Annotated in this window: 54 protein-coding genes, 1 tRNA gene and 1 riboswitch (1 of these 56 cut by a window edge); of the genes, 27 read left to right on the top strand and 28 right to left on the bottom strand. The window is 57.6% G+C overall.

Annotated elements, in window-relative coordinates; all coding sequences use genetic code 11:
* The 4 genes in view from L463_RS11690 to L463_RS11705 are tightly spaced (at most 26 nt apart) and all read left to right on the top strand, a layout consistent with a single transcriptional unit that may run on beyond the window.
* A protein-coding gene (locus L463_RS11690; protein WP_015571069.1) for a fimbrial biogenesis chaperone crosses the window boundary here: on the top strand, positions 1–141 show its 3' portion. 534 nt of this gene lie to the left of the window's left edge; 141 of the gene's 675 nt are visible here — the last part of the coding sequence; the start codon falls outside the window, past its left edge; it ends in the stop codon at positions 139–141.
* A gap of 26 nt (positions 142–167) precedes the next feature.
* Positions 168–2,711: a fimbria/pilus outer membrane usher protein gene (locus tag L463_RS11695; protein ID WP_139152977.1), complete on the top strand. Its 2,544-nt coding sequence runs from the start codon at positions 168–170 to the stop codon at positions 2,709–2,711.
* A gap of 21 nt (positions 2,712–2,732) precedes the next feature.
* The gene (locus tag L463_RS11700; protein ID WP_017384925.1) at positions 2,733–3,722 is read left to right on the top strand and encodes a fimbrial protein; all 990 of its coding nucleotides are present in this window, start codon (positions 2,733–2,735) and stop codon (positions 3,720–3,722) included.
* A gap of 5 nt (positions 3,723–3,727) precedes the next feature.
* Positions 3,728–4,231, top strand: a complete 504-nt coding sequence (locus tag L463_RS11705) for a fimbrial protein (protein ID WP_015571072.1) — start codon at positions 3,728–3,730, stop codon at positions 4,229–4,231.
* Here L463_RS11705 and dinG read toward each other — a convergent pair.
* Together dinG and rhlE are read right to left on the bottom strand one after the other, a co-directional pair.
* Positions 4,218–6,395 (bottom strand): ATP-dependent DNA helicase DinG, encoded by a 2,178-nt coding sequence (gene dinG, locus L463_RS11710; RefSeq protein WP_032102652.1) that lies wholly within the window; start codon positions 6,393–6,395, stop codon positions 4,218–4,220. The two genes, L463_RS11705 and dinG, sit on opposite strands and share 14 nt — an antisense overlap.
* Positions 6,396–6,492: 97 nt before the next feature.
* The gene (gene rhlE, locus L463_RS11715) at positions 6,493–7,875 is read right to left on the bottom strand and encodes an ATP-dependent RNA helicase RhlE (protein ID WP_032102650.1); all 1,383 of its coding nucleotides are present in this window, start codon (positions 7,873–7,875) and stop codon (positions 6,493–6,495) included.
* Positions 7,876–8,079: 204 nt separating this feature from the next.
* On the opposite strand from rhlE, the gene cecR reads away from it, so the two are divergent.
* The 5 genes from cecR to L463_RS11740 are packed head-to-tail and all read left to right on the top strand — an operon-like array spanning position 8,080 to position 13,768.
* Entirely contained in the window at positions 8,080–8,757 is a 678-nt protein-coding gene (gene cecR / locus L463_RS11720) for a transcriptional regulator CecR (protein WP_017384928.1), read from the top strand.
* A complete protein-coding gene (gene hlyD / locus L463_RS11725) occupies positions 8,754–9,749 on the top strand; it encodes a secretion protein HlyD (RefSeq protein ID WP_023296152.1) in 996 nt (331 codons plus the stop codon). The genes cecR and hlyD overlap by 4 nt, the downstream gene beginning before the upstream one ends.
* Positions 9,742–11,481: an ATP-binding cassette domain-containing protein gene (locus L463_RS11730; protein WP_032102648.1), complete on the top strand. Its 1,740-nt coding sequence runs from the start codon at positions 9,742–9,744 to the stop codon at positions 11,479–11,481. Before hlyD ends, L463_RS11730 begins: the two co-directional genes overlap by 8 nt.
* Positions 11,471–12,604, top strand: a complete 1,134-nt coding sequence (locus L463_RS11735) for an ABC transporter permease (protein ID WP_032102647.1) — start codon at positions 11,471–11,473, stop codon at positions 12,602–12,604. The genes L463_RS11730 and L463_RS11735 overlap by 11 nt, the downstream gene beginning before the upstream one ends.
* 57 nt (positions 12,605–12,661) lie before the next feature.
* Complete coding sequence (locus tag L463_RS11740; RefSeq protein ID WP_017384932.1) at positions 12,662–13,768, top strand: ABC transporter permease; 1,107 nt, start codon at positions 12,662–12,664, stop codon at positions 13,766–13,768.
* Here L463_RS11740 and L463_RS11745 read toward each other — a convergent pair.
* Positions 13,730–14,140, bottom strand: a complete 411-nt coding sequence (locus L463_RS11745; RefSeq protein ID WP_003858499.1) for a YbhQ family protein — start codon at positions 14,138–14,140, stop codon at positions 13,730–13,732. The genes L463_RS11740 and L463_RS11745 overlap by 39 nt on opposite strands.
* 133 nt (positions 14,141–14,273) lie before the next feature.
* Between L463_RS11745 and L463_RS11750 the strand changes: the two genes are divergently transcribed.
* From L463_RS11750 to L463_RS11760, 3 genes are read left to right on the top strand one after another with little or no spacing between them, the layout of a single operon-like run.
* Positions 14,274–15,035 carry an endonuclease/exonuclease/phosphatase family protein gene (locus L463_RS11750; protein ID WP_032673172.1) on the top strand — a complete coding sequence of 254 codons (762 nt, stop codon included), beginning with the start codon at positions 14,274–14,276 and terminating at the stop codon, positions 15,033–15,035.
* The gene (gene clsB / locus L463_RS11755; protein WP_032102646.1) at positions 15,032–16,270 is read left to right on the top strand and encodes a cardiolipin synthase ClsB; all 1,239 of its coding nucleotides are present in this window, start codon (positions 15,032–15,034) and stop codon (positions 16,268–16,270) included. The genes L463_RS11750 and clsB overlap by 4 nt, the downstream gene beginning before the upstream one ends.
* Positions 16,270–17,232: a lysylphosphatidylglycerol synthase domain-containing protein gene (locus tag L463_RS11760; RefSeq protein ID WP_003858505.1), complete on the top strand. Its 963-nt coding sequence runs from the start codon at positions 16,270–16,272 to the stop codon at positions 17,230–17,232. The genes clsB and L463_RS11760 overlap by 1 nt, the downstream gene beginning before the upstream one ends.
* Before the next feature lie 77 nt (positions 17,233–17,309).
* Here L463_RS11760 and L463_RS11765 read toward each other — a convergent pair whose 3' ends face one another.
* The 6 genes from L463_RS11765 to moaA all read right to left on the bottom strand — a co-directional run bounded on the left by L463_RS11765 (position 17,310) and on the right by moaA (position 20,783).
* Positions 17,310–18,017 carry a Bax inhibitor-1/YccA family protein gene (locus tag L463_RS11765; RefSeq protein WP_015571081.1) on the bottom strand — a complete coding sequence of 236 codons (708 nt, stop codon included), beginning with the start codon at positions 18,015–18,017 and terminating at the stop codon, positions 17,310–17,312.
* Positions 18,018–18,075: 58 nt separating this feature from the next.
* Positions 18,076–18,528, bottom strand: a complete 453-nt coding sequence (moaE, locus tag L463_RS11770) for a molybdopterin synthase catalytic subunit MoaE (protein WP_015571082.1) — start codon at positions 18,526–18,528, stop codon at positions 18,076–18,078.
* Position 18,529: 1 nt separating this feature from the next.
* On the bottom strand, positions 18,530–18,775 hold the full coding sequence (gene moaD, locus L463_RS11775) for a molybdopterin synthase sulfur carrier subunit (RefSeq protein ID WP_003858510.1): 246 nt from the start codon (positions 18,773–18,775) through the stop codon (positions 18,530–18,532).
* Complete coding sequence (moaC, locus tag L463_RS11780) at positions 18,768–19,253, bottom strand: cyclic pyranopterin monophosphate synthase MoaC (protein ID WP_032102645.1); 486 nt, start codon at positions 19,251–19,253, stop codon at positions 18,768–18,770. The genes moaD and moaC overlap by 8 nt, the downstream gene beginning before the upstream one ends.
* 3 nt (positions 19,254–19,256) lie before the next feature.
* Complete coding sequence (gene moaB, locus L463_RS11785; protein ID WP_032102644.1) at positions 19,257–19,769, bottom strand: molybdenum cofactor biosynthesis protein B; 513 nt, start codon at positions 19,767–19,769, stop codon at positions 19,257–19,259.
* A gap of 24 nt (positions 19,770–19,793) precedes the next feature.
* A complete protein-coding gene (gene moaA / locus L463_RS11790; RefSeq protein ID WP_032102643.1) occupies positions 19,794–20,783 on the bottom strand; it encodes a GTP 3',8-cyclase MoaA in 990 nt (329 codons plus the stop codon).
* Positions 20,771–20,904, bottom strand: a riboswitch (molybdenum cofactor riboswitch). Its footprint overlaps the gene before it by 13 nt.
* 226 nt (positions 20,905–21,130) lie before the next feature.
* Between moaA and yvcK the strand changes: the two genes are divergently transcribed.
* The gene (yvcK, locus tag L463_RS11795; protein ID WP_023299636.1) at positions 21,131–22,039 is read left to right on the top strand and encodes a uridine diphosphate-N-acetylglucosamine-binding protein YvcK; all 909 of its coding nucleotides are present in this window, start codon (positions 21,131–21,133) and stop codon (positions 22,037–22,039) included.
* 78 nt (positions 22,040–22,117) lie between these two features.
* Here the strand turns inward: yvcK and uvrB are convergent, their stop codons facing one another.
* On the bottom strand, positions 22,118–24,133 hold the full coding sequence (gene uvrB / locus L463_RS11800; protein WP_015571085.1) for an excinuclease ABC subunit UvrB: 2,016 nt from the start codon (positions 24,131–24,133) through the stop codon (positions 22,118–22,120).
* A gap of 748 nt (positions 24,134–24,881) precedes the next feature.
* On the opposite strand from uvrB, the gene L463_RS11805 reads away from it, so the two are divergent.
* On the top strand, positions 24,882–25,604 hold the full coding sequence (locus L463_RS11805) for an ABC transporter ATP-binding protein (RefSeq protein WP_032102640.1): 723 nt from the start codon (positions 24,882–24,884) through the stop codon (positions 25,602–25,604).
* Here L463_RS11805 and bioD read toward each other — a convergent pair.
* The 4 genes from bioD to bioB are packed head-to-tail and all read right to left on the bottom strand — an operon-like array spanning position 25,567 to position 29,194.
* A complete protein-coding gene (gene bioD, locus L463_RS11810) occupies positions 25,567–26,268 on the bottom strand; it encodes a dethiobiotin synthase (protein WP_072203934.1) in 702 nt (233 codons plus the stop codon). The genes L463_RS11805 and bioD overlap by 38 nt on opposite strands.
* Positions 26,261–27,016 carry a malonyl-ACP O-methyltransferase BioC gene (gene bioC, locus L463_RS11815; RefSeq protein ID WP_032102638.1) on the bottom strand — a complete coding sequence of 252 codons (756 nt, stop codon included), beginning with the start codon at positions 27,014–27,016 and terminating at the stop codon, positions 26,261–26,263. Before bioC ends, bioD begins: the two co-directional genes overlap by 8 nt.
* A complete protein-coding gene (gene bioF / locus L463_RS11820; protein ID WP_032102637.1) occupies positions 27,000–28,157 on the bottom strand; it encodes an 8-amino-7-oxononanoate synthase in 1,158 nt (385 codons plus the stop codon). The genes bioC and bioF overlap by 17 nt, the downstream gene beginning before the upstream one ends.
* Complete coding sequence (bioB, locus tag L463_RS11825) at positions 28,154–29,194, bottom strand: biotin synthase BioB (RefSeq protein WP_032673171.1); 1,041 nt, start codon at positions 29,192–29,194, stop codon at positions 28,154–28,156. Before bioB ends, bioF begins: the two co-directional genes overlap by 4 nt.
* Positions 29,195–29,262: 68 nt before the next feature.
* Between bioB and bioA the strand changes: the two genes are divergently transcribed.
* Positions 29,263–30,570 (top strand): adenosylmethionine--8-amino-7-oxononanoate transaminase, encoded by a 1,308-nt coding sequence (gene bioA / locus L463_RS11830; protein WP_015571089.1) that lies wholly within the window; start codon positions 29,263–29,265, stop codon positions 30,568–30,570.
* Between the two features lie 47 nt (positions 30,571–30,617).
* Entirely contained in the window at positions 30,618–31,094 is a 477-nt protein-coding gene (locus L463_RS11835) for a kinase inhibitor (RefSeq protein ID WP_003858531.1), read from the top strand.
* A gap of 103 nt (positions 31,095–31,197) precedes the next feature.
* Here L463_RS11835 and hutH read toward each other — a convergent pair whose 3' ends face one another.
* From hutH to hutI, 5 genes are all read right to left on the bottom strand, one after another.
* Complete coding sequence (hutH, locus tag L463_RS11840) at positions 31,198–32,718, bottom strand: histidine ammonia-lyase (protein ID WP_015571090.1); 1,521 nt, start codon at positions 32,716–32,718, stop codon at positions 31,198–31,200.
* Positions 32,715–34,403, bottom strand: coding sequence for a urocanate hydratase (gene hutU, locus L463_RS11845; protein WP_003858533.1), 1,689 nt, complete (start codon positions 34,401–34,403; stop codon positions 32,715–32,717). The genes hutH and hutU overlap by 4 nt, the downstream gene beginning before the upstream one ends.
* 127 nt (positions 34,404–34,530) lie before the next feature.
* On the bottom strand, positions 34,531–35,265 hold the full coding sequence (locus tag L463_RS11850) for a histidine utilization repressor (RefSeq protein WP_032102635.1): 735 nt from the start codon (positions 35,263–35,265) through the stop codon (positions 34,531–34,533).
* Positions 35,266–35,284: 19 nt separating this feature from the next.
* The gene (hutG, locus tag L463_RS11855) at positions 35,285–36,223 is read right to left on the bottom strand and encodes a formimidoylglutamase (protein WP_015571092.1); all 939 of its coding nucleotides are present in this window, start codon (positions 36,221–36,223) and stop codon (positions 35,285–35,287) included.
* Positions 36,220–37,443, bottom strand: coding sequence for an imidazolonepropionase (hutI, locus tag L463_RS11860; protein ID WP_015571093.1), 1,224 nt, complete (start codon positions 37,441–37,443; stop codon positions 36,220–36,222). The genes hutG and hutI overlap by 4 nt, the downstream gene beginning before the upstream one ends.
* 223 nt (positions 37,444–37,666) lie before the next feature.
* Here hutI and L463_RS11865 point away from each other — a divergent pair, with 223 nt between their 5' ends.
* Positions 37,667–38,950 carry a putative acyl-CoA thioester hydrolase gene (locus tag L463_RS11865; protein WP_023296146.1) on the top strand — a complete coding sequence of 428 codons (1,284 nt, stop codon included), beginning with the start codon at positions 37,667–37,669 and terminating at the stop codon, positions 38,948–38,950.
* Positions 38,951–39,052: 102 nt separating this feature from the next.
* Here L463_RS11865 and pgl read toward each other — a convergent pair whose 3' ends face one another.
* Positions 39,053–40,048, bottom strand: coding sequence for a 6-phosphogluconolactonase (pgl, locus tag L463_RS11870; RefSeq protein WP_015571095.1), 996 nt, complete (start codon positions 40,046–40,048; stop codon positions 39,053–39,055).
* A 119-nt stretch (positions 40,049–40,167) separates the two neighbouring features.
* Between pgl and L463_RS11875 the strand changes: the two genes are divergently transcribed.
* Positions 40,168–40,986, top strand: coding sequence for a pyridoxal phosphatase (locus L463_RS11875; protein ID WP_017384949.1), 819 nt, complete (start codon positions 40,168–40,170; stop codon positions 40,984–40,986).
* Here L463_RS11875 and modC read toward each other — a convergent pair whose 3' ends face one another.
* The 4 genes from modC to L463_RS11895 form a co-directional block, all read right to left on the bottom strand.
* The gene (gene modC, locus L463_RS11880; RefSeq protein WP_017694124.1) at positions 40,987–42,045 is read right to left on the bottom strand and encodes a molybdenum ABC transporter ATP-binding protein ModC; all 1,059 of its coding nucleotides are present in this window, start codon (positions 42,043–42,045) and stop codon (positions 40,987–40,989) included.
* Positions 42,045–42,737, bottom strand: a complete 693-nt coding sequence (gene modB / locus L463_RS11885) for a molybdate ABC transporter permease subunit (protein WP_003858545.1) — start codon at positions 42,735–42,737, stop codon at positions 42,045–42,047. Before modB ends, modC begins: the two co-directional genes overlap by 1 nt.
* On the bottom strand, positions 42,734–43,510 hold the full coding sequence (gene modA, locus L463_RS11890) for a molybdate ABC transporter substrate-binding protein (RefSeq protein ID WP_017384951.1): 777 nt from the start codon (positions 43,508–43,510) through the stop codon (positions 42,734–42,736). Before modA ends, modB begins: the two co-directional genes overlap by 4 nt.
* A gap of 178 nt (positions 43,511–43,688) precedes the next feature.
* A complete protein-coding gene (locus L463_RS11895) occupies positions 43,689–43,841 on the bottom strand; it encodes an AcrZ family multidrug efflux pump-associated protein (RefSeq protein WP_003858549.1) in 153 nt (50 codons plus the stop codon).
* A 127-nt stretch (positions 43,842–43,968) separates the two neighbouring features.
* On the opposite strand from L463_RS11895, the gene modE reads away from it, so the two are divergent.
* The 7 genes from modE to gpmA all read left to right on the top strand — a co-directional run bounded on the left by modE (position 43,969) and on the right by gpmA (position 51,777).
* Entirely contained in the window at positions 43,969–44,757 is a 789-nt protein-coding gene (gene modE / locus L463_RS11900) for a molybdenum-dependent transcriptional regulator (protein WP_015571099.1), read from the top strand.
* 67 nt (positions 44,758–44,824) lie between these two features.
* The gene (modF, locus tag L463_RS11905; protein ID WP_017694125.1) at positions 44,825–46,297 is read left to right on the top strand and encodes a molybdate ABC transporter ATP-binding protein ModF; all 1,473 of its coding nucleotides are present in this window, start codon (positions 44,825–44,827) and stop codon (positions 46,295–46,297) included.
* 201 nt (positions 46,298–46,498) lie between these two features.
* Positions 46,499–47,515 (top strand): UDP-glucose 4-epimerase GalE, encoded by a 1,017-nt coding sequence (gene galE / locus L463_RS11910; protein ID WP_032673170.1) that lies wholly within the window; start codon positions 46,499–46,501, stop codon positions 47,513–47,515.
* Positions 47,516–47,524: 9 nt separating this feature from the next.
* Positions 47,525–48,571 (top strand): galactose-1-phosphate uridylyltransferase, encoded by a 1,047-nt coding sequence (galT, locus tag L463_RS11915; protein ID WP_017384954.1) that lies wholly within the window; start codon positions 47,525–47,527, stop codon positions 48,569–48,571.
* A 2-nt stretch (positions 48,572–48,573) separates the two neighbouring features.
* Positions 48,574–49,722 carry a galactokinase gene (gene galK, locus L463_RS11920; protein WP_032102607.1) on the top strand — a complete coding sequence of 383 codons (1,149 nt, stop codon included), beginning with the start codon at positions 48,574–48,576 and terminating at the stop codon, positions 49,720–49,722.
* Positions 49,716–50,759, top strand: coding sequence for a galactose-1-epimerase (galM, locus tag L463_RS11925; protein WP_023303316.1), 1,044 nt, complete (start codon positions 49,716–49,718; stop codon positions 50,757–50,759). Before galK ends, galM begins: the two co-directional genes overlap by 7 nt.
* 265 nt (positions 50,760–51,024) lie before the next feature.
* Positions 51,025–51,777 carry a 2,3-diphosphoglycerate-dependent phosphoglycerate mutase gene (gpmA, locus tag L463_RS11930; protein WP_006809557.1) on the top strand — a complete coding sequence of 251 codons (753 nt, stop codon included), beginning with the start codon at positions 51,025–51,027 and terminating at the stop codon, positions 51,775–51,777.
* A gap of 61 nt (positions 51,778–51,838) precedes the next feature.
* Here gpmA and aroG read toward each other — a convergent pair whose 3' ends face one another.
* On the bottom strand, positions 51,839–52,891 hold the full coding sequence (gene aroG, locus L463_RS11935) for a 3-deoxy-7-phosphoheptulonate synthase AroG (RefSeq protein WP_003858564.1): 1,053 nt from the start codon (positions 52,889–52,891) through the stop codon (positions 51,839–51,841).
* A 304-nt stretch (positions 52,892–53,195) separates the two neighbouring features.
* On the opposite strand from aroG, the gene L463_RS11940 reads away from it, so the two are divergent.
* The gene (locus tag L463_RS11940; protein WP_003858566.1) at positions 53,196–53,555 is read left to right on the top strand and encodes a protein YbgS; all 360 of its coding nucleotides are present in this window, start codon (positions 53,196–53,198) and stop codon (positions 53,553–53,555) included.
* Between the two features lie 99 nt (positions 53,556–53,654).
* Entirely contained in the window at positions 53,655–54,593 is a 939-nt protein-coding gene (gene zitB, locus L463_RS11945; RefSeq protein ID WP_015571102.1) for a CDF family zinc transporter ZitB, read from the top strand.
* Here zitB and pnuC read toward each other — a convergent pair.
* The 3 genes from pnuC to L463_RS11960 form a co-directional block, all read right to left on the bottom strand.
* Entirely contained in the window at positions 54,590–55,309 is a 720-nt protein-coding gene (gene pnuC / locus L463_RS11950) for a nicotinamide riboside transporter PnuC (protein WP_023296141.1), read from the bottom strand. The two genes, zitB and pnuC, sit on opposite strands and share 4 nt — an antisense overlap.
* Before the next feature lie 22 nt (positions 55,310–55,331).
* Positions 55,332–56,375, bottom strand: coding sequence for a quinolinate synthase NadA (gene nadA, locus L463_RS11955; RefSeq protein ID WP_017384960.1), 1,044 nt, complete (start codon positions 56,373–56,375; stop codon positions 55,332–55,334).
* Between the two features lie 330 nt (positions 56,376–56,705).
* Positions 56,706–56,781 (bottom strand) — tRNA-Lys (locus L463_RS11960).
* Positions 56,782–56,800: the final 19 nt, after the last annotated feature.

Raw genomic sequence — 56,800 nt, 5'->3', positions numbered from 1 at the left:
ATCACGAAAGCCACCTGGGCTGTGCCGAAAACTGAAACGCATTTTGCTTTACCTGGCAATGTCGGAGGCTCGACCGTCGTGTATTCCATTATTACGGATTACGGCAGCATCAGCCAGACATGGTCTAAACCCGTTCATTAGTAATATTGCCCGGTAATAAAATCATCATGTACAGCCATAAAAAGCCGTTCACCTGCCGATTTTCGTCATTGCTGATGACTTTTTGTTGCCTGGCAATGGCGATCTTTGCGCAGCAGGTTTTGGCTGATGATTATTTTAACCCTGCCCTGCTGGACATTGATAACCCGCAGCAGGAAAAGACCGATCTGTCTGTCTATGAAAAAGGTCCCGGTCAGGCGCCAGGTAAATATCAGGTCGCGGTATTTATCAATAACAATAAAATTGATACCCGTGACGTGACCTTTAACGTAGTTAAAGATCCGCAGGGCACCAGCACGCTTCAGCCCTGTTTTACACTGGACGAATTAAAGAGCCTCGGGATCAAAACGCAAAAATATCCGCAGCTGAGGGCAGAAGGTCAATGCGCCGATCTACACGCCATCCCTTCGGCATCCGCGACCTTTCGCGTGCGCAATCAGCAGCTGCTGCTGAGCATTCCGCAAAAGGCGCTCGGACAGGTGCCACGCGGTTACATCGACCCGAAAGAGTTTGACGAAGGGATCAACGCGGGCCTGCTTAATTACAGCGTCAACGCCAGCCAGAGCCATGCGCGCCAGCAGGGTGAAGAGGATAGCAGCAGCCAGTACGTTAACCTGCGTCCCGGCTTCAACCTCGGGGCATGGCGCGTTCGTAACTACTCCACCTGGAATCGCAGCACCACGGGCCACGAGGAGGAACAGAAATTCACCTCCGTTTATACCTATGCGCAACGCGATATGGTGGCAATGAAAAGTGACGTGACGGTGGGCCAAAGCACCTCACCTTCCGACGTTTTTGACAGCGTCCCCTACACCGGCGTGGAGCTGAAATCCGACAACGACATGCTGCCGGACAGCGAAAAAGGCTATGCCCCTATTATTCGCGGCACCGCCCACAGTAACGCGCTGGTGATGGTCCGCCAGAACGGGTACGTGATTTATCAGAACACGGTCGCGCCGGGCGCATTCGAAATTAACGACCTCTACCCCACCGGCAGCAGCGGCGACCTCCAGGTCACGGTGAAAGAAACTGACGGCAGCGAAAGTCATTTCGTGGTGCCGTTTGCCTCCGTGCCGGTATTGCAGCGTGAAAAAAACCTGCGCTACAGCGTAACCGCCGGGCGTTATCGCTCTTATGACAAAGACGTTGAAAAGACCCCGTTTGCCCAGGGAAGCGCCATCTACGGTTTACCTCACTGCTTCACGGCCTACGGCGGCGTGCAGCAGAGCAGCCACTATCAGTCCCAGGCGCTCGGCGCCGGGAAAAACATGGGCGATCTCGGGGCGTTCTCCATTGACGTGACCCGCGCCAGAGCCCTGCTGAAAAAACAGCAGTCCAGCAAGGGCCAGTCGTGGCGCGTACGCTACAGCAAAGATTTCGCCGGTTCAGGCACCAACTTTTCGCTTGCGGGCTATCGCTATAACAGCAAGGGGTTTTACACCCTGGACGACACTATGGAGTCGTATACCCGCGCCGACGACTGGTCTGCTCCCCAGCAGCGCCGCGCCCGTACAGAAGCCACCATTGACCAGACGCTGCCAGAAGGTTGGGGGTCGGTGACGCTGAGCATGGTGAAGGAAACTTACTGGAGCCAGAGCCAGAACATGACCTCCCTGAGCGTCAGCTACAACAACAGCTGGCACGGCGTGAGCTACAGCCTCAGCTACAGCATGAACAAAAACACCCACGACAGCGATGAAGACGGTAATGAGGTAACAAACGACAACCAGTTCTCGCTGAGCGTTTCGGTTCCGCTGGATCGCTGGATGCATAATACCTGGGCCACGTACAACCTGAACAACACCAAAGATGGCACCACGCAGAACATCGGTCTTAACGGTACGGCCCTGAAAGAAGACAACCTGAACTGGAATATCCAGGAAGGGCTCAGCAGCACCGGCAGCGGTAACTCCACCAGCATCAACACCGATTACAAAGCGACCTACGGCGAAGTGAGCGCAGGCGTCAGTCAGGATAAGTATCAGCAGACCCTGAACGTCGGTTTGCAGGGCGGCGTGGTGGCCCACGCTAACGGGATAACCCTGAGCCAGCCGCTCGGTGAAACCATCGCGCTGGTGAAAGCGCCAGGTACGCACGGCACCCATATCACCAACCAGACAGGCGTGGAGACTGACTTCCGCGGCTATACCGTCGTGCCGTTCGTGACCGCGTATCGCCATAACACCATCGCACTGGATACCGAAACGCTGCCGGAGGATGCCGACGTCACCCACGCGGCGCAAATTGTGACGCCGACCCGAGGGGCCGTGGTGCGCGCCAGCTTTACTACCCGCGTGGGTAATCGCGTCCTGATGACGCTTACACAAAATGGTAAACCGCTGCCCTTCGGCGCAACGGTCACCACCGGGGATAAGGACAGCGAATTTATTGTCGGAAATGACGGCCAGACTTACCTCTCGGGTCTGCCACAGCAAGGGCATCTCAACGTTTCCTGGGGAAAGGAGGCGAGCGAGCACTGCGTCGCTGACTATGCGCTAACGGATGAGAAAGAGAAAACCAGCATCATTAACGCTGCCGCGCAGTGTCATTGATTACCGTTCAGGCTAACGATTATGCAAATGATTAAACAGTGCTTTTTCTTACTGGTTCTGGGAACCGCCGCGTTATTTATGCCGCATGCGAAGGCGACCTGCACCACGCCGGATCTGCCCAAAATGATTAACGTGGCCTCCATCTCTGTCCCCACGACGCTGGCCGTTGGCGCAACTATCCCGGGTACAGAGCAAAGCGTTCATGTTGCCGGGCACTGCGATCAGAGTATCGACAGCGGTCTGGAAATTGTTTCCTGCTACTACGGCACCGGCGCGGAAATTCCTGGGCTCAGGGGCGTTTATGATTCCGGCGTACCGGGGATTGGGGTCGCACTAATGAACGATCAGGGTCAGCGAATCAGCGGAGCCGGCGGAGTACAGTGCGATTCACGCGGAACGCCTGTTGCCTATGTTTCTACCGATGGCACACAGTCGTTTAACTTTGACGTCACGCTTGAACTAGTGAAAACAAGCGACGCCGTGACATCCGGCACGCTGGTGCAGTCTCAGACCGAATTCGGCATTGGCGTTTTTGGCCATGAAGGGATCGGCAGCCCTAATCATATTGCGTATGCAGGTAACGTCATTTTGCATCAGGTCACCTGCTCTGTTTCGCCAAAAAATCTCACCGTTAATTTGGGCGATTTTCCCGTCAGTGATTTTATGAGCGTGGGGTTTTTATCTAGCCCCGCTCAGACGTTTAATATCACCGTTAACTGTGACACAACCGTTCAGCCTGAGCTAAAAATCACCAGTGCTAACGGGTACGAAACGGCATTTGAGGGAGTGATCAAACTGACGAAGCAGACGGGCATGGCAAGGGGCGTCGGGGTAAGAATGCTGTTTGATGACCATATCGCGACCTTTGACTCCTACGTCAACACCCAAAGCCAGGCCGTTGCCAATGAAACGCTGGATATCCCCTTTCAGGTTCGCTACGAGCAGACCAGCGATGTGGTGACGCCCGGCCCCGCCAACACCGTAGCAACCATCACTCTCGCCTATAAGTGACAAACATGAAAAAGACAATCGCGTTTCTGGCGGTGGGCTTACTGGCCCAGGCTCACGCAGACGACATTCAGATCCAGATGACGGGAAATATTTACGCCAATACCTGCGTCATTGACAGCGCCAGCCGCAACCTGACGGTGGACTTAGGCCAGGCGGTGTCGGGCAGTTTTAGAGACGTGGGGGATACCGGCGAGTGGAAAGACTTTTCCCTGTCAGTATCGCACTGCCCAGCCACGCTGGCGCTTGCCACGGCCTTTTTCTATGGCCAGGCAGACAGCGTGCATCCGACCAAATTTGCCAATATCGGTAGCGCAAAGGGACTGGCGCTGGAGCTGGCAGACCGACAGGACAAAATACTGATTGCCCCGCAGGCCGCCTTTAACGCCGCCATCAATCCGAGCGACCACACGGCAACCTTTCCTCTGTCCGCACGCTACTACGCCACCTCAATGCCCGTCACTGCCGGGACGTTCAGCAGCGTGATTCAGGTGACATTCACTTACCAGTAGGACCGCGCCTCTTTGCACGGATGCTTTTTGTACGCCCGGCAGAGGGTTTTGCCGGGCGTTTTTTTACCTCCGGCACTTCTGGCTGCTCAATCGGGAAGATCGGCAGCGCATTCAGCAGCCGCTGGCCATAGTTTTTGGTAAGCAGGCGTTTGTCATAAATCACCACCTCGCCCCAGCAGCCGTGGCTACGGATCAAGCGCCCGACCTGCTGGATCAGGTTAAACGACGCCGCAGGCAGGCTTTGCACTTCAAACGGATAACGGTTAAGGCTTTTCAGCCATTCGCCTTCGGTGATCACCACCGGGCTGTCGATGGGCGGGAAGGCAATTTTATGGATATGCACCTGCGTCAGGTAGTCGCCTTTTAAATCCAGCCCTTCCGCAAAGGACTGTAGCCCCACCAGCACGCTACGCTCGCCGTTATCAATGCGTTTACGGTGCGTTTCCACCAGCCGATAGCGCGGCTGATCGCCCTGCACCAGCAGGAGTAAGCGCAGATCGGTGACGTGCTCCAGGAAGCGTTGCATCGCGCGGCCGCTGGCAAACAGCACCAGCATACCGGGGTATTTTTTACTCTCAACCTGCTCGCGGAAGTAGGCCGCCATTTCCGCAATATGCTGCTCTTCGTTATCGATAAGCGGCTCATAGTTCATGCGCGGGATCACCAGCTTGCCCTGCTCACAGTGGTTGAACGGCGAGTCCAGGGCCACAAAACGGTCCCCCGCTTTCTCTTTCAGGCCGCTCATTTCCTGTAACCTTGAGAAGCTGTTCAGTGAACGCAGGGTTGCCGACGTCACTACCACGTGCGGCACGCTGCGCCAGATCAGCTTTTCCAGCTGATCGGCCACGCGGATGCCCACGCAGTGGAAGAACAGATGTACCTGTCCGTCTCGCACTTCGCGGGTGGCCCACTTTGTCACTGGCGCCCCGGACGCCTGCGCCATCGAGGCCAGCCGCCAGAGTTTGCTCTGCGCCTCAAACATGCCCAGCGCGCGGTTCATTTGCAGCAGAATGCGGTGCAAGCGCACCACGTCATGGGTACCGGTTTTCTCGTTGAGATCGTTGAGGAACATCTCCGCCAGCCCGCGCAGCTTTTCAAGGTGCTTCGCCAGCTGCTGGCAAATCTCCATCACTTCCTGTGGCAACTCACCCATCGCAAAGCGGTGTTCCGCTTCCTGGGTGGCGGGGAGATACAGGTTGAGAATGTTATTCAGCGAGGCGATGAGGCCGTACACCTCTTCACAGTGCTCGCTCAGCCGCTCCGGGACCGCCAGCGGCGGCGTGGTTTTCGGGCGGAACTGCTCCATGCAGGTTGCCACCAGCTTGCAGAACAGATCGAGTTGCAGGCGAAACCACGGGGCGGTAATTTCCGCACTCATCTCCAGCGCATCCCGCGCCACGTCGGGCAGATGATGACCTTCATCCAGCACCAGCAGCAGGTTTTTGGGCTCCGGCAGGACCGCTTCACTCTCCAGGGCAGCCATCACCAGCGCATGGTTGGCGACAACCACCTCCGCTTCCTGAATCTCACGCCGGGCGACAAAGAACGGGCACTCGCGATAGTAATGACAGTTGCGGTTCAGGCAGCTCGCTTTATCGGTGCTGAGCCTGCGCCACAGGTCGTCGCCGATCGCCTGGCTGGTGTGATCCCGCAGGCCGTCCCACCTGTAGCCGTCGAGATCGGCCTTTAGCTTTGCGCACTGCTCCTGCTCCGCCTTGTTGTTTGGCGTCAGCTCGTCATCAAGAAACGCGAGCAGATCCTGCTGGGAGGGTTCACTGCTGGCCAGCGCCGCCAGATTGCGCGGGCAGACGTAGCGCCCGCGACCAAAGGCGGCGGTGAACCGTAAATCGGGGATAATTTTGCGCAGCAGCGGCAAATCTTTGCTGAAGATCTGATCCTGCAAGGCCACGTTAGCGGTACTGACCACCAGCGTTTTGTCTTCTTCCCGCGCGATGGCAATGCCGGGAATGAGATACGACAGGGTTTTCCCGACGCCGGTCGGGGCTTCAATCGCCAGATGTCGCCCGTCGTCCCCGGCGAGCGTTTTCGCCACGTCGGCAATCATCTGCCGCTGCGGGGCTCGGGGGATAAAATCGGGGATCTGCTGTTGTAGCGCCTTATACCATGCGCCAATTTGCGCCTTGAGCGCAGCGGTTAAAGCCATCGGAAAACCTGAAATACTGTATAAACAGCCACTATTGTGGCACTTTCTCTTCGCTGCCGCAAAAAGAAAAGCCCGGCTTTACGACCGGGCTTCCAGATTACTGCGGGTTAGCAGGTTTACGCGGGCGGCGTCGGCGCTGCCCCTCGCCTGCCGGTTTCCCTTCGCCGCTACGCCACGGGTTTTCACCGGCTGGTTTGCTGTCGTTATTACGACGCGGCGGTTTGCCCGAAGATTTCGGCGCGCCACCTTCGGCACGACGCGGCTGCTGACCGCGACCGCCGCCGCCCTGACCGCGACCGCCGCCCTGACGACCGTTCTGAATTGGCTCGGCTTTGATCGACGGATCCACTTCATAACCCGGGGTCTCAATGCGCGGGATCTCTTTCTTCAGCAGGCGTTCGATGTCGCGCAGCAGCTTGTGTTCATCCACGCAGACCAGAGAGAGCGCTTCCCCGGTTGCCGCCGCACGGCCGGTACGGCCGATACGGTGCACGTAGTCTTCCGGCACGTTTGGCAGCTCGTAGTTCACCACGTGCGGCAGCTCTTCAATGTCCAGGCCACGGGCGGCGATGTCGGTTGCCACCAGCACACGTATGTCGCCGGATTTAAAATCAGCCAGCGCGCGGGTACGCGCACCTTGACTCTTGTTGCCGTGGATCGCCGCGCTGCGAATACCGTCTTTATTGAGCTGTTCCGCCAGGTGGTTAGCGCCGTGCTTGGTGCGGGTAAAGACCAGTACCTGCTGCCAGTTGCCCTGGCCGATTATCTGGGAGAGCAGTTCCCGCTTGCGCTTCTTATCCACAAAGTGCACGTGCTGCGTCACCTGCTCGGAGGCGGTATTGCGGCGCGCGACTTCCACTTCCAGCGGGTTATGCAGCAGCTTTTCCGCCAGTGCCTTGATCTCGTCGGAGAAAGTCGCGGAGAAGAGCAGGTTCTGACGACGCGTCGGCAGCTTCGCCAGCACGCGGCGAATGTCGTGGATGAAGCCCATATCCAGCATACGGTCGGCTTCGTCCAGCACCAGAATTTCGATGTTATCGAGCTTCACCGCGTTCTGGTGTTCCAGATCCAGCAGACGCCCCGGCGTTGCCACCAGCACGTCCACGCCGCCGCGCAGCTTCATCATCTGTGGGTTAATGCTTACCCCGCCGAAAACCACCAGCGAACGAATGTTGAGGTAGCGGCTGTATTCACGCACGTTCTCGCCAATCTGGGCCGCCAGTTCGCGGGTTGGGGTGAGGATCAGCGCACGCACCGGACGACGGCCTTTGGCGTGCGGCTGGTTTTTTACCAACAGCTCCAGCAGCGGCAGGGTAAAGCCCGCGGTCTTACCGGTACCGGTCTGCGCGCTTGCCATCAGGTCACGGCCCTGCAAAACGGCCGGAATGGCCTGCTGCTGGATAGGGGTTGGCTCAACGTAGCCCTGCTCTGCGATGGCGCGCAGAATTTCCGGGTTCAGACCAAGGGAATCAAAAGACATAAAAACTCCGAACCGCCCCGACCATCACAGGTGTAGTTTTCAGGGAGATATAACGAATAGAAGGACAAAAACCACAATGTCGCGAAGGAGCGGAGTGTAGCAGCTTTTGTGACGTGGCGCATAAAATATCCCCGGCGATGACTCGACGTTTGCGCAAATCAGGCATAATCTTAATCAATCGATTGATTAATTTTTAATGCTGCTATGAATACAACCCCAACGACAACCAAAGGCGAACAGGCGAAAAGTCAGCTTATCGCCGCCGCGCTGGCGCAGTTTGGCGAGTATGGTCTGCATGCCACCACGCGGGATATCGCCGCTCAGGCCGGGCAGAATATTGCGGCCATCACCTACTATTTTGGCTCAAAAGAGGATTTATACCTCGCCTGCGCCCAGTGGATCGCGGATTTTATCGGCACCAGCTTTCGCCCGCACGTGGAAGAAGCCACCGCGCTGTTCAGCCAGCCAGAGCCTGACCGGGCTGCCATCCGCCAGCTGATCCTTAACGCCTGTCACAACATGATCCGCCTGCTGACGCACGACGATACGCTGAACCTGAGCAAATTTATCTCCCGCGAGCAGCTCTCCCCCACTACCGCGTACCAGCTGGTGCACGATCAGGTGATCGCCCCGATGCACAGCCATCTGACCCGGCTGATCGCCGCCTATACCGGACGGGACGCCAGCGATACCGACACCATTTTGCATACCCACGCCCTGCTGGGCGAAGTGCTCGCCTTCCGTCTGGGGCGTGAGACCATCCTGTTACGTACGGGCTGGACACAATTCGATGAGGATAAAGCCGCGCAAATTAGCCAGGTCATTACCTGTCACGTTGATCTGATCCTGCAAGGCTTAACGCAAAGGAGCCAGAAGTCATGAAAAAACCTGTCGCCATCATTCTGGTGGTTGTTGTGTTACTTGCTGCGGGAATCGGTGGCTGGCTGTGGTATCAGAGCCAGCAGGATCGTGGCCTGACGCTGTACGGCAACGTGGATATCCGCACCGTGAACATGAGCTTCCGCGTCGGCGGACGGCTGGCCTCGCTGAACGTTGACGAAGGCGATGCCATCAAAGCCGGGCAGACGCTGGGAATGCTGGACAAAGCCCCGTTTGAGAACGCGCTGATGCAGGCAAAAGCAGGCGTCTCCGTCGCACAGGCGCAATACGACCTGATGCTGGCGGGCTACCGTGACGAAGAGATCTCCCAGGCGGCCGCTGCCGTTAAGCAGGCAAAAGCCGCCTATGACTATGCGCAGAATTTCTATAACCGTCAGCAAGGCTTATGGAAAAGCCGTACTATTTCCGCCAACGACCTGGAAAACGCGCGCTCATCCCGCGACCAGGCACAGGCGACGCTGAAATCTGCCCAGGATAAGTTAAGCCAGTACCGCACCGGTAACCGTGCGCAGGACATTGCCCAGGCGAAGGCCAGCCTTGAGCAGGCGCAGGCGCAGTTAGCCCAGGCGGAGCTGGATCTGCACGACACCACGTTAGTCGCCCCGTCTGACGGCACGCTGATGACCCGCGCCGTGGAGCCAGGCAGCATGCTCAGCGCGGGCAGCACCGTGTTAACGCTCTCCTTAACCCGTCCGGTGTGGGTGCGCGCTTACATTGATGAGCCAAATCTTGGTCAGATGCAGCCGGGCCGCGAACTACTGCTCTATACCGACGGTCGCCCGGACAAGCCGTATCACGGCAAAGTGGGCTTCGTCTCCCCTACCGCCGAGTTCACGCCAAAAACCGTTGAAACCCCGGACCTACGTACCGACCTGGTGTACCGCCTGCGCATCATCGTCACCGATGCGGACGACGCGCTGCGTCAGGGCATGCCTGTTACCGTGACCTTAAACGACGGGGAACGACATGAATGATGCGGTTATCCAGCTCAACAATCTGGTCAAACGCTTCCCGGGAATGGCCAAACCGGCGGTCGCACCGCTGAATTGTACGATTCAGAAAGGCTATGTGACCGGGCTGGTGGGGCCGGACGGCGCGGGTAAAACCACGCTGATGCGGATGCTGGCGGGATTGCTGAAGCCGGATGAAGGCAGTGCCAGCGTGCTTGGCCTCGATCCGATCAAAGACGACGCGGCGCTCCACGGCATGCTCGGCTATATGCCGCAGAAGTTTGGTCTGTACGAAGATCTGACGGTAATGGAAAACCTCAACCTGTATGCCGATCTGCGCAGCGTTACCGGCGAAACCCGGCAGAAAACCTTCCAGCGTCTGCTTGCGTTTACCTCCCTCGGCCCGTTCACCGACCGGCTGGCGGGCAAACTTTCCGGCGGGATGAAGCAGAAGCTGGGGCTGGCCTGCACGCTGGTGGGCGAACCGAAGGTGCTCTTGCTGGATGAACCCGGCGTGGGCGTGGACCCGATTTCCCGCCGCGAGCTGTGGCAGATGGTGCACGAGCTGGCGGGTGACGGCATGCTGATCCTCTGGAGTACCTCTTACCTTGATGAAGCAGAGCAGTGCCGCGACGTGCTGCTGATGAATGAAGGCGAACTGCTCTATCAGGGCGAACCCACCGAGCTGACGCAAACCATGGCCGGGCGCAGTTTTCTGCTGCACAGCGCGCAGGAGTCCAACCGCAAGCTGCTGCAACGGGTACTGAAGCTGCCGCAGGTGAGCGACGGGATGATTCAGGGCCGTTCGGTGCGCGTGATCCTCAAAAAAGAGACTACCGCCGACGATATCCGCCGTGCGCAGGGTATGCCTGAGATCGACATGACAGAGACCGCGCCGCGCTTTGAAGATGCGTTTATCGATCTGCTGGGCGGGGCGGGAACCTCAGAATCACCGCTTGGCGCCATCCTGCACACGGTGGAAGGCACGCCGGGCGAAACGGTCATTGAAGCAAAATCGCTCACCAAAAAATTCGGCGATTTCGCCGCCACCGATAACGTCAATTTTGCGGTGAAGCGCGGCGAGATATTTGGCCTGCTCGGGCCGAACGGCGCGGGGAAATCCACCACCTTTAAAATGATGTGCGGCCTGCTGGTACCAACCTCCGGCAAAGCGCTGGTGCTGAACATGGATCTCAAAGTCAGCTCCGGCAAGGCGCGCCAGCACCTGGGCTATATGGCGCAGAAGTTTTCGCTCTACGGCAACCTGACGGTGGAGCAAAATCTGCGATTTTTCTCCGGCGTCTACGGCCTGCGGGGACGGGCACAGAATGAGAAGATCGGCCGCATGTGCGACGCCTTCGGCCTGACCGATATCGCCTCACACGCTACCGACGCTCTGCCGCTTGGCTTCAAACAGCGGCTGGCGCTGGCCTGCTCACTGATGCACGAGCCGGATATCCTGTTTCTTGATGAACCGACTTCAGGCGTGGACCCCCTCACCCGCCGAGAATTCTGGTTGCATATCAATAGCATGGTGGAAAAAGGCGTGACCGTGATGGTCACCACCCACTTTATGGACGAGGCAGAGTATTGCGACCGCATCGGGCTGGTCTATCGCGGCAAGCTGATTGCCCACGGCACCCCGGATGACCTGAAAGCGCAGGCCGCCGACGACGCGCAGCCAGACCCGACCATGGAGCAGGCGTTTATCACCCTCATCCACGACTGGGATAAGGAGAATACTCATGCGCAGTAACGCCCTTTCCTGGCGCCGGGTGCGCGCCCTGTGCGTCAAAGAGACGCGGCAGATTGTGCGTGACCCCAGCAGCTGGCTGATTGCGGTGGTGATCCCCCTGCTGCTGCTGTTTATTTTCGGCTACGGGATTAACCTCGACTCCAGCAAGCTGCGGGTCGGGATTTTGCTGGAGCAGCAGAGCGAAGAGGCGCTGGACTTCACCCACGCCATGACCGGCTCGCCCTACATCGATGCCACCATCAGCGACAACCGGCAGGAACTGATCCAGAAAATGCAGGCCGGAAAAATTCGCGGTCTGATCGTCATTCCGGTCGATTTTGCCGCCAATATGGCACGCCCGGGCGCCGATGCGCCAATTCAGGTGATCACCGACGGCAGCGAGCCGAACACCGCCAACTTCGTGCAGGGCTATGCGGAGGGTATCTGGCAGCTCTGGCAGATGCAGCGCGCCGAAGACCGGGGGGAGGAGTTTGAACCGCTGATTGACGTGCAGACGCGCTACTGGTTTAACCCCGCCGCCATCAGCCAGCATTTTATTATTCCGGGGGCGGTCACCATCATCATGACGGTGATTGGCGCGATCCTCACCTCGCTGGTGATCGCCCGCGAATGGGAGCGCGGCACCATGGAGGCGCTGCTCTCGACCGAAGTGACGCGCGTCGAGCTGCTGCTCTGCAAGCTGATCCCCTACTACTTCCTCGGCATGCTGGCGATGCTGCTCTGTATGCTTGTCTCGGTCTTTATCCTCGGCGTGCCGTATCGCGGCTCGCTTGTCGTGCTGTTCTTTATCACCAGCCTGTTTTTACTCAGCACGCTGGGCATGGGGCTACTCATCTCCACCATCACCCGCAACCAGTTTAACGCCGCGCAGGTGGCACTTAATGCCGCCTTCCTGCCGTCGATTATGCTCTCCGGCTTTATCTTCCAGATAGACAGTATGCCGGCGGTGATCCGCGCCGTGACGTACATCATTCCGGCGCGCTACTTTGTGAGCACCCTGCAAAGCCTGTTCCTGGCGGGAAATATTCCGGTGGTGCTGATTATCAACACCCTGTTTTTGCTGGCGTCGGCGGTGATGTTTATCGGGCTGACGTGGATGAAAACGAAAAGAAGATTAGATTAGCCATCGGATTTTGTAGGTCGGGTAAGCGCAAGCGCCACCCGACAGGAGGACGACGCGATGTTTCACCGTTTATGGACATTGATCCGCAAAGAGCTGCAATCCTTGCTGCGCGAGCCGCAGACCCGCGCCATTCTGGTGCTGCCGGTGCTGCTTCAGGTTGTACTGTTTCCGTTTGCCGCCACGCTGGAGGTCACCAACGCCACCATCGCCATTTACAACGAAGACAACGGCAAGCATTCCGTCGAGTTGACGCAGCGTTTCGCCCGCGCCAAAGCCTTTACCCATGTCCTGCTTCTGGAAAGCCCGCAGGCGATCCAGCCCACCATCGACACGCAGAAAGCATTATTGCTGGTGCGCTTCCCGGCGGACTTCTCCCGCAACCTGGACACATTCCAGACCGCGCCGATGCAGCTGATCCTCGACGGACGTAACTCCAACAGCGCCCAGATTGCGGCGAACTATTTGCAACAGGTGGTGAAGGATTACCAGCAGGAGCTGATGGCGGGCAAACCCAAACCCAACAACAGCGAACTGGTGGTGCGCAACTGGTACAACCCGAACCTGGACTACAAATGGTTTGTGGTGCCGTCGCTGATCGCCATGATCACCACCATTGGCGTGATGATTGTCACCTCGCTGTCCGTGGCGCGCGAACGTGAGCAAGGTACGCTGGATCAGCTGCTGGTCTCACCGCTCGCCACCTGGCAGATATTTGTCGGCAAGGCGGTGCCGGCACTGATTGTCGCGACGTTCCAGGCCACCATCGTGCTGGGGGTGGGAATATGGGCGTACCAGATCCCGTTTGCCGGATCGCTGGCGCTGTTTTACTTCACGATGGTAATTTACGGCCTGTCGCTGGTGGGGTTTGGGCTGCTGATTTCCGCGCTCTGCTCAACGCAGCAGCAGGCGTTTATCGGGGTGTTTGTCTTTATGATGCCGGCGATCTTGCTTTCAGGGTACGTTTCGCCAGTGGAGAACATGCCGGTGTGGTTACAGGATTTGACGTGGATAAACCCGATTCGTCACTTCACGGATATCACCAAGCAAATCTATCTGAAGGATGCGAGTCTGGATATTGTATGGGGAAGTTTGTGGCCGCTACTGGTCATCGCGGCCACAACGGGCTCAGTGGCCTATGCGATGTTTAGACGAAACATCGCGTAGTTTTTTCTCTTTGGTGAGCAATGACACCACCGCAGGCCCTGCGAGGATAGCCAGACCCGCCAGGGCCAGCAGCAGGTTGTTTTGCAGCACGCGTGACAACAGCCACAGGACGATCATTGCCGCACCAAAATACCAGGTGGTGGTGAGCTCTTCGAGCACATCACCCACTTCACGCCAGCGCGCGTCGTGGTGACGCTGTAAAAACAGCATCGACAGCACGGTCACGCCGTAAACCACGCATAACCCTAAGCCGACACGCACCAGCGTGCCGCTCATCCAGCCCATCACCAGTACGGCCACGACCAGTAAATGCAACATTATCTGCCAGCAACTCAAACCGGTTGCGACACGAACGCGTTGTTGCCACTTCATGGCTTCTCTCCTGAAGGATTTTTCTCTGCTAATTCAGACTACCGCACTTTACGGAAAATTCCGTAACGCCGCATCTTTTTGTGACGCCTACTACACTTTATTTTCATCGGGATAGTCACCCAGGAAGGTGTTTATGAGCAAAAAAACGCAGCATTTCTCGCTTAAGGTGCTGACGATAAACATTCATAAGGGCTTCACAGCATTTAACCGCCGCTTCATTTTACCGGAGCTGCGCGACGCGGTACGCACCGTCAGCGCCGATATTGTCTGCCTCCAGGAGGTCATGGGCGCGCACGAAGTGCACCCGATGCATTTCGAAAACTGGCCCGACACGCCCCATTACGAATTTCTGGCGGATACCATGTGGAGCGATTACGCCTACGGGCGCAATGCGGTCTACCCGGAGGGGCATCACGGTAACGCGGTGCTGTCGCGTTTTCCTATCGAGCATTATGAGAACCGCGACGTCTCCGTTGGCGAGAGCGAAAAACGCGGGCTGTTATACTGTCGTATCACCCCCCCGGCGCTCGATTTTCCCATTCATGTGGGCTGTATTCATCTTGGCCTGCGTGAAGCCCACCGTCAGGCCCAGCTACAGATGCTGGCAGACTGGACCAATGCGCTGCCGGAGGGCGAGCCCGTAGTGGTGGCCGGTGATTTCAACGACTGGCGACAGCGGGCCAACCATCCGCTGAAGGTGAAGGCGGGGCTGGAGGAGATCTTTACCCGCTCACGCGGTCGTCCCGCGCGGACGTTTCCGGTGCGCTTCCCCCTGCTGCGCCTTGACCGCATCTACGTAAAAAATGCCCACGCCAGCAGCCCGACGGCGCTGGCTTTACTCAACTGGCGACATCTCTCCGACCATGCCCCACTCAGCGCGGAGATCCACTTATGAAATGCACATGGCAGGAAGGTAACCGTATTACGCTGCTGGAAAATGGCGATAACTTTTATCCGGCGGTTTTTGAGGCGATTAGCCACGCACATCAGAAAGTCTTTCTGGAAACGTTTATCTGGTTTGAAGACGACGTGGGCAGGCAGTTGCACAGCGCACTGCTGCATGCCGCCCGTCGCGGTGTAAAAATCGAGGTTCTGCTCGACGGATATGGTTCGCCGGATCTCAGCGAGGAATTTGTTAACGAGCTCACCGCCGCAGGGGTGGTGTTCCGCTATTACGATCCCGGCCCGCGTCTGTTCGGCATGCGCACCAACCTGTTCCGTCGAATGCACCGCAAAATTGTGGTGGTGGATGAAACAGTGGCCTTCGTTGGCGGCATTAACTACTCCGCCGAGCATATGTCGGATTACGGTCCCGAAGCTAAACAGGACTACGCGATCCGTATCGAAGGACCGGTGGTTCAGGACATCCAGCTGTTCGTGCTGGAAAACTTACCCGGCAAAGAGGCCGCTCGCCGCTGGTGGCGACGCCGTCATCGCCCGGAAGAGAACCGCAAGCCCGGCGAGGCGCAGGCGCTGTTCGTCTGGCGGGATAACGAGGAGCACCGGGACGATATCGAGCGTCATTACCTGAAGATGCTGGCGAACGCGAAGCGCGAGGTGATTATCGCCAACGCCTATTTCTTCCCCGGTTACCGGATTTTGCACGCCATGCGCAACGCGGCCCGACGCGGCGTGAGCGTGAAGCTTATCGTGCAGGGTGAGCCCGATATGCCGATTGTGAAGGTCGGCGCGCGTCTGCTCTATCGCTATCTGGTCAAAAGCGGCGTGCAGATCTATGAATATCGCCGCCGCCCGCTGCACGGCAAAGTCGCCGTGATGGATGACCACTGGGCGACCGTTGGCTCCAGCAACCTCGATCCGCTGAGCTTATCGCTCAATCTGGAAGCGAACCTGATCATCCACGATCGCCAGTTTAATCAGACCCTGCGCGATAACCTTCAGGGTCTTATCAATAAAGACTGCGTGCGTGTGGATGAGTCCATGGTGCCGAAACGGAGCTGGTGGAACGTGGGCATCGGCGTGGTGGTGTTCCACTTCCTGCGCCACTTCCCGGCCATGGTGGGCTGGCTGCCCGCGCATACGCCGAAACTGGCGCTGGTGGATCCGCCTGTGCAACCCGAAATGGAAACCCAGGACCGCGTAGAGGCGGAAGATGGAGGGAAAACCTGATGTCGAAATCTCATCCTCGCTGGCGGCTGGCGAAAAAAATCCTGACCTGGCTGTTCTTCATTGCCGTCGCGGTCCTGCTGGTGGTGTATGCCCAGAAGGTGGACTGGGAAGAGGTGTGGAAAGTTATTCGCAACTACAACCGGACAGTCCTGCTGGGGGCCGTTGGGCTGGTGATTGTGAGCTACCTGATGTACGGCTGCTATGACCTGCTGGGACGTGCCTACTGCGGACATAAGCTTGCCAAACGGCAGGTTATGCTGGTGTCATTCATCTGCTACGCCTTTAACCTGACGCTGAGCACCTGGGTGGGCGGGATTGGTATGCGCTATCGCCTGTACTCCCGCCTTGGCTTACCGGGCGGCACCATCACGCGTATTTTCTCCTTAAGCATCACCACCAACTGGCTGGGGTATATCCTGCTGGGCGGGGTGATTTTCACCATCGGCGTGGTGCAGCTGCCTGCGCACTGGTACATCGATGAGGCTACCCTGCGCATCCTGGGCATCGTACTGCTGCTGATCATCGCCGCCTACCTGTGGGCCTGCGCCTTTGCCAAACGTCGTCACATGACCATTAAAGGCCAGAAGCTGGTGCTGCCGTCATGGAAGTTTGCCGTCCTGCAAATGGTGGTTTCCAGCGCTAACTGGATGGCGATGGGGGCCATTATCTGGCTGTTGATTGGCGAAGATGTGAACTACTTCTTCGTGCTGGGCGTGCTGCTGGTAAGCAGTATTGCCGGGGTGATTGTGCATATTCCGGCGGGTATTGGCGTACTGGAGGCGGTGTTTATCGCGCTGCTTGCGGGGGAGCATGTGTCTCACGGGACGATTATCGCCGCCCTGCTCGCGTACCGCATGATCTACTACTTCCTGCCGCTGGCGCTGGCAACGGTATGTTATCTGGTGCTGGAGAGTCGGGCGAAGAAGCTGCGCGCGAAGAACGAGAAGGCAATGGCAAAATAAAAGCAAAACGGCAACGAAGTTGCCGTTTTGAGAACCGCAGGCCGGGTAAGGCGAAGCTGCCACCCGGCAAAACAAGCTTAACGACGGTTGCCGAAAATACGCAGCAGCATCAGGAACAGGTTGATGAAGTCCAGATAAAGCGTCAGCGCGCCCAGAATCGAGTATTTGCGCAGGTTTGAACTGTCGCGAACATCAATTTGTTCACCGATGTTTTTCAGCTTCTGGGTGTCGTAAGCGGTTAAGCCCACGAAGATCACCACCCCGATATAGGTCACCGCCCACATCAGCGCGTCACTCTTCAGCCACAGGTTCACCAGCGACGCCAGCACAATCCCAATCAGCCCCATAAACAGCATGTTGCCGAAGCCGCTCAGGTCACGTTTGGTGGTGTAACCGTACAGGCTCATCACACCGAACATCCCGCCGGTCACCACAAACGTGCTGGCGATGGAAGAGTAGGTGTAAACGATGAAAATACTGGAAAGCGTCAGCCCGGTCAGCGCCGAATAGAGCATAAACAGCGTGGTCGCCATACCCGCACTGAGCTTGTGCACCAGCCCGGAGAGCACGAACACCAGCGCCAGTTGCGCAATAATCAGCCCAAAGAAGGTGATTTTGCTTGAGAAGATAAACATCATCAGTTCAGGCGTGTTTGCCGCATACCACGCGATAAACGCGGTAAGCAGCAGGCCAACCGTCATCCAGCCATACACCTGAGCCATGTAGGTTTGCAGCCCGCTACGGGTCTGCTGAACTATCGAATCGGAACGCGGAAATCGGTCCATGATTCACTCCTGATTAAGTAAACACACACGTTAAGAGTAACACATCCGCGTAAACCAACTACCAACGGCTGGCGGCATGCTTATCGCTGTCGCGTGATTCCACCCAGCGCTCACCTTCCGGCGTCGCTTCACGCTTCCAGAACGGCGCTTTGGTTTTAAGGTAATCCATGATGAACTCCCCCGCCGCAAAAGCACTCCCGCGATGGGCGCTGGTGACGCCGACAAACACAATCTCTTCGCCGGGCCACATTTCGCCGATGCGATGGATAACCGTAACGCGCCCCAGCGGCCAGCGGCCTCGCGCCTCTTCCACAATGGCCGCCAGCGATTTTTCGGTCATTCCCGGATAGTGCTCCAGCGTCAGCGCTTTTACGCTGTCCCCGAGATTATGATTACGCACTTTCCCGGTAAACGTCACGACCGCGCCGTCTTCGTCGCGCCCGGCCAGCCAGTCATATTCCGTGCCCACGTTAAAACGCTCATGGCCGACCAGAATTCGGGTTTCCGTCATCTTAACCCCCTGTGACCGGCGGGAAGAAGGCCACTTCGTCCCCATCGGCCAGCGGGTGGGTCAACTCCACCAGCGTCTGGTTCACGGCGGCCAGCAGTTTGCCTTCGTCCAGCGCCAGCGCCCAGCGGTCGCCTTGCGCCGCCAGATGCGCACGCAGGGCGGCGACATTTTCGAAAGAGCCGTCCAGCGTCAGGCTGTCGGTATTGACCAGCTCACGGACCTGGGCAAAAAAGAGCACCTTAATCATGGCTTTCCACCTTAAAATCACCGGATTTGCCGCCGCTTTTTGCCAGCAGACGCACCGGGCCAATCACCATATCTTTCTGCACCGCTTTACACATGTCGTAGATGGTCAGCGCCGCCACGGAGGCCGCCGTCAACGCCTCCATCTCCACGCCGGTTTTGCCGGTTAAGCGGCACAGGGACTCGATACGCACGCGGTTATGCTCCGGCTGCGCCTGCAAATTTACCTCCACTTTGCTGAGCATCAGCGGATGGCAGAGCGGGATGAGGTCCCAGGTACGTTTAGCGGCCTGAATACCGGCGATGCGGGCGGTGGCAAACACATCACCCTTGTGATGGCTACCGTCGATAATCATCGCCAGCGTCTCCGGCAGCATGGTGACGAACGCTTCAGCACGCGCCTCGCGCACCGTTTCGGTTTTGGCGGAGACATCCACCATATGCGCTTCGCCAGCGGCGTTTATGTGGGTCAGTTGTGACATAGCTTATTTCTTTAAATGGGGATGGAAATTACACGGACGGGTACGGGCATCCAGCTGCGGGGCAATAATGTTTTCCCACGCGGTGCGGCAGGCTTTGGTCGACCCCGGCATGGCGAAGATCAGCGTCTTATTCGCCATCCCCGCGACGGCACGGGACTGAAGCGTAGAGGTGCCAATCTCTTCAAAGGAGAGCATGCGGAACACTTCGCCGAAGCCTTCCACTTCGCGATCGAACAGCGGGAGCAGCGCTTCCGGCGCCTGGTCGCCTGCGGTAAAGCCGGTGCCGCCAGTGATCAGCACAACCTGGACGTCATCACCCGCAATCCACTGTGAGACCTGAGCGCGAATGGCGTAACGGTTTTCTTTGACGATCGCTTTATCAACAATCTGGTGTCCGGCTTCGTGTGCCGCCTCGCGCAGCCAGTGGCCGGAGGTATCATCCTCTTCACCACGACGTTCGGAAACGGTAAGAATAGCAATGCGTGTCGGGATAAATTCCGCGCTTACCTGACTCATCTTCTGGTTCCTTCTAAAGCCTGATTACCCGCCGATATAGGACAGGTTCTGAGTAATGCCGGTGTTGCCCTGATGCAGGAAATGGGTCTGCTTTTTGTGCGTCAGCGCCTCGGAAATACGTGCTTCAAGCGCGTCCTGCTGGGCGTCATCTTCCAGCAAATCGCGCAGATCGACGCCGCCATCCCCGAACAGGCAAAGATGGAGCTTGCCGACGGAGGAGACGCGCAGGCGGTTGCAGCTGGCACAGAAGTCTTTTTCATAGGGCATGATCAGGCCGATTTCGCCTTCATAATCCGAATGACAAAAGACCTGCGCCGGGCCATCGCTGCGCTGGCGGATCTGGTGGATCCAGCCGCGTTTCAGCAGTTCGTCGCGCAGAACCATGCCGGAGATATGATGGCGACGGAACAGCTCACTGCCCTCCCCGGTCTCCATCAGCTCAATAAAACGCAGTTGAATGCGGCGCGGTTTGATCCACGCCAGGAAAGTGTCCAGCTGATGGTGGTTCACATCACGCATCAACACGGTATTGACTTTGACCTTGTCGAAACCGGCGGTGAACGCGGCATCGATGCCGTCCATCACCTGCTGGAACTTATCCTGGCCGGTAATGGCGTGGAACTGACGGGCGTCCAGGCTATCGACGCTGACGTTGATCGCCGTCAGCCCCGCATCGCGCCAGTTCGCCACGTCACGCGCCATGCGGTAACCGTTGGTGGTCACCGCGATCTGGCGGATACGTTCGTTTTCACGCACGGCGGCAATGATGTCAGGGAAATCACGGCGCAGGGAGGGCTCTCCCCCGGTAAGACGCACTTTTTCCGTGCCAAGTTCAGAGAACGCGCGCGTGACGCGGCGTACTTCATCCACGGAGAGAAAGCCATTATTGGTGACGCTGCCCGGCTTGTAGCCATCGGGCAGGCAGTAGGTGCAACGGAAGTTACACACGTCGGTAATCGACAAACGTAAGTAGAAAAACTTACGCGCGAAAGCATCAGTAAGTTGTGAAGCCATGTACACCTTTCCAGATCGGGAGGCACAGTCATTTCTTTCTGTACCCTGGTGGCAAATCCGCCACGGCCAGGGCGCCATATCTCTCGACACAGGCGCCAGGGCTAGAGTGTATGTTTTCAGTTTTGAAAACGTGGTTATGGCGATAGTAGCGTGGAAATCGCCACTTCGCCATTGTCGCTTTTCGCTATATAAATTTATATATAACGATGTTATCGTGCATTTTCACTACAGAATACGCAAAAACAGCGCTTTCGCATTGATATACGTCATTATGGTTTGTGAGAGGCATCGTCTTTTAGGAGTAGTTGCGTTACTGTGACGCAAGCTTAACAGGATAAGGAATAGGTATGCGCAATCGCACTTTTGCGGATCTGGACCGTGTGGTCGCTCTTGGCGGAGGTCACGGTCTGGGACGAGTGATGTCGTCGTTATCGTCACTGGGCTCGCGCCTGACGGGCATCGTGACAACAACGGACAACGGCGGCTCAACCGGGCGGATCCGACGCGCTGAAGGCGGGATTGCCTGGGGTGACATGCGCAATTGCCTCAACCAGCTTATCACGGAGCCTAGCGTGGCCTCGGCGATGTTTGAGTACCGTTTTGGCGGGAATGGTGAACTTTCAGGCCATAACCTTGGAAATCTGATGTTAAAGGCGCTGGATCACCTGAGCGTGCGCCCTCTGGAAGCGATCAATTTAATTCGTAACCTGTTAAAGGTGGATGCATTCCTGATCCCGATGTCCGAACAGCCGGTGGATTTAATGGCGATCGATGCCGACGATCACGAAGTGTATGGTGAAGTGAATATCGACCAGCTTCTTCTTCCGCCAAAAGAGCTAATGACCTACCCCAGCGTACCCGCAACGCGTGAAGCGGTAGAAGCGATTGGCGAGGCCGATCTGATCCTGATTGGGCCGGGAAGTTTTTATACCAGCCTGATGCCGATCCTGCTGGTGAAAGAGCTGGCGCAGGCGCTGCGCAGAACGCCTGCGCCCATGGTCTATATCGGTAATTTAGGCCGCGAACTCAGCCCGGCGGCGGCAAGCCTGTCGCTGGCGGATAAGCTGGACCTGATGGAACAGTACGTTGGTAAGAAAATTATCGATGGTGTCGTGGTCGGGCCGAAAGTGGATGTATCGGGGATTGGCGATCGCGTGGTGGTGCAGGAGCCGCTGGAAGCCAGCGATATTAAATATCGCCACGACCGCCATCTGCTGCGCGAGGCGCTGGAGAAGGCGATTCAGGCATTAGGTTAGGTTCGTTTTGTGCGGCCTGATGCCCTCACCCCGGCCCTCTCCCACAGGGAGAGGGAGAAAACGCCACCGGGCAAAAAACTACGATGCCGCAATAAACAGATCCCGCAGCTGATGCAGCTGATCGCGGATTTGCGCGGCCTCTTCGAACTCCAGGTTCTGCGCGTGCTGCATCATCTGCCCTTCCAGCTCGTGGATCTTCTGCTGCAACGCTTTCGGCGTCAGCGCGACGGTATCCTCTTCCACCACTGAACGGGCCTTGCCGCGGCCTTTCGCTTTGGTCTTCGCAATGTTCTGACCCAGCGCCAGGATATCCACCACCTTCTTGTTCAACCCCTGCGGCGTGATGCCGTGCTCTTCGTTGTAGCGCTGCTGCTTCTCGCGACGACGTTCCGTTTCGCCAATCGCTTTGGCCATCGACGGGGTGATTTTATCCCCGTACAGGATCGCCTTCCCGTTGACGTTACGCGCGGCGCGGCCAATGGTCTGGATCAGCGAGCGCTCGGAACGCAGGAAGCCCTCTTTGTCCGCGTCCAGAATCGCCACCAGCGACACCTCAGGCATATCCAGCCCTTCTCGCAGAAGGTTAATGCCGACCAGCACGTCGAACTCGCCCAGACGCAGATCGCGGATGATCTCCATACGCTCCACGGTATCGATATCCGAGTGCAGATACCGCACCTTCTCGCCGTGTTCTTCCAGATACTCCGTCAAATCTTCCGCCATACGTTTGGTGAGCGTGGTAACCAGCACGCGCTCGTTGATGGCGGAGCGGGCACGTATTTCCGAGAGCAGATCGTCCACCTGCGTCGCCACCGGACGCACCTCGATAATCGGATCCAGCAGCCCGGTCGGACGCACCACCTGGTCCACCACGTCATCACCGGATTTTTCCAGCTCGTAGTTGCCCGGCGTGGCCGATACGTAGATGGTCTGCGGAGCAAGCGCCTCAAATTCTTCAAACTTCATCGGACGGTTGTCCAGCGCTGACGGCAGTCGGAACCCGTACTCCACCAGCGTCTCTTTACGCGCGCGGTCACCGCGGTACATCCCGCCGATCTGGGGGATCGTAACGTGGGATTCGTCGATCACCAGCAGGCCGTCCGCCGGAAGGTAGTCAAACAGCGTCGGCGGCGCTTCGCCCGGCCCGCGCCCGGAGAGGTAGCGCGAGTAGTTTTCGATGCCGGAGCAGTAGCCCAACTCGTTCATCATCTCCAGATCGAACTGGGTACGCTGGCTCAGGCGCTGCTCTTCCAGCAGCTTATTGTTCGCCAGCAGCACTTTGCGGCGGTCCGCCAGCTCGGTTTTGATCTCTTCCATCGCCTGCACAATACGCTCGCGCGGCGTTACATAGTGCGTTTTCGGGTAGATGGTGAAGCGCTGGATCACCGACTCGACGTGACCGGTCAACGGATCGAACAGCGACAGGCGTTCAACCTCTTCGTCGAACAGCTCCACGCGCAGCGCCATATCGTCCGACTCCGCCGGGAAGATATCAATCACCTCGCCGCGCACGCGGAAGGTCCCGCGCTGGAACGCCTGATCGTTACGGGTGTACTGCAACTCCGCCAGACGGCGCAAAATCGCACGCTGATCGATGATCATCCCCTGCGTCAGGTGCAGCATCATCTTGAGATAGAGATCCGGATCGCCCAGGCCGTAGATCGCCGACACCGAGGCCACCACCACCACATCACGACGCTCCAGCAGCGCCTTGGTCGCCGACAAACGCATCTGCTCGATATGTTCGTTCACCGAGGCATCTTTCTCGATAAACGTGTCGGAGCTGGGAACGTAGGCTTCCGGCTGGTAGTAGTCGTAGTAGGAGACGAAATACTCCACCGCGTTTTCCGGGAAGAACTCTTTCATCTCACCATACAGCTGCGCCGCCAGCGTTTTGTTCGGCGCGAGAACCATCGTCGGACGCTGGAGATCGGCAATGACGTTGGCAATGGTGAAGGTTTTGCCCGAACCGGTAACCCCCAGCAGGGTCTGGTGCGCCAGCCCGTCCTCCAGCCCCTCTTCCAGGCGACGAATAGCCTCGGGCTGATCCCCGGAAGGACGGAAAGCAGAATTCAGTTTAAACGGTTTACTCATGGGCGACGACCTGATGACAGAATAAGCGGCAGGTGAGTAATTTTACTCGTTGTGGCCAGGATTGCCAGTAAAAAACACTGGATGAAAAACCAGTAGCGTGTCAGGATATTTAGCGTAGCGCAGAGAGGATTAGTGCGTTCGCGAGCCAAATTTCGACTGTGACAAAATAAAACACCAGCCTCAGGGGGTTATCCCCAGAACTATTACTTTTTTAACATTTGTCAAGGGCGGTTATGAAAGTTTTATGGCAACAGGTCTCGCTGGCGTTGAGGGAATTGCTTTTATCTAATTCGTTAAAAAATAAAGACTAATTTATTAAGCCGCGTTTCGCATCAATTTGGTTGTAACCCGCGTATTCTCTCGCTTATCGCGGGTTTTCTAACTCTAATGCACAAGGTTATCCACAGGAATAGTGGATAACTGCCTCCAGCCCGTACAGCATGCACTCCAGCAAATTCCCGGTTTTTCCCACGAAGCGGCAGTAAAAAATTTTTATCACTCTTTTTTGCCTGGAAAACGTTCATTTTTTCATAAGCGACTGGCGAGATCTTAATCACAATTCTGTCATTTCTCCTGCACCACAATTCGACATACGCAGCACCGGGAGTGTGCAATTCGTATAAACGTTCAGCTTTTGATAGTGAGTTATTCCTAAAAATGGCCTTTTTTTAATCATTATGAAGTTCCTGGCAGGCGTTTTGCAGACATCACTCTGTGCATCACCCCACACATTTTTAAGGAGAGAAAGATGTTGAGTCTGCGTGCTGTAAATCAGTTTTACGGAAGCCAACATACGCTATGGAACGTGAATATCGATTTCCCGCAAGGCATCTGTACGGGCATTGTTGGCCTGCCTGGCATGGGCAAATCCACGCTTATGAACTGCATTACCGGAAAGGTGCCCGTCGAGAGCGGCACCATCATCTGGCATGAGGCTGGCGCGCCGCCGCATAACTTGCTCAACCCTGCGTCAGCATTCCCGGCGCCGCCGACGATAGGCTACGTCCCGCAGGATCGGCGAATATTTTCCCAGCTCACCGTCGATGAAAATCTGCATATCGCTATGCGGGCGACGGGGAAACCCGACCCGGCATCAAAAAGTGACGTGTATGCCCTGTTTCCGGAGCTCTATCCGCTGCGACAAAGCCGTGCCTCTGCGCTGTGCCCTGACGACCAGTATCAGCTGGCCCTCGCCAGTGCGCTGGTTAATCGTCCGCGCGTGTTGATTCTGGATGAGCCCATGCATGGCGCAGGGCACGGTTTCGCGCGCAGGCTGGGGCAGTTGCTGGTGCGGTTGAATCGGGAGCTGGGAATGACGGTGCTGTTAGCGGAGCAACAGCTGTCGTTTATCCGCCGGGTAGCGGATCGTTTCTGCATGCTCTATCGCGGGCGTAACGTGGCACAGGGCCACGTTAACGAGCTGGATGACGACCTTATTGCGCACTGGATGGCGCGGGACATAAGGCGCTGAGGTTGAGATAGCGTCCGGTTTCCGCCTGCTCTGCGCCGTCGGCAAGCCACGGGATCTCGCCGAGAAACGGCGCGGGCAGCACCCGCTTCAGCGTCGCCAGATACTCAGCATGACGTTTACCCGGCGCTACCACGTCATTGGCAATCCACCCTGCCAGACGCAACCCGGCCTGCTGCACGGCCTGGGCGGTCAGCATGGCGTGATTGATACAGCCAAGCTTCACGCCAACCACCAGAATGACCGGAAGCTGCTCGGCCTGCACCCAGTCAGCAAATGTCTGCTCGTCGGACAGCGGGGTAAACCAGCCGCCAGCCCCCTCCACCAGCACCCAGTCGGCCTGCGTTTCCAGGACGCGTAACCCGGAAGAGAGCACCGAAAAATCAATCGGACGATCTTCATCGACGCTGACGATGTGCGGCGAGGTGGGTTCAGCAAAGGTATAGGGGTTCACCGCAGAATAGGCCAGCGTAAGGCTGCTGTTACGCTGTAGCGCCAGCGCATCGGTATTACGTAAGCCTTCCGGCGTCATCTCGCTGCCGGAGGCTACGGGCTTATACCCGGCCGTAGTTTTCCCCAGCAGACGCGCCGCCTGCAACAGCGCGGCGCTGGCAACCGTTTTACCGACTTCAGTGTCCGTGCCGGTAACAAAATAACGTTCAGTCACGTTCAATAATCCCATGAAAAAGATGATAAGAGAGCGGGAACCGGCCCCGCTCCTGCGGCCAGGCCAGCTCGAGACGCTGGAGTTGGCCACGGGTAAGGGGTTTCTTCTCCCGTCCGGCGTGCAGGTGCGTCGCGCCTATGCCCTTAAGCGATCGCATGGCGCTTAACGCATCGCTAAATTCGAGGGTGACGGTCTGGACCATGCAGCGATAGCGCCAGCCTGCCAGCGCCTGAGTGACCTGTTGGTGCGAGAGAAACCGGTTGGCGTGCGGCTGCGCATCCACTGCCCTCCACGCCTGATTCAGCTCTGGCAACGAACTTTCCAGCAGGGTGGTAAAGGCCACCGCTCCGCCGGGCCGCGCCACGCGGTATAGCTCGCGTAGGGCCTGCGGCAGGCTGGCGCACCACTGCACCGCCAGATGGCTCCAGACGAGGTCAAACAGCGCATCCTCCAGCGGGATGGCCTCGATATCGGCCACCAGATAACGGTCTGCTGACTGCTGCTGGCGGGCCTCATCCAGCATCTGCGCGGATAAATCCAGCGCCGTGACGTGGCTACCCGTTGCGCGCCAGTAGCGGCTATTGCCGCCAGGCCCGCAGCCAGCGTCGAGCACCTGCGCAAAACGCCCCTCACCGAGCGCGGCCAGCAGCCCGCGGGCGCTCAGGCGTTGCAGCTCATCGTGCTGTGAATAGCTTTGCGCTGCCCGGCCAAACGCGGCGGCAACGGCCTGTTTATTGACAGGAGACATACAGTGCCTCCAGAAGCGTATCGATATCCTGCGGCTCGTGCGCTGCCGTGAGCGTCAGACGCAAGCGCGCGGTGCCTGGCGGCACGGTGGGTGGGCGGATCGCCGTGACCCACTGCCCCCGCTCTCGTAGCGCCTGTGCCAGCATCAGCGCCCGATGGTTTTCACCCACAATCACGGGCTGAATGGCGCTGTGCGAGTCGGTAAGCCGGTAAGGCAGTGCGCTTACCCCCCGGCGAAAACGCTGAATATGGTCGGCCAGGCGCGCCCGGCGTTCAGCGCCGTCTTCGCCGCGGATCACCGCAAGCGACGCAGAGAGCGCCACGGCCTGCGCCGGGGGCATGCTGGTGCTGTAGATCAGGTGCCGGGCGAACTGCACCAGGTAATCGGCCACCGGCTCGCTGCACAACACCGCGGCGCCGCTGACGCCAAAGCCTTTGCCGAAAGTGACCACCAGCAGTTCCGGCCTGACGCGTTGCTGATGCGCGCTTCCGCGCCCCTCCTCGCCGGTGACGCCAATACCGTGGGCATCGTCGACCAGCAGCCAGGCGTTCTGCTGTTTTGCGACGTCATGCAAGGTGGCAAGGGGCGCGCTGTCGCCGTCCATGCTGAATACCCCTTCCGTCACCGCCAGCTGAAGCCCTGAACAGGGTTTACCCAGCAGGACGTTCAGCTGAGAGGCATCGTTATGGGCAAAACGCCGCAGCTGCGCCGGGCTGAGACTGGCCGCTTCAAGCAGGGACGCGTGGCTCAGGCGGTCCGCGATGATGCGGTCGTCTTTGCCCATCAGGGCGGCAATCACCGCCTGATTCGCGGCAAAACCGGAGATAAACAGCAGCGCCCGCGGGTAGCCCAGCCAGTCGGCCAGCTCTTCCTCCAGCGCCTGATGCGCCGTGGTGTAGCCGCTGACGTGCCCGGAGCCACCGCTGCCCACGCCGTAACGATCCGCGCCCTGCTGCCAGGCGCGAACGATCTGCGGGTGCTGGCTCAGGCCCAGATAATCGTTGCTGGAGAAATTACAGAACCGCTCTCCTTCCCGGGAGAGAAAACGGCCTGCACCGTTTTCCACTACCCTGCGCACCCGAAACGCATCCGCCGCCCGCCGCTCGTCGAGCGCGGTCCTGATACGTGCCTGCCAGGTCATTCGGCTGCCGCGTTGTAGAACTGGTCGGTGTCGGCATTAAAAATCTGCTGCTCCAGCTGCTGCTGTTGCTCGTTATCCCCCGCCTGTACCTCGGTCTGGTGTGGGTTCAACCCCAGCTTGCGGAACAGCTGGACATCTTTGTCCTCTTCCGGGTTTGGCGTGGTCAGCAGTTTGCAGCCGTAGAAGATGGAGTTGGCCCCGGCCATGAAGCACATCGCCTGGGTCTGCTCGCTCATCTGCTCGCGACCGGCAGAGAGGCGAACGTAAGAGGTCGGCATCATGATGCGCGCCACCGCGATGGTGCGGATGAAATCGAAGGCATCCACGTCCTCGTTATCCGCCAGCGGCGTCCCTTTTACCTTCACCAGCATGTTGATGGGCACGCTTTCCGGCGGGGTCGGCAGGTTTGCCAGCTGTAACAGCAGGCCGGCACGATCTTTTACCGTCTCGCCCAGTCCCACGATCCCGCCGGAACAGACCTTGATCCCCGCATCACGCACTTTATCCAGCGTGTCCAGACGCTCCTGATAGGTGCGCGTAGTGATGATGTTGCCGTAAAACTCCGGCGAAGTATCGAGGTTGTGGTTGTAGTAATCCAGCCCCGCCGCCGAGAGACGCTGCGCCTGCTCCTCGTTCAGCGTGCCCAGGGTCATGCAGGCTTCAAGCCCCATCGCCTTCACCCCCTTCACCATCTGCTCCAGATAGGGCATGTCGCGGTCATGCGGATTTTTCCACGCCGCGCCCATGCAGAAGCGGGTCGAGCCAGCGTTTTTGGCCTTGCGCGCGGAGTCGAGCACCTGCTCGACTTCCATCAGGCGCTCGGATTCGAGACCGGTTTTATAGCGCGCGCTTTGCGGGCAATATTTGCAGTCTTCCGGGCAAGCCCCGGTTTTGATCGACAGCAGCGTGCTGACCTGAACATGACGCGGATCGAAGTGCTGGCGGTGCACCTGTTGCGCCTCAAACATCAGCTCCAGGAAAGGTTTGTTGAATAATTCAGTGACTTGCGACATCGTCCAGCGTGCGTGGTGAGCCATCGGGCTTCTCCAAAGGGTTTTGTTAATTGTCGGTTCGGTTTATACTTGTAAACCTAAAACTTTTCAAAATGGTTTACAAGTCGATTATGACCCAGGACGATCTCGCCTTCGACAAGCAGCATATCTGGCACCCTTACACCTCCACGACCCGCCCCCTTCCCGTCTATCCGGTAGCCTCGGCCCACGGCTGCGAGCTGCATCTTGCCAGCGGCGAGCGGCTTGTTGACGGGATGTCCTCCTGGTGGGCGGCGATCCATGGCTACAACCACCCGCGACTAAACGCGGCGATGAAAGCGCAGATTGACCAGATGTCACACGTGATGTTTGGCGGGATCACGCATCAGCCCGCGGTGGATTTATGCCGTCGCCTGGTAGCGATGACGCCTGAATCGCTGGAGTGCGTTTTCCTGGCCGACTCCGGCTCGGTGGCCGTGGAAGTGGCGATGAAAATGGCGTTGCAGTACTGGCATGCGAAGGGCGAAACGCGCCAGCGGTTCCTTACCTTCCGCAACGGCTATCACGGCGACACTTTCGGCGCGATGTCGGTATGTGATCCGGACAACTCCATGCACAGCCTGTGGAAAGGCTATCTGCCGGAAAACCTGTTTGCGCCAGCCCCGCAGAGCCGCTTCGACGGCGAATGGAACGAGATGGACATGGTGGGCTTCGCGCGGCTGATGGCGGCCCATCGTCACGAGATTGCCGCCGTTATTCTCGAACCGATTGTGCAGGGCGCGGGCGGAATGCGGATGTACCATCCCGAGTGGCTGAAGCGCATTCGGAAGATGTGCGACCGCGAAGGGATCCTGTTGATTGCCGATGAGATCGCCACCGGCTTTGGCCGCACCGGGAAATTGTTCGCCTGTGAGCATGCGGGGATCGCGCCGGATATTCTGTGCCTGGGGAAAGCGCTCACCGGCGGCACCATGACTCTCTCCGCCACGCTTACCACCCGCCAGGTTGCCGATACCATCAGCGACGGCGACGCGGGCTGCTTTATGCACGGCCCGACGTTTATGGGCAACCCGCTGGCCTGCGCCGTGGCAAGCGAAAGCCTCGCCATTCTGGAAAGCGGCGCATGGCAGACGCAGGTGGCGGCGATTGAGGCGCAGCTGAAGCAGCAGTTAAGCGCGGCGGCGGAGGCGGAATACGTCGCGGACGTCCGCGTACTGGGCGCCATCGGGGTAATCGAGACAACGCATCCGGTGAACATGGCCGCGTTGCAGCGCTTCTTCGTTGACCAGGGCGTGTGGGTGCGACCTTTCGGTAAGCTGATTTACCTCATGCCGCCTTACAGCATTTCTGCGGATCAGCTCCGCAAGCTGACCGGGGCAGTGGTTGAAGCCGTTAACACTTCAGCGCATTTCGCGATTTAACCCCATGCGTTACACTTTCTGAATGAGTGAGTAACGAGGGAAATCGGATGAAAATCATCAGTAAAGATTTGCGCGACGGCGAAAAGCTGCCGGAACGTCACGTGTTTAACGGGATGGGTTATCAGGGGGATAATATCTCTCCCCATCTGGCGTGGGACGATGTGCCAGCGGGAACCAAAAGTTTTGTCGTGACCTGCTACGATCCGGATGCGCCAACCGGGTCGGGCTGGTGGCACTGGATCGTGGCAAACCTGCCCGCCGACACGCGCGTGCTGCCGCAGGGCTCCGGTTCCGATCTGGTTGCTCTGCCTGACGGTGCGATTCAGACGCGCACTGACTTTGGCAAAGCGGGCTACGGCGGCGCGGCGCCGCCAAAAGGGGAAACGCACCGCTATATCTTCACCGTGCACGCGCTGGATGTGGACAAGATTGAGGTCGACGAAGGGGCGAGCGGCGCGATGGTAGGCTTTAACGTGCATTTCCATTCGCTGGGTAGCGCGTCGATTACGGCGATGTATTCGTAATCGTGCGGGCTGATGCCCTCACCCCGGCCCTCTCCCACAGGGAGAGGGAGAAAACCTAACAATTCCCTCTCCCTGTGGGAGAGGGTTAGGGTGAGGGTAAAAATCACAGCACCGAAGGTAACAGCCCCACCAGCCGTCCTTCCTCCAGAAGCTGCATCGCCTTATCAATATCCGGCGCAAAGAAGCGGTCGTCATCGTAGTGCGTAACGTGCTCGCGCAGTTCCTGGCGCGCCTGCTCCAGCAGCGGGCTGGATTTTAGCCCTTCGCGCAAATCAATACCCTGACACGCCGCCAGCCACTCCACCGCCAGCACGCCGCGGGTGTTAGAGGCCATCTCCCACAGACGACGCCCGGCAGCCGGGGCCATCGAAACGTGATCTTCCTGGTTGGCTGAGGTTGGCAGGCTGTCCACGCTGTGCGGATGCGACAGGGCTTTGTTCTCGCTTGCCAGTGCCGCGGCGGTGACCTGGGCGATCATGAAGCCCGAGTTCACGCCGCCGTTGCGCACCAGGAACGGCGGCAGCTGGGACATGTGCTTATCCATCATCAGCGCGATTCGACGCTCAGACAGCGCCCCGATTTCGGCAATCGCCAGGGCGATATTATCTGCGGCCATCGCCACCGGCTCGGCGTGGAAGTTACCGCCAGAAACCACCTCGTTTTCCTGAGCAAATACCAGTGGGTTATCGGACACCGCATTGGCTTCGACCAGCAGCACTTCTGCCGCCTGGCGCAGCTGCGTCAGGCATGCGCCCATCACCTGCGGCTGGCAGCGCAGGGAATACGGATCCTGCACCTTCTCACAGTTGTGATGCGAATCGGCAATGTCGCTGGTATCGGTAAGTACGTGGCGGTACATGGCAGCGGCATCAATCTGCCCGCGCTGGCCGCGCACCTCGTGGATGCGGGCATCGAACGGACGACGCGAGCCGAGCACCGCCTCAGTGGTCAGTGCACCGCACACCACCGCCGAGGCGAACAGATCTTCCGCTTCAAACAGACCGCGCAGCGCGAAAGCGGTCGACGCCTGCGTGCCGTTGAGCAGCGCCAGCCCCTCTTTTGCCGCGAGGGTGATCGGCGTTAAGCCAGCTTTTTTCAGCGCCTCTTTCGCAGGCAGCCACTCCCCTTGCCAGCGCGCCTGGCCTTCACCCAGCAGGAGCAGCGACATATGCGCTAGCGGCGCCAGATCGCCGGAGGCGCCGACGGAGCCCTTCGCCGGGATCCACGGATAAACTTCCGCATTGACCAGCGCCATCAGCGCCTGGATCACGCTCAGACGAATGCCGGAAAACCCACGCGCCAGGCTGTTGATTTTCAACACCATCATCAGGCGGACGATCTCATCGTCCAGCGGCTGGCCAACCCCCGCCGCGTGCGACAGCACCAGCGAACGCTGTAAATTCTCCAGATCGTGCGTGGCGATGCGGGTCTGCGCCAGCAGGCCAAACCCGGTGTTGATGCCGTAGGCGGTGCGCCCCTCCGCCACAATCGCCTCCACGCAGGCCACGCTGTCGTTAATGGCACGGTGGGCGCTTTCATCAAGGGAGAGTGTCACCGGCTGACGCCAGACGTGACGCAGCTGTTTGAGCGTCAGCGAGCCGGGAGTAAGTGTTAACGCGTTCATGCAGGCTTTCCTTGTGTGGCGGGGATCATCGGCAGGTTCAGGCCCTGCTCTTTGGCACAATCAATGGCAATCTCGTAACCCGCATCCGCGTGACGCATCACGCCGGTTGCCGGGTCGTTGTGCAGCACGCGAGCGATACGCGCGGCCGCTTCATCAGTTCCGTCACAGACGATGACCATCCCGGAGTGCTGGGAGAAGCCCATCCCGACGCCGCCGCCGTGGTGCAGCGACACCCAGGTCGCGCCGCTGGCGGTGTTCAGCAGGGCATTCAGCAGCGGCCAGTCGGAGACCGCATCCGAGCCGTCGCGCATGGCTTCGGTTTCACGGTTCGGACTGGCGACAGAGCCGGAGTCCAGGTGGTCGCGGCCAATGACGATCGGCGCGGAGACTTCGCCGCTGCGCACCATTTCGTTAAAGGCGAGGCCGAGTTTTTGCCGCCACTCCAGCCCGACCCAGCAGATACGCGCCGGCAGGCCCTGGAAGTTAATGCGTTCGCGCGCCATATCCAGCCAGCGATGCAGGTGTTCGTCGTCGGCGACAATCTCTTTCACTCTGGCGTCAGTTTTGTAGATATCCTCCGGGTCGCCGGACAGGGCAACCCAGCGGAACGGCCCGATGCCGCGGCAAAACAGAGGACGAATATAGGCGGGCACGAAGCCGGGGAAGTCAAAGGCGTTATTCACCCCCATCTCTTTCGCCATCTGGCGGATGTTATTCCCGTAATCAAAGGTCGGAATACCCATCTTACTGAAGGCCAGCATCGCGGAGACGTGTTCCGCCATGGCGCGTTTGGCCGCCAGTACCGTGCCCTCAGGATCGGTTTCCGCTTTTTGCTGGTAGTCTTCCCACGTCCAGCCTTTTGGCAGATAGCCGTGGAGCGGATCGTGAGCGCTGGTCTGGTCGGTGACCAGATCCGGACGCACGCCGCGCGCCACCAGTTCCGGCAGAATATCCGCCGCGTTGCCGCACAGGGCAACCGACACGGCTTTGCCTTCAGCGGTGTACTTTTTGATGCGCGCCAGCGCGTCATCGAGGTTGTCGGCCTGCTCATCGACATAGCGGGTACGCAGACGGAAATCGATGCGGCTCTGCTGGCACTCAATGTTCAGGGAGCACGCGCCCGCCAGCGTCGCGGCCAGCGGCTGCGCGCCGCCCATGCCGCCCAGTCCGGCGGTGAGCACCCAGCGGCCTTTCAGTGATCCGTTATAGTGCTGACGGCCCGCTTCCACGAAGGTTTCATACGTGCCCTGCACAATCCCCTGGCTGCCGATGTAGATCCAGCTACCCGCGGTCATCTGGCCGTACATGGCCAGCCCTTTTGCGTCCAGCTCGTTGAAGTGTTCCCACGTCGCCCAGTGCGGCACCAGGTTGGAGTTGGCAATCAGCACGCGAGGCGCATTTTTATGGGTTTTGAATACGCCCACCGGTTTGCCGGATTGCACCAGCAGCGTTTCGTCGTTTTCGAGATTCGTCAAAGACTCGACAATCGCGTCATAACACGCCCAGTTGCGCGCGGCGCGGCCAATGCCGCCGTAGACCACCAGCTCGTGGGGATTTTCTGCTACCTCAGGATCAAGGTTGTTCATCAACATGCGCAGCGGTGCTTCGGTGAGCCAGCTTTTTGCGGTGAGCGTGGTGCCGCGCGCGGCGCGGACATCCTGCTTGCGGTATTTATCTGACGACATTGTGTGTTCCTCATAAGGGACAGGTGATGCATTTAGATATACTTGTATAGACAAGCACACACAAGGTCGGATTTAACAAAAAAGATACAATTTTGCTATATTGCGTTAGCGATCACGCTTATAAAACTTATGACATAAAGTGGCCTTGCAACCGGTAGCGATTCCCCGGGAATAGCAGCTTCGCATGCGACACAATTTGCGAGGACGACCAGGTACGACGGCGGATCAGCAGACAGGGATCGTGCTCTTTAATACGCAACAGCTCGCACTCCTGCGGCGTGGCGCGCACGGCTTCCACGATATGCTCCCCTTCCGTCAGCGGGGCGACGAGCGAGAGATACGCATGCGGTGTGGTTTGGGTGTAATCCTGGCTCAGGTAGTCCGGTATCCGCTCCGCGTTGACGCAGCGGTCTTCAATCTGGACCGGAATGTCGTTCTCATAATGCACCATCACCGAATGGAAAATCCGGGTGCCCTCGGTAACGTTCAGCTCGATGGCCTGTTCGGCGCTGGCCAGCGTCTCTTCAAGCACCAGCACCTCGCAGTGGTGCTGATGGTTGCGGGCGGCAATTTCATCGGCAATGCTGCGGATTTCAAACAGCGCCGACTGTCCTTTTGGCTCGGCGACAAAGGTTCCGACACCCTGCAAACGCACCAGCAACCCTTCATCGGTCAGTTCACGCAGTGCGCGGTTGATGGTCATTCGGCTAAAGCCAAACTGCGCCACCAGCTCGGCCTCGGACGGAATGCGGTCGTGCGGGCGCCAGACGCCGGCGGCGATTTTTTCGCTGATCGCCTGCTTCACCTTTTCGTAAAAAGGCGCGGGAGGGCTCGGCTGCGGCAGGGGCGAGCGTGAAAACATCATGACTCCTTGAATGTTGTTATGCCCACCAGTGAGCAATTTGCCAGGCCAGTCGGGCGGCGAGCTTAGCGCCCTGACCGTCCCGATCGTAGTGCGGATTAAATTCCACCAGATCCGCCGCCTGTAGTTTACCGCTTCGGCAGATACGCTCAATCACCGGGAACAGATCCAGCGCCGGGATCCCCAACGCCGCAGGGGCGGACACGGCGGGCATTTCTGCGGCAGGCAGCACATCAAGGTCAACGGTGAGATAAACCCGGTCTGCCTGCGCAAGCACGCTATCCAGCGCGGATAGCGCATCCCGGCGAAAATCGAGATCTTCAACCAGCGTCACGTTCAACCGCTCAGCTTCCTCCCACAGCGCCTGAGTATTCGCCGCACGGCTTACCCCCAGGCAGGCGTAGTGAAACACCCGCGACTGAGACGCGCAGTAGTGCGCCAGCTGGCGGAACGGCGTGCCGGACGTTGCCCGTTCGGCCTTGCGTAAATCGAGGTGCGCATCCAGGTTGATCACCGCAAGGCGATCGTTCGGAAAGGCGTCCAGCACGCCGCGCCCGTGCGCCCAGGCGGTTTCATGTCCACCACCGAAAACCAGAGTACGCATCCCGGATTGCTGGCACGCGGTTATGGCCTCGCTCAGCGCCTGCTGTGCCGCCTCCAGCGCGTGGCCTTCAACATAAATAGCGCCCATATCCACGAGGCGCGCATGACCCTGATGGCTCGCCATATTCGCCAGCGCGCCACGCAACACATCGGGCGCCTGTGCAGCACCGGGCCTGCCCTGGTTACGCTTAACCCCTTCATCACATTCAAAGCCCAGCAGGGCGATGCCTGACGGCGCGGGAGAAAAGTGTTCGCGCTGCTGTATGGTCTGGAAGAGACGTTTCGCGGTGCTGGACTCGGCGCTGTCGTCACGACCCTGCCAGACCTGCGGTGAGACGGGATGCCACAGTTTCATGCTACCTGCCCCCGAAACACGCGTTGATACATAGGATTCCGCCCCGGCTCGTAAACCATCTCAACCGGATGATTCGCCTCCCAGACGACGAAATCAGCCACATAACCGGGCTTTAACTGCCCGTGCGTCGCACCACGTCCTAGCGCCTGCGCCGCATGCCGCGTCACGCCAGCCCAGGCCTCTTCCGGCGTGAGGCCAAACTGGACGCAGGCCATGTTCATTGCCAGATGCAGGCTGGCAAACGGGCTGGTGCCCGGATTGTAGTCGGTAGCCACCGCCATCGGCACGCCCTGCTCTCTCAGCTGCGCCACCGGTGGACGCTGGCGCTCCTGAAGAAAATAGAACGCGCCGGGGAGCAATACCGCCACCGTGCCGCTTTGCGCCATCGCCTGAATACCTGCATCATCGAGATACTCAATATGATCGGCCGACAGCCCTTTATACTGGCTGACCAGCGCCGCGCCGCCGAGATTCGACAGTTGTTCTACATGCCCTTTTACCGGGATCCCGAGCGCGGCGGCGGCCCGGAACAGGCGCTCGGTTTGCGCCGGGGTAAAGCCGACGTTTTCACAAAACACGTCCACCGCTTCAAATAACTCTTTTTGCCACAGCGTGGGCATGATCTGCTCACAGACCAGCGCCAGATAGGCATCCGGATCCTGTCGGTACTCGGCAGGAACGGCGTGCGCGGCCAGCAGCGTCGGGCTGATATCGACCAGATTATTCAGGCTGAGCTGGCGGGCAACCAGCAGCATTTTCTCTTCGGCTTCGGCATTCAGTCCGTATCCCGATTTGATTTCAACGGTCGTTACGCCTTCATTCATCAGCCGCTGGAGTCGCTGCTGCGCCACCGTCAGGAGCGTTTCCGGCGAACTGTTGCGGGTGGCCGTGACCGTGGCGTTAATTCCGCCGCCCTGCGCGCTAATGGTCTGATATGACACGCCGTTAAGCCGTTGCTCCCATTCCGCTGCGCGATCGCCGCCGAACACCAGATGGGTGTGGCAATCGATCAGGCCGGGGGTAACCAGACGCCCGTCGAGATCGACACACTGACGATGCCCGGAGGGGATCTCGGATTCAGGAATAATGGCCAGAATCGTCTGGCCGCGCACAACGAGGGCATGTTGTTCTCTCAGGCCGTAGGGCTCCGCCTCCCCTGTCGCCAGGGTTGCCAGTCGCGCATTTCGCCATATCACATCATCGGGATGAAGCTGCTGCATGTGCCTTCCACTTGTCATGGGTTGTATAGACATTTATTTTCATCTGCCGCCTGCTGTCAACCGCATTGGGGGAAAATGTTATTTATTTGTGATGACTTTCCCGTCGCCTGCGGGCAAAAATGCAACTTTTCCGGTTTTTATCTTCCCGTTTCGCTCAACTTAGTATAAAAAAGCAGGCTATTTCGTCTATCCAGATAAGACTTGCATACCCAGGAGCATTACCTTGAATATTTCCAGGATTTCCCGTCTGGCGTTGGCACTCGCCTTTGGCGTGACTTTATCCGCTTGCAGTTCAACACCACCGGATCAGCAACCTTCTGAGCAGGTTGCTCCGGGCACCGCTTCCCGTCCGATCCTGTCAGCGGCTGAAGCGAAGAACTTCACCCGTGCGCACTATTTCTCGGCGATGGATCCCAATGCAGCCCCGTGGACGCCTTCTTCTATTAACCTGCCGAAACAGCCAGACTTCGTTGTCGGCCCGGCCGGGGCAGAGGGCGTTACACACACCTCTATTCAGGCAGCCGTTGATGCCGCAATTACCAAACACAGCGCATCTCGTCAGTACATTGCCATCCTGCCGGGTGAATACGAAGGAACCGTTTATGTTCCGGCGGCACCGGGAAGCATTACGCTTTACGGCCTGGGCGAAAAAGCGGTCGACGTAAAAATTGGCCTGGCGATTGATTCAGAGATCGACAGCACCACCTGGCGCCATCTGGTGAACCCGGCCGGTAAATACATGCCAGGTAAACCGGCGTGGTATATGTTTGATAACTGCCAGCGCAAGCGTGCCGCCACCATTGGCGTGATGTGTTCAGCGGTATTCTGGTCACAGAACAATGGCCTGCAATTGCAGAACCTGACCATTCAGAACACCCTGGGCGACAGCGTTGACGCAGGTAATCATCAGGCCGTGGCGCTGCGTAGCGATGGCGACAAGGTACAGATTAACAACGTCAATATCCTGGGCCGCCAGAACACCTTCTTCGTGACCAACAGCGGCGTGCAGAATACCCTTCAGAACAACCGTCTGACGCGTACTCTGGTCACCAACAGCTACATTGAAGGCGACGTGGATATGGTCTCTGGCCGCGGCGCGGTGGTATTTGATAACACCGACTTCCGCGTGGTGAATTCACGTACGCAGCAGGAAGGTTACGTCTTTGCCCCGGCCACGCAGTCTAACCTGTTCTATGGCTTCCTGGCCGTGAATAGCCGCTTTACTGCTGCTGGCGATGGCGTGGCGCAGCTTGGTCGCTCTCTGGACGTGGACTCCGCCACTAACGGCCAGGTCGTGATCCGCGACAGCGTGATTAACGAAGGCTTTAACATGGCAAAACCGTGGGCGGATGCGGCGATCTCGAAACGTCCTTTCTCCGGCAACACCGGCACGGTGGATGAGAAAGACAACGTGCAGCGTAACCTGAATGACGCTAACTTTAACCGCATGTGGGAATATAACAACCGCGGTCTGGGTAGCAAAGTGGTTGCTGAGCCGAAGCAGTAAAATGCCTGCTGCCGGGTGGCGGCTGCGCCTTACCCGGCCTACCTCATGCATTAACCGCGCATAAAAAACCTCGCATTTGCGAGGTTTTTTTTCGTCTACGGATCAATGAGCGTTAATCACAACCCACATCGGCCCTTGTCCGACCGCATAGCGTCCTTTCTCTTCCAGTAGACCCTGCACGCCCTGGATTTCATAGAGCGCAATGTGGTGGGATTTCTGCCCCGCCGCAATCAGGTATTTGCCGCTGTGATCGACATTAAAGCCGCGCGGCTGGGTTTCTGTCGGCTGGAAGCCTTCAACTGCCAGAACGCTGCCGTCTTCAGAGACGCTGAAGATGGTGATCAGACTGGAGGTACGGTCACAGGCATACAGGTGACGGCCATCCGGCGTAATGTGAATGTCTGCCGCCCAGCGTGTGTCGGAGAAATCAGATGGCATCATGTCCAGCGTCTGTACGCACTCGATCTGCCCGTTAGGATCGTTCAGCTCCCACACGTCTACCGAGCTGTTCAGCTCGTTAACGACATAGGCATACTGCTGATTCGGATGGAAGACCATGTGGCGCGGGCCTGCGCCTTCCACGGTGGTGACTTCCGCCGGGCTCTGCGCGACCAGATGGCCGTCATCGCTCAGGGTGAACAGGCAGATGCGGTCCTGCTTAAGCGCTGGCACCCACAGCGTGCGGTTATCCGGCGAAATGTTGGCGGAGTGGCAACCTTCTAGCCCTTCTACCACGTCGACGGTTTCAACGGGAATACCGTCTTCCAGGCGGGTGACGCTCACGCAGCCTGCATTGTAGGAGCCGCTGAAGATAAAGTTGCCTTTATGGTCAGTGGAAATATGGGTCGGGCTGCCCGGCAGCGGGGCTTCTGCGGTATAGGTCAGCGCGCCGTCGTCCGGGGAGATGCGGTATGCCAGCACGCGGAATTCCGGGCGTACGCCGACATAAAGAAAACGTTTATCCGGGCTGACGACCATCGGCTGCACCTGGCCTGGCACATCAACAACCTGAACCAGCGTAAGCGAACCTTCTGTATTCAAACGCCAGACATGGATCTGCTGACTTTCAGGACTGGCGGTATAAACGGTTTGTTTCATGAATACTCCTGATTATTTTTAACGGTGAATGCTGAATTGTAGTCCGGGATTTTGCAGGGTTCCGCTCTCGGTGTACCATCCCGACAGACCTTAAATTCAACATTAACCCGGAAGAAAAAATGACCTCGCGAGTGATTGCCCTGGATTTAGACGGAACACTGCTTACCCCTCAGAAAACCCTGCTCCCCTCTTCTCTTGAGGCCCTCAAACGAGCCCAGGAAGCGGGGTATCAACTTCTCATCGTAACGGGTCGACATCACGTAGCCATTCATCCTTTTTATCAGGCACTGGGCTTAGATACACCTGCAATTTGTTGTAATGGCACCTATTTGTATGATTATCAGGCAAAAAAGGTTTTAGCCTCCGATCCGCTTCCCGTTACGCAGGCGCTGCAATTGATTGATTTACTGGATGAGCATGCCATTCACGGCCTGATGTATGTGGACAACGCCATGGTGTATGAACGCCCTACCGGCCATGTGATCCGCACCAGCAACTGGGCTCTGTCTCTGCCGGAAGCGCAGCGTCCGGTGTTCACTCAGGTTTCCTCCCTGCGCCAGGCGGCGGAAGACGTCGACGCAATCTGGAAATTTGCCCTGACCGATGAAGACACCGCCAAACTGAATACTTTCGCAAAACATGTCGAGCATACGCTGGGTCTGGAATGTGAATGGTCCTGGCACGATCAGGTGGATATCGCCCGCAAAGGCAACAGCAAAGGAAAGCGTCTGACCCAGTTCGTTGAATCGCAGGGCGGATCAATGCAGGACGTAATTGCCTTCGGCGATAACTATAACGACATCAGCATGCTGGAAGCGTCCGGAACGGGCGTGGCGATGGGTAATGCCGATGACGCGGTGAAAGCGCGCGCTGACGTGGTGATTGGCGATAACACCACCGACAGCATCGCGCAGTATATTTATACCCACCTGCTGTAATCAGGCGGTTATGGAAACGCTCTTGATTTGCGCGTAAAGCCACAGGCCAGGCTTGATGCCCAGCTCATCCCTGGCCCACGGGCTGATGCGCGCCCACAGCGTTCTGTTGCCTACTTCCAGCTGCACTTCCACCTGGCCGTTATCATCAAAACACTGCGCCACTTTTGCGCGCAAAATATTGCGGATACTGGTTTGCAGCGGCGGTTGCAGGACCAGGGAGACATCCGACGCCTGAATGCGGATCCGTAACGTGGACTGAATCGGCGTATCGATTTTATTCACCCACAAATGCTGATCGCCCAGCGCCAGCGCGGTCATCGCGTAGTGCGGATGGTGCTCCAGCACGCTCACCTTCAGAATGCTGCTCTGCTGCTCCTTTGGCAGCCATGGATGCATAACGCTGCTGCCCCACACCTCCTCCAGATTGCCGAATGCCTTCACCCTGCCCGCTTCCAGCACCAGCACTTTGTCGGCCAGATGTAAGATCTCATCCAGCGAATGGCTGACGTAGAGCATTGGCACATTGATTTCCCGCGCCAGACGTTGCAGATACGGCAGCAGCTCGCGCTTGCGCGGAATATCCAGCGAGGCCAGCGGCTCATCCAGCAGCAACAGTTCCGGGGCGGTTAACAGGGCGCGGCCAATCGCCACGCGCTGTTTTTCACCACCCGACAGCGACGACGGCAGACGATCCAGCAGCGGTTCGATGCCCAGCAGCGCCACCAGCTTATCGAACTGTCCGGCCATGTTTTTTGCCATGCCGTAACGCAGGTTCCCGCGAACGCTGTAGTGCGGAAACAGGCGCGCATCCTGAAACACATAGCCGATACGGCGTTTGTCCGGTGACAGGCAGACCTTCTTCTCCGCGTCATTTAAGACGCGGTTATTTAGCACAATACGGCCAGACTGGGGACGCGTCAGGCCGCTAATCGCATTAATCAGCGACGTTTTCCCCGCCCCGGACACGCCAAAAATGGCGGTGATACCGCTGGCAGGCAGCGTTTCGTTCAGCGTCAGGGTGTGGCTGCCCAGGGTTTGCGTAAAGTTGAGTTCCAGCATCACGATTTCCCCATCCGTTCACGGCTGAGGCGCGCCAGCCACTCAGACACCAGCAGCGAGACCAGAGCGAGCACAATCGAAATAATACACAGCCGGGCCGCCGCACCTTCGCCGCCCGGGGTCTGAATCAGGGTATACATGGCCGACGGGATGGTCCGCGTCTCGCCGGGAATGTTCGACACAAAGGTGATGGTCGCGCCAAACTCACCCAACGAGCGGGCGAAGGCTAACACCGTACCGACGATAATGCCCGGTAACGTGAGCGGAAGCGTAATGGTCAGGAATACCCGCCAGCGGCCTGCGCCCAGCGTGCGGGCGGCCTGTTCTAACCGGATATCCACCCCTTCCAGCGCCAGGCGGATAGCGCGCACCATCAGCGGGAAGGACATTACTGCCGCGGCCAGAACCGCGCCGCGCCAGCTGAAAGCAAAGGTCAGTCCGAACCAGTCGTACAGCCATTCGCCGATAAAACCGCGTCGCCCCATGGAGATCAGCAGCAGATATCCGACCACCACAGGCGGTAAGACAAGCGGAAGATGGAGAACACTGTCGAGCAGGGCTTTGCCTGGAAACTTCACGCGAACCAGTAACCAGGCAAAGAACACCCCAAAGGGCAAACTCAGCGCAACCGCCAGGGAAGAGACTTTCAGGCTCAGCAGCACGGCCTGCCATTCAGGTTCGGTCAATATCATTCGTGAGTCGTAAATCCGTAACGTTTAAAGATCGCGGACGCTTCCGGCCCCTTCAGGTAGTCAACAAAGGCCGTCACGGTCGCATTTTTATGTCCATCAACTATCGCAACAGGATATTCTACTTTCTTATGCGAGTCTTCCGGGAAGGTGCCCACCACCTTCACACCTTTACTGGCGACGGCATCGGAGCCGTAAACGATCCCGAGTGGCGCTTCGTTACGCTCCACCAGCGCCAGCGCGCCACGCACATCTTCTGCGGGAGCCAGCTTCGGCGATAAGGTCTCCCATGCACCCAGTTTTTGTAGCGCTTCTTTCGCATAAATCCCGGCAGGAACATGCTCCGGATCGCCTACCGCCAGACGGCCACCGTTGAGCAGACGGGTCCAGTCCGTCTGTTTGTTGATGGCGATGTCGTCCTGCTTGCTGTTTGTGGGCGCGACCACCACCAGGCTATTTCCCAGCAGCGTTTCGCGGGTAGCCGTATCAACAGATTTTTTCTCCACCGCGTAATCCATCCATTTCTGATCGGCAGAGATGAACAGATCCGCGGGTGCCCCCGCTTCAATCTGGCGGGCCAGCGTGGACGAGGAGGCAAACGACGAGACCACCTCGACGTTTTTCTCTTTTTTATATACCGCAGCAATATCCTGCATCGCGTTAGTCAGCGACGCCGCCGCAAAGACCGTGATTTTTCCTTCATCCGCCAGTGCGTGGGCGGTGAGTGAGAGAGTCAGCGTTGCCCCTGCGAAAAGGCGTACCCATGAACGTGCCATTTGAAGCTCCTGTGCGTGTCGTTATATACAAATAAATATAACGACATATCGCAGGTGTTCCTAGCGCTAAATCGTACCCATTAATGCGTAAACTCAAGGAACGTTGTAAAAGATATCGGCGGGAAAGGAATAAACTTGAGAGCAAAACGCCCGGGCTGGCCGGGCGTTTTGGAGGAAATCATTGCTGCTTTTTAGGCTGGTCACGACGATGACCAATGTTCGAAAAGACGTTGAACACTTCACCCAGGCCGTAGATGGCACCGAGGATGATAGCCATCACTACTGGCACCATGATTACCGCGAATACCAGACTTTTCAACAACTCTAACATGGTTTTCTCCAGATCTTGTGAACGGCTTATTCTACCCTGAAAAGTAAGAAAAACATCCCCTTTTGTGCGGTGCGCTTTCCGCCCCCGGGCATTTGGGTCACAATAGCCTTTTTACCGGGACACTGTTATGCAGGCCGAAATTCTCCTCACCCTACGACTTCAGCAGAAGCTTTTCGCCGATCCGCGACGCATCGCCCTGTTAAAACAAATAGAACAAACTGGCTCGATTAGCCAGGGAGCCAAAAACGCCGGCATCAGCTATAAAAGCGCCTGGGATGCGATTAACGACATGAACACCCTGAGCGAACACACGCTGGTTGAGCGCGCCACCGGCGGGAAAGGCGGCGGCGGCGCCGTGTTGACGCGTTACGGGCAACGTCTGATCCAGCTCTACGATTTACTGGCGCAGATCCAGCAAAAAGCATTTGATGTGCTGAGCGATGACGACAACCTGCCGCTGGACAGCCTGCTGGGCGCCATCTCCCGTTTCTCTTTGCAGACCAGCGCCCGCAACCAGTGGTTTGGTACGGTGACGGGGCGCGATCATTCGCAGGTGCAGGAGCATATAGAGATCCTGCTCGCGGACGGTACGACGCGTCTGAAAGCCGCCATCACCGCGCAAAGTGGTCAACGCCTTGGGCTGAACGAAGGTCAGGAGGTGCTGGTATTACTCAAAGCGCCCTGGATCAGCATCGCACTCAACCCTGAGCAGGCCGCAGAGGCCGACAACCAGCTACGCGGGCGTATCAGCCACATCGAGCGCGGCGCAGAACAATGTGAAGTGCTGATGACCCTGCCGGATGGACAGTTGCTCTGCGCCACCGTTCCGGTGAACGACGCGACCGAATTAGACGAAGGTGCTGTGGTGACCGCATATTTCAATGCAGACAGGGTAATTATCGCCACATTGTGCTAAGCGCATTGACAACCCTGCTTACACTGAGTATCCCTGACATCTGTTGCTGCAAAAAATGGGATAACACATGTCATCATTGCATATTTCGCAAGGCACGTTTCGTCTTAGTGATACCCGTACCTTATCGCTGCCAGAGTTAACCCTTCGCGCCGGAGAAAGCTGGGCGTTTGTGGGCACGAATGGCAGCGGAAAATCCGCGCTGGCCCGCGCTCTGGCAGGCGAATTAACCCAACTGAAGGGTGAACGTCGGTGCACCTTTACCCGGCTGACGCGCCTTTCCTTCGAACAGCTGCAAAAGCTGGTCAGCGATGAGTGGCAGCGTAACAATACCGATTTGCTCAGCCCCGGCGAAGAAGATACCGGCCGCACGACGGCGGAAATTATCCAGGATGAGATAAAAGATCCTGCCCGCTGTCAGCAGCTGGCGGAGCAATTTGGCATTACCGCCCTGCTTAATCGCCGCTTTAAATACCTTTCAACCGGTGAAACGCGCAAAACGCTGCTGTGTCAGGCGCTGATGAGCGAGCCGGAACTCCTGATCCTGGATGAACCGTTTGACGGACTGGATGTGCAATCCCGCGCGCAGCTGGCAGCGTTGCTGGCGTCGCTTAACCAGCAGGGATACACGCTTGTGCTGGTTCTTAACCGCTTTGATGAGATCCCGGATTTCGTACATTATGCGGGCGTGCTGGCGGACTGTAGCCTGACCGAAACCGGCGAGAAAGCCGTACTGCTTCGGCAGGCGCTGATTGCGCAGCTGGCGCACAGCGAGAAACTGGACGGTATTGCCCTGCCGGAGCCGGATGCGCCTTCAGCACGCCACGGGCTGGACCCTGACCAGCCGCGCATTGTGCTGCGCGATGGGGTGGTTGCTTACGACGATCGCCCTATTCTTAATCACCTCAGCTGGACGGTTAATCCTGGTGAGCACTGGCAGATCGTCGGCCCCAACGGAGCGGGTAAATCCACGCTGCTGAGCCTGATCACCGGGGATCACCCGCAGGGATACAGCAACGATCTCACCCTGTTCGGCCGTCGCCGCGGCAGCGGGGAAACCATCTGGGATATCAAAAAGCACATCGGCTATGTCAGCAGCAGCCTGCACCTGGACTACCGGGTGAGCACCACGGTGCGAAATGTGATCCTCTCTGGCTTCTTCGACTCCATTGGTATTTATCAGGCGGTATCCGACAAGCAGCACAAGCTGGCGCAGCAGTGGCTGGATATTCTGGGTATGGATAACCGGGTCGCCGATGCGCCATTCCACAGCCTGTCGTGGGGGCAGCAGCGGCTGGCATTGATCGTCCGCGCGCTGGTCAAGCACCCTACGCTGCTGATTCTTGACGAACCGTTGCAGGGGCTGGATCCGCTCAACCGTCAGCTGATCCGCCGCTTTGTGGATGTCCTGATTAGCGAAGGTGAAACCCAGCTGCTGTTTGTGTCCCACCATGCTGAAGATGCCCCGTCCTGCATCACCCATCGGCTGGAATTTGTCCCTGACCGCGAGCAATACCGCTACCTGCTGAGCAAAATCGATTAACGCGTGGAGGGCGCTGCCCTCCGCTTTTCAGACAACCTGCAACAATACATCTCTATCTCTTTGATCTACAATGCACTCAGTCTGTGAAAAAGCGCGTGTGAAAACCAGTGTAAACGATACCACTATTTTATCCCATGTCACACTTTTCGCGTCTCTGATATGCTATGGTTAATTCATACCATAAGCCTAATGGAGCGAAATATGCGAGTTCTGGTAACAGGTGGTAGCGGTTACATAGGAAGTCATACCTGTGTGCAACTGCTGCAAAGCGGCCACGATGTCGTCATTCTTGATAACCTGTGCAACAGTAAGCGCAGCGTGCTGCCGGTCATTGAACGCCTTTCGGGTAAACAGCCGACTTTCGTGGAAGGCGACATTCGCAATGAAGCATTGATGACTGAAATCCTTCACGATCACGCGATTGAAACCGTTATCCACTTCGCGGGCCTGAAAGCGGTTGGCGAATCGGTGGCAAAACCGCTTGAGTACTATGACAACAACGTTAACGGTACCCTGCGTCTGATCTCCGCCATGCGAGCGGCCAACGTTAAAAATTTTATCTTCAGCTCCTCCGCGACCGTCTACGGCGATCAGCCAAAAATCCCTTACGTTGAAAGCTTCCCGACCGGTACGCCGCAAAGCCCGTATGGCAAAAGCAAGCTGATGGTAGAGCAGATCCTGACCGACCTGCAAAAAGCCCAGCCTGAGTGGAGCATCGCCTTGCTGCGCTACTTCAACCCGGTCGGCGCACATCCGTCAGGTGATATGGGCGAAGATCCGCAGGGCATTCCTAATAACCTGATGCCGTATATCGCGCAGGTTGCCGTAGGGCGCCGCGATTCCCTGGCGATTTTTGGTAACGATTATCCCACCGAAGATGGCACCGGCGTGCGCGATTACATTCACGTCATGGATCTGGCCGACGGCCACGTGGCGGCGATGCAGCAGCTGGCTGATAAACCGGGCGTGCATATTTACAACCTCGGCGCCGGGATCGGCAGCAGCGTGCTGGACGTGGTGAATGCCTTCAGTAAAGCCTGCGGCAAGCCGGTGAAGTATCACTTCGCTCCCCGCCGGGATGGCGACCTCCCGGCTTACTGGGCCGATGCCACCAAAGCGGATAAAGAGCTTAACTGGCGTGTCACCCGCACGCTTGATGAAATGGCACAGGATACCTGGCACTGGCAGTCGAGCCATCCGCAAGGCTATCCAGATTAAGGATTTGTCATGACGCAATTCAATCCCGTCGATCACCCGCATCGTCGTTTTAACCCGCTCAGCGGGCAATGGATTTTAGTTTCACCGCATCGCGCCAAGCGCCCCTGGCAGGGGGCGCAAGAGACGCCTGCCAAACAGACGCTGCCGCAGCATGATCCGGACTGTTTCCTCTGCCCGGGCAATACGCGCGTGACGGGCGATAAAAACCCGGACTACCAAGGCACCTTCGTGTTTACTAACGACTTTGCCGCGCTGATGACCGATACGCCAGACGCGCCGGAAAGCCATGACCCGCTGATGCGCTGCGAAAGCGCCCGCGGCACCAGCCGCGTGATCTGCTTCTCGCCCGATCACAGCAAAACGCTGCCGGAGCTGAGCGTGGAGGCCCTGAAAGAGGTGGTCAGCACCTGGCAGGCGCAAACCGCGGAGCTGGGGCAGAGCTATCCCTGGGTGCAGGTGTTCGAAAACAAAGGCGCGGCGATGGGCTGCTCCAACCCGCATCCGCACGGTCAGATCTGGGCGAACAGCTTCCTGCCGAATGAAGCCGAGCGTGAGGACCGACTGCAAAAAGCGTATTTCGCCCAGAACGGTTCGCCGATGCTGGTGGATTACACCCAGCGTGAGCTGGCGGATGGCAGCCGTACCGTGGTGGAAACCGAGCACTGGCTTGCGGTGGTCCCTTACTGGGCGGCGTGGCCGTTTGAGACGCTACTGCTGCCGAAAGCCCATGTACAGCGCATTACCGAACTCAGCGACGCCCAGCGTGACGACCTGGCGCTGGCGCTGAAAAAACTGACCAGCCGCTACGACAACCTCTTCCAGTGCTCCTTCCCCTACTCCATGGGCTGGCACGGCGCGCCGTTTAACGGCGAAGAGAATCAACACTGGCAGTTACATGCACACTTCTACCCGCCGCTGCTGCGTTCTGCGACGGTACGTAAATTCATGGTGGGCTATGAAATGCTGGCGGAAACCCAGCGCGACCTGACGGCGGAACAGGCGGCAGAACGTCTGCGTGCCGTTAGCGACGTCCATTACCGCGAATCAGGAGTCTAAAAATGAGTCTGAAAGATAAAACACAATCCCTGTTTGCTGAAAAATTTCGCTACCCTGCCACCCATGTTATCCAGGCGCCAGGCCGCGTTAATCTGATCGGCGAGCACACCGACTATAACGACGGTTTTGTCCTGCCGTGTGCCATCGACTACCAGACGGTGATCAGCTGCGCGAAACGCGACGATCGTCAGGTGCGAGTGATGGCCGCGGATTACGGCAACGAAATTGACGAATTTTCCCTCGATGCGCCGATCGTGACCCACGACAGCCAGCAGTGGTCGAACTATGTTCGCGGCGTGGTGAAGCACCTGCAAAAGCGTAACAAGAATTTCGGCGGGGCCGATCTGGTGATCAGCGGCAACGTGCCGCAGGGGGCGGGATTAAGCTCTTCCGCATCGCTGGAAGTGGCGGTCGGCACCGTGTTCCAGCAGCTTTATCATCTGCCGCTGGACGGGGCGCAAATCGCCCTCAACGGTCAGGAAGCGGAAAACCAGTTCGTAGGCTGCAACTGCGGCATTATGGATCAGCTGATTTCCGCGCTGGGCAAGAAAGAACATGCTTTGCTGATTGACTGCCGCTCCCTCGGGACCAAAGCGGTTCCGCTGCCTAAAGGGGCGGCTGTGGTGATCATCAACAGCAACTTCAAACGCACCCTGGTGGGCAGCGAGTACAACACCCGTCGCGAACAGTGCGAAACCGGCGCGCGCTTCTTCCAGCAGCCAGCCCTGCGTGATGTCTCACTTGATGAATTTAACAAGGTTGCCCACGAGCTGGACCCGGTTGTCACGAAGCGCGTGCGTCATATACTGACGGAAAATGCCCGTACCGTAGAAGCCGCCTCCGCGCTGGCAAAAGGTGACCTGAAGCGGATGGGCGAGCTGATGGCCGAATCGCATGCCTCCATGCGTGACGATTTCGAAATCACCGTGCCGCAAATCGACACCCTGGTTGAAATCGTGAAAGCCACGATTGGCGACAAAGGCGGCGTGCGTATGACCGGCGGCGGATTCGGCGGGTGCGTCGTCGCCCTGGTGCCGGAAGAGCTGGTCCCTGCCATTCAGGACGCGGTGGCTAAACAGTACGAAGCCAAAACGGGCATCAAAGAAACTTTCTATGTCTGTAAAGCATCACAAGGAGCCGGACAGTGCTAAACGAAACACCGACACTCGCACCGGATGGTCTGCCGTATCGCCTGTTAACCCTGCGCAACAGCGCCGGGATGGTGGTTACGCTGATGGACTGGGGCGCAACGTTACTTTCTGCCCGCGTACCGATGCCTGACGGCAGCGTGCGCGAAACCCTGCTTGGCTGCGCATCGCCGGAGCAGTATATCGAGCAGACTGCTTTTCTGGGCGCATCCATAGGCCGCTACGCTAACCGCATCGCCAGAAGCCGGTTTACGCTGGACGGCGTAACGTATTCCCTGCTTGCCAGCCAGGGCGAAAATCAGCTGCACGGCGGCCCGGAAGGGTTTGATAAACGTCGCTGGAAGATTGTGCAGCAAAATGACGGTGAGGTCTGGTTCTCTCTGGACTCCCTCGATGGAGACCAGGGCTTCCCGGGCAATCTCACCGCAACCGCGCGCTTCACCCTGACCGAAGATAATCGCATCGCCATTGAGTACCGCGCGACCGTCGATAAGCCGTGCCCGGTCAACCTGACTAACCACGCCTATTTCAACCTTGACGGTAATCAGACCGATGTCCGCAGCCACAAACTCCAGATCCTGGCGGATGAGTATCTGCCGGTCGATGAGATGGGTATCCCTTATCAGGGGCTGAAACCAGTAAGCGGAAATAGCTTTGATTTCCGTCAGCCGAAAACCATTGCTCAGGATTTCCTGAGTGATGACGATCAGCGCAAGGTGAAAGGCTACGACCACGCGTTCCTGTTGCAGGCGAAAGGCGATCTTTCTCAACCTGCCGCACAGGTCTGGTCTGCTGATGAGAAGTTACAGATGACGGTCTACACCACCGCCCCTGCCCTACAGTTCTACTCCGGTAACTATCTGGAGGGTACTACGGCGCGTGAACATGACGCCTACGGCGCCTGGCAAGGACTGGCGCTGGAGAGCGAGTTCCTGCCGGACACGCCTAACCATCCTGAATGGCCGCAGCCGGACTGCGTGCTACGTCCGGGTGAAGAGTACGTAAGCGTCACCGAGTATCATTTCATTCCGCGCGCTTAATGTCCGGCGGCGCACGGGCCTACGAATATAGGCCTGATAAGCGAAGCGCCATCCGGCAAAAAAGACTGGCCCTCATCGCGAGGGCTTTTTTATCTCCGCCTTGCTGAAAATAGCGGCGATCGCAGACAAAATCATAACCCTGGATTCACATGCATCTTACACTCTCGAACTATTTTCGCTATGGTTAGGGTTAAGCGTTGCTGCTGGCACAGTCACAGCAATATAATGAGAATTGTTATCATTCAAAATGCTTGAGGAGTAAGAAATGGCTAATACTAAGCTTGTCCTGGTGCGCCACGGCGAAAGCCAGTGGAACAACGAAAACCGCTTCACCGGTTGGTATGACGTTGATCTGTCCGAGAAAGGCGTGAGCGAAGCAAAAGCGGCAGGTAAACTGCTGAAAGAAGAAGGCTTCACCTTTGACTTTGCTTACACCTCTGTGCTGAAACGTGCCATCCATACCCTGTGGAACGTTCTGGACGAGCTGGATCAGGCCTGGCTGCCGGTTGAGAAATCCTGGAAACTGAACGAGCGTCACTACGGTGCGCTGCAAGGTCTGAACAAAGCGGAAACCGCAGAAAAATACGGTGACGAGCAGGTTAAGCAGTGGCGTCGTGGTTTTGCGGTCACGCCTCCAGAGCTGAGCAAAGATGACGAGCGCTACCCGGGCCACGATCCGCGTTACGCGAAGCTGACTGAGGCTGAACTGCCGCAGACCGAAAGCCTGGCGCTGACCATCGACCGCGTTGTGCCTTACTGGAACGAAACCATTCTGCCACGCCTGAAAAGCGGCGAGCGCGTCATTATCGCTGCTCACGGTAACTCCCTGCGTGCGCTGGTGAAATACCTGGACAACATGGGTGAAGATGAAATCCTCGAGCTGAATATCCCTACCGGCGTGCCGCTGGTGTACGAGTTCGACGAAAACTTCAAGCCAGTTAAACATTACTACCTGGGTAACGCCGACGAAATCGCTGCAAAAGCGGCGGCCGTGGCGAACCAGGGTAAAGCGAAGTAATATTCGCCGGACATAAAAAAAGCGTGGAGCAATCCACGCTTTTTTATTGCCCGGGACAAACTTAGCCGCGACGCGCTTTAACCGCATCCGCCAACTGACGCAGGATCGCATCGGTATCGTCCCAGCCAATGCAGGCATCCGTCACGCTCTTACCGTAGACCAGCGGCTCGCTGCCCTCCAGGTTCTGGTTGCCTTCCACCAGATGGCTCTCAATCATCACCCCAATCACTGCGCGTTCACCGCTGGCGATTTGCTGACACACATCTGCGCCGACTTCCATCTGCTTTTTAAACTGTTTGCTGGAGTTGGCATGGCTGAAATCGATCATCACCTGCGGTGCCAGACCCGCTTTCTCCAGCCCTGCTTTTACCTCCGCTACGTGTTTAGCACTGTAGTTAGGCTCTTTACCGCCGCGCAGTATAATATGGCAATCGCCATTACCGCTGGTATTCACGATAGCGGAGTGGCCCCACTTGGTCACCGACAGGAAGCAGTGCGGCGCGCCAGCCGCATTAATGGCGTCAATAGCGACTTTAATGGTGCCATCAGTGCCATTTTTGAACCCCACCGGGCATGACAGGCCAGACGCCAGCTCACGGTGAACCTGAGATTCCGTCGTACGCGCGCCAATAGCGCCCCAGCTCATCAGGTCAGCCAGATACTGCGGGGTGATCATATCGAGGAATTCTCCGGCAGCAGGCAGCCCGCTGTCGTTGATCTCCAGCAACAGCTTACGCGCAATGCGCAGGCCGTCGTTGATCTGGAAACTGTTGTCCATATGCGGATCGTTGATCAACCCTTTCCAGCCCACGGTGGTACGCGGTTTTTCGAAATAAACGCGCATCACGATTTCCAGTTCGCCTTTCAGCTCTTCACGCAGGGCGAGCAGACGCGACGCATACTCTTTGGCCGCAGCAGGATCGTGAATGGAGCACGGCCCAATGACCACCAGAAGACGATCGTCGCTACCTTTCAGGATCTTGTGGATCGCCTTGCGGGCATGAGACACCGTGTTGGCGGCATTTTCGGTGGCGGGGAATTTTTCAAGGAGCGCTACGGGAGGTAATAACTCATTGATCTCTTTAATGCGTAAATCGTCGTTCTGATAATTCATCTTCTTTCCGGCTCTGCCATATCTTTAGTAATGAAAGCAATCCTTTCAATCTAACTTGTCGGCCACGAAGTGTAAACGGGCTTTTACACTTCGCGCAGATAATTCCTGGAATTCGCCTAAAATACACAACAAAATAGCGAAAAATGAGATCTGGCCTAAGCTTTTTACTTGTAACGACTGTTTTTAAATATTTATACGCGATTCCATCCTGACATAAATCAGGAAACTGGGATCTTTCGCCACTGAACAAGATGCACTGTTGGAGAATGTTATCCAGCGTAACGATAAGAACAGGAGCACCATGATGAAAATGACGAAACTGACTACGCTTTTCCTGACGGCAACCCTTACTCTGGCAAGCGGTAGCGTACTGGCTGCTGACGCAGGCTCATCCGGCAGCAACGGCGACGCGAATGCCGCTGCCGAAGCAGGCCAGGTTGCGCCGGATGCAAAACAGAATATTGCGCCAAACAATGTTGATAACAGTAATATCAACACGGGCAATACCAACACCGGCGGGACGAACACAGGCACGATGAACCATGAGGGTATGACTACCGACGAGGTTCATAAAAACTCAGTGTGTAAAGACGGGAAATGCCCGGACCCGAATGACAAAGTAGGCAGCGATGCCAATACCAAAACGGACGGTACTACCCAGTAACCTTCCGTAAGGTAAAACAGGGAGAGCGAATGCTCTCCTTTTTTATTTAAGCTCTTAAAAACGCTACACTAAAAATAATAATAAATCAGGAACGATACCATGGCGCACTCCCACTCCCATTCCCACTCCACTGGCGATGAAAATGCCAAACGGCTTCTGCTGGCTTTTGGCGTCACTGCCACCTTTATGATAATTGAGGTAACAGGCGGGCTGATATCCGGATCGCTGGCGCTGCTGGCCGATGCCGGGCATATGCTGACCGACGCTGCCGCGCTCCTGTTTGCTCTGCTGGCCGTGCAGTTTGCCCGTCGCCCTCCCAATACTCGCCACACCTTTGGCTGGCTCAGACTGACCACGCTTGCCGCCTTTGTGAATGCGATTGCACTGGTGGTCATTACTCTTCTTATCGTCTGGGAGGCTTTTCAGCGCTTTCGGCATCCACAACCGATAGCCGGGACGACAATGATGGTTATCGCCATTGCCGGGTTGGTCGCCAATATTCTGGCGTTCTGGATATTGCACCGCGGCAGCAGTGAAAAAAATCTGAACGTACGGGCCGCGGCGCTTCATGTGCTGGGCGATCTGCTGGGTTCCGTAGGGGCCATCGTAGCCGCGCTGATCATTATGGGCACGGGCTGGACTCCCATCGACCCGATTCTTTCCGTGCTGGTATCGTGCCTTGTATTACGCAGTGCCTGGCGGCTGTTGAAAGAGAGCGTCAATGAGCTGCTGGAAGGCGCTCCCACGTCGCTGGATATTGGCGAGCTAAAACGCAATCTGTGTCGTTCCATTCCTGAAGTCCGTAACGTTCACCACGTTCACGTCTGGCTGGTGGGTGAGAAACCGCTTATGACGCTGCACGTTCAGGTTATTCCGCCCCACGATCACGATGCGTTGCTTGAACGTATTCGGCACTTCCTTGAGCATCACTACGAAATTGCGCACGCCACCATCCAGATGGAGTATCAGCCATGTAACGGGCCAGACTGTCACCTGAACGAGGCGCAGTCCGGCCACTCACACGCCCATCACCATTAACGGGAAAGCGCGCGCGAGCCACGCTCACGCGCGCTGTTAATCCACATGCGACTGCCGTTCAGGGCAATGACCGTCAGCAGCATGTACTCCAGCGACATGGCATAAACACCCTGGCGGGCAAAAATCACCACGCTAATGACGTTGATAACCACCCACAGCAGCCAGTTCTCAACGTATTTACGGGTCATCAGGATCATTGCGGCAATCGACAACACCATCATGCAGGAATCCCAGAACGGGAAGGCATCCGGCTGAAGCTCAGGCATCGTCACATTTAATCCCAGACCCGACATGACCGAGACCGCCACGCGCGTCAGGAAGGCAAATACCGGATCAATAAAGACGGTCATAAAGCCGATAGCCACCACGCAGGCCGCGAACCAGGCGATGGCTTTTGGCAACGGCAGCCAGCGGATTTGCAGTTCCGCCTCCTGCTGACTGTTTTGCCGAGACCAGGCGTACCAGCCATAGATATTGGCTGCGAAGAAGAACAGCTGTAGAAGCAGGCTGGCGTAGAGCTGGATCTGGAAAAAGATGATCGCAAACAGCGTGACGTTTATCAGCCCGAACGCATAGTTGCTGATCTTCTCAAGGCTGGCCAGCCAGATACAGAGTAAACCGGCCAGCGTACCCACCGCTTCAATCCACGACAGGTCATAGCCGCCCGCACCAATCGGGATATGAACCAGGATGTTCTGTGTGCTAAAAAAATCCATTTTTTCTCCGGGGCGTAATAAGTTAAGTACGTAGTGTAGCCGCAAAATCCAGCATACGGTTAAGTGGAATTAACGCGCCTTCACGCAGAGCGGCATCCACGTGGATCTCATGCGCTGCGCCACCGTTTTCCAGCCCCTCCGCAATCGCTTTGAGCCCATTCATCGCCATCCACGGGCAATGCGCGCAGCTTCGGCAGGTCGCCCCTTCTCCGGCGGTCGGCGCTTCGAGCAACGTTTTTTCCGGCACGGCCTGCTGCATCTTGTAGAAGATACCGCGATCGGTCGCCACAATGAGCTGCTTGTGTGACAGGGTTTTCGCAGCATGAATGAGCTGGCTGGTTGACCCGACGGCATCCGCCATGTCGACGATGGACTGCGGGGATTCCGGGTGCACCAGAATCGCGGCGTCCGGGTATAATCCTCTCATGCGCGTCAGGGCCTGGGTCTTAAACTCGTCGTGAACGATACAGGCGCCCTGCCAGCACAGCACATCCGCACCGGTTTGTTTTTGTACATAGTTTCCCAGGTGACGATCGGGCGCCCAGATGATTTTCTCCCCCAGGCTGTCCAGATGCTCAATCAGCTCAACGGCGATACTAGAGGTCACTACCCAGTCTGCCCGGGCTTTCACCGCCGCAGACGTGTTGGCATAGACCACCACGGTACGATCAGGGTGGGCATCACAGAAGGCGGTGAACTCATCAATCGGGCAACCGAGGTCAAGGGAGCATTCGGCATTCAGCGTCGGCATCAGTATGGTTTTTTCCGGGCTGAGAATTTTTGCCGTTTCGCCCATGAAGCGCACACCTGCAACCAGCAGCGTGGAGGCAGGATGTTTTGCACCGAAACGCGCCATTTCCAGGGAATCTGAGATACAGCCGCCCGTCTCTTCCGCCAGCTGCTGAATTTCCGGGTCGGTGTAGTAATGCGCCACCATCACCGCATCACGCTCTTTAAGCAGGCGCTTGATTTTCTCACGATAGAACTGTTTTTCATCCCTGCTTAGCGGAGCGGGCTTCGGCGGGAAGGGATAGATTGCGGTTTCGGGATCAAACATCACACTCATTATGGCTTCTCGTTTTACTGGCTTAACAATATTGCCTTTGTTTTGCATGAGATAACAAAAATGAGGCAATGGTGTTTTGTATACTAAACAAGATAGCGAATTTGAGGAAGAATGTCATCGGGAATTGATGCCGGTAGCATCTGTCGGGTGGCGGCTTCGCCTTACCCGACCTACAAGGCACTGGCGAACGACAGATAGCAAAAAGGCGCCTTTAGGGCGCCTTTCAACACTGGTGGGTCGTGCAGGATGACTCGGCTTCGCCTCGCCCTTCGGGCCGTTGCTAAAGCAACGTTATCCTTCACGTTTAATATCTGAGTAAAACATTAAAATTGGTGGGTCGTGCAGGATTCGAACCTGCGACCAATTGATTAAAAGTCAACTGCTCTACCAACTGAGCTAACGACCCCTTGCGGGATGTACTTCAA

Source organism: Enterobacter sp. BIDMC 27 (assembly GCF_000534415.1).
GTDB classification, from domain to species: domain Bacteria; phylum Pseudomonadota; class Gammaproteobacteria; order Enterobacterales; family Enterobacteriaceae; genus Enterobacter; species Enterobacter hormaechei_C.
The sequence above is the reverse complement of the archived record's forward strand: the minus strand, read 5'-3'. Positions and strand labels throughout refer to the sequence as shown.

What these genes read in the sequence shown, in the direction of transcription:
- bioA (WP_015571089.1), top strand. Translation starts at nt 29,263, where the DNA reads ATGGTTTACAAGTCGATTATGACCCAGGACGATCTCGCCTTCGACAAG.
- L463_RS11745 (WP_003858499.1), bottom strand. Translation starts at nt 14,140, where the DNA reads ATGAAGTGGCAACAACGCGTTCGTGTCGCAACCGGTTTGAGTTGCTGG.
- L463_RS11850 (WP_032102635.1), bottom strand. Translation starts at nt 35,265, where the DNA reads ATGTTTTCACGCTCGCCCCTGCCGCAGCCGAGCCCTCCCGCGCCTTTT.
- L463_RS11805 (WP_032102640.1), top strand. Translation starts at nt 24,882, where the DNA reads ATGTTGAGTCTGCGTGCTGTAAATCAGTTTTACGGAAGCCAACATACG.
- moaA (WP_032102643.1), bottom strand. Translation starts at nt 20,783, where the DNA reads ATGGCTTCACAACTTACTGATGCTTTCGCGCGTAAGTTTTTCTACTTA.
- L463_RS11875 (WP_017384949.1), top strand. Translation starts at nt 40,168, where the DNA reads ATGACCTCGCGAGTGATTGCCCTGGATTTAGACGGAACACTGCTTACC.
- uvrB (WP_015571085.1), bottom strand. Translation starts at nt 24,133, where the DNA reads ATGAGTAAACCGTTTAAACTGAATTCTGCTTTCCGTCCTTCCGGGGAT.
- hutG (WP_015571092.1), bottom strand. Translation starts at nt 36,223, where the DNA reads ATGAAACTGTGGCATCCCGTCTCACCGCAGGTCTGGCAGGGTCGTGAC.
- L463_RS11765 (WP_015571081.1), bottom strand. Translation starts at nt 18,017, where the DNA reads ATGGACCGATTTCCGCGTTCCGATTCGATAGTTCAGCAGACCCGTAGC.
- hlyD (WP_023296152.1), top strand. Translation starts at nt 8,754, where the DNA reads ATGAAAAAACCTGTCGCCATCATTCTGGTGGTTGTTGTGTTACTTGCT.
- bioF (WP_032102637.1), bottom strand. Translation starts at nt 28,157, where the DNA reads ATGACCTGGCAGGCACGTATCAGGACCGCGCTCGACGAGCGGCGGGCG.
- galT (WP_017384954.1), top strand. Translation starts at nt 47,525, where the DNA reads ATGACGCAATTCAATCCCGTCGATCACCCGCATCGTCGTTTTAACCCG.
- dinG (WP_032102652.1), bottom strand. Translation starts at nt 6,395, where the DNA reads ATGGCTTTAACCGCTGCGCTCAAGGCGCAAATTGGCGCATGGTATAAG.
- modF (WP_017694125.1), top strand. Translation starts at nt 44,825, where the DNA reads ATGTCATCATTGCATATTTCGCAAGGCACGTTTCGTCTTAGTGATACC.
- galK (WP_032102607.1), top strand. Translation starts at nt 48,574, where the DNA reads ATGAGTCTGAAAGATAAAACACAATCCCTGTTTGCTGAAAAATTTCGC.
- L463_RS11750 (WP_032673172.1), top strand. Translation starts at nt 14,274, where the DNA reads ATGAGCAAAAAAACGCAGCATTTCTCGCTTAAGGTGCTGACGATAAAC.
- moaD (WP_003858510.1), bottom strand. Translation starts at nt 18,775, where the DNA reads ATGATTAAGGTGCTCTTTTTTGCCCAGGTCCGTGAGCTGGTCAATACC.
- nadA (WP_017384960.1), bottom strand. Translation starts at nt 56,375, where the DNA reads ATGAGTGTGATGTTTGATCCCGAAACCGCAATCTATCCCTTCCCGCCG.
- L463_RS11835 (WP_003858531.1), top strand. Translation starts at nt 30,618, where the DNA reads ATGAAAATCATCAGTAAAGATTTGCGCGACGGCGAAAAGCTGCCGGAA.
- moaE (WP_015571082.1), bottom strand. Translation starts at nt 18,528, where the DNA reads ATGACGGAAACCCGAATTCTGGTCGGCCATGAGCGTTTTAACGTGGGC.
- pnuC (WP_023296141.1), bottom strand. Translation starts at nt 55,309, where the DNA reads ATGGATTTTTTTAGCACACAGAACATCCTGGTTCATATCCCGATTGGT.
- L463_RS11695 (WP_139152977.1), top strand. Translation starts at nt 168, where the DNA reads ATGTACAGCCATAAAAAGCCGTTCACCTGCCGATTTTCGTCATTGCTG.
- modA (WP_017384951.1), bottom strand. Translation starts at nt 43,510, where the DNA reads ATGGCACGTTCATGGGTACGCCTTTTCGCAGGGGCAACGCTGACTCTC.
- galE (WP_032673170.1), top strand. Translation starts at nt 46,499, where the DNA reads ATGCGAGTTCTGGTAACAGGTGGTAGCGGTTACATAGGAAGTCATACC.
- moaB (WP_032102644.1), bottom strand. Translation starts at nt 19,769, where the DNA reads ATGAGTCAGGTAAGCGCGGAATTTATCCCGACACGCATTGCTATTCTT.
- rhlE (WP_032102650.1), bottom strand. Translation starts at nt 7,875, where the DNA reads ATGTCTTTTGATTCCCTTGGTCTGAACCCGGAAATTCTGCGCGCCATC.
- bioB (WP_032673171.1), bottom strand. Translation starts at nt 29,194, where the DNA reads ATGGCTCACCACGCACGCTGGACGATGTCGCAAGTCACTGAATTATTC.
- hutH (WP_015571090.1), bottom strand. Translation starts at nt 32,718, where the DNA reads ATGAACGCGTTAACACTTACTCCCGGCTCGCTGACGCTCAAACAGCTG.
- clsB (WP_032102646.1), top strand. Translation starts at nt 15,032, where the DNA reads ATGAAATGCACATGGCAGGAAGGTAACCGTATTACGCTGCTGGAAAAT.
- L463_RS11740 (WP_017384932.1), top strand. Translation starts at nt 12,662, where the DNA reads ATGTTTCACCGTTTATGGACATTGATCCGCAAAGAGCTGCAATCCTTG.
- moaC (WP_032102645.1), bottom strand. Translation starts at nt 19,253, where the DNA reads ATGTCACAACTGACCCACATAAACGCCGCTGGCGAAGCGCATATGGTG.
- L463_RS11705 (WP_015571072.1), top strand. Translation starts at nt 3,728, where the DNA reads ATGAAAAAGACAATCGCGTTTCTGGCGGTGGGCTTACTGGCCCAGGCT.
- zitB (WP_015571102.1), top strand. Translation starts at nt 53,655, where the DNA reads ATGGCGCACTCCCACTCCCATTCCCACTCCACTGGCGATGAAAATGCC.
- L463_RS11730 (WP_032102648.1), top strand. Translation starts at nt 9,742, where the DNA reads ATGAATGATGCGGTTATCCAGCTCAACAATCTGGTCAAACGCTTCCCG.
- bioC (WP_032102638.1), bottom strand. Translation starts at nt 27,016, where the DNA reads ATGTCTCCTGTCAATAAACAGGCCGTTGCCGCCGCGTTTGGCCGGGCA.
- aroG (WP_003858564.1), bottom strand. Translation starts at nt 52,891, where the DNA reads ATGAATTATCAGAACGACGATTTACGCATTAAAGAGATCAATGAGTTA.
- pgl (WP_015571095.1), bottom strand. Translation starts at nt 40,048, where the DNA reads ATGAAACAAACCGTTTATACCGCCAGTCCTGAAAGTCAGCAGATCCAT.
- L463_RS11735 (WP_032102647.1), top strand. Translation starts at nt 11,471, where the DNA reads ATGCGCAGTAACGCCCTTTCCTGGCGCCGGGTGCGCGCCCTGTGCGTC.
- hutI (WP_015571093.1), bottom strand. Translation starts at nt 37,443, where the DNA reads ATGCAGCAGCTTCATCCCGATGATGTGATATGGCGAAATGCGCGACTG.
- modB (WP_003858545.1), bottom strand. Translation starts at nt 42,737, where the DNA reads ATGATATTGACCGAACCTGAATGGCAGGCCGTGCTGCTGAGCCTGAAA.
- cecR (WP_017384928.1), top strand. Translation starts at nt 8,080, where the DNA reads ATGAATACAACCCCAACGACAACCAAAGGCGAACAGGCGAAAAGTCAG.
- L463_RS11895 (WP_003858549.1), bottom strand. Translation starts at nt 43,841, where the DNA reads ATGTTAGAGTTGTTGAAAAGTCTGGTATTCGCGGTAATCATGGTGCCA.
- L463_RS11940 (WP_003858566.1), top strand. Translation starts at nt 53,196, where the DNA reads ATGAAAATGACGAAACTGACTACGCTTTTCCTGACGGCAACCCTTACT.
- gpmA (WP_006809557.1), top strand. Translation starts at nt 51,025, where the DNA reads ATGGCTAATACTAAGCTTGTCCTGGTGCGCCACGGCGAAAGCCAGTGG.
- modE (WP_015571099.1), top strand. Translation starts at nt 43,969, where the DNA reads ATGCAGGCCGAAATTCTCCTCACCCTACGACTTCAGCAGAAGCTTTTC.
- hutU (WP_003858533.1), bottom strand. Translation starts at nt 34,403, where the DNA reads ATGTCGTCAGATAAATACCGCAAGCAGGATGTCCGCGCCGCGCGCGGC.
- L463_RS11700 (WP_017384925.1), top strand. Translation starts at nt 2,733, where the DNA reads ATGCAAATGATTAAACAGTGCTTTTTCTTACTGGTTCTGGGAACCGCC.
- L463_RS11760 (WP_003858505.1), top strand. Translation starts at nt 16,270, where the DNA reads ATGTCGAAATCTCATCCTCGCTGGCGGCTGGCGAAAAAAATCCTGACC.
- yvcK (WP_023299636.1), top strand. Translation starts at nt 21,131, where the DNA reads ATGCGCAATCGCACTTTTGCGGATCTGGACCGTGTGGTCGCTCTTGGC.
- modC (WP_017694124.1), bottom strand. Translation starts at nt 42,045, where the DNA reads ATGCTGGAACTCAACTTTACGCAAACCCTGGGCAGCCACACCCTGACG.